Source organism: Palleronia caenipelagi (assembly GCF_007004065.1).
Classification (GTDB): Bacteria; Pseudomonadota; Alphaproteobacteria; order Rhodobacterales; family Rhodobacteraceae; genus Palleronia; species Palleronia caenipelagi.
Window position 1 is genome coordinate 1 of record NZ_VFSV01000004.1, and the last position, 56584, is coordinate 56584.

A 56584-nucleotide genomic window follows, 5' to 3' on the forward strand; every position below is an offset into this window, starting at 1 on the left:
CCGATATGCAAACGTCCGTCAGTCGAATGACCAGAACCGCCCGCATATCTCTTCAGATACTCGCAATTTCAAAGAGCTACCGACACAAAACTCAACAGATGCGCCCTAAACTAACGGCGCGCCCGCCTCATAATGTCCCGATGTCAGACCGCCTCATAAACACCAACTCAAGACCATCGTCAACCCGAAAGTTAACCGCCCCGTGTCAGCGTCGCCTCAGCGACCCCCCCAACCGCGCCTCAGCGCCGCCGGTGAAAGGGCTTCTAAGTGTACCATGAAGACGCCGCAAGCAGTTTTTTCAAGAAATTGACGCAAAGCCGCCAGAAAACGTTTTTACATGATTTTCAGCCCACATATCGTTGATCCAGAACGCCAATACGCCAAATCTTGAAACAATCAGTCCGACGAGCATGAGGATCGGCGATACGCCGAAGATCGCGTGACGCGATTTCCACTTCGTCAAACCCGCCAAACACGAAAATCCCGACTCAAGGCGGGGGGAATCGGAATCTCACGTAGTTTTAGCGGCTGGTTTGACCGGCCACGGGATGCGTAGACCCGGGACGCGCAAAGTGATCAGCGAAATGATTCCCACCAGATACAGCAATGGCTCCAGTTCCCACACCTTTTGCACCATGACGAAGTGAACCGCTCCCAGCACAGCAATGGGATAGGTGAGCTTGTGCAGTTTCCGCCACCGCATCGGGCCCATCTTGCGGATCGACAGGTTGTTTGAGGTCACTGCCAGCGGAATCGCCAGCACAAAGCCCACCATGCCGATGGTGATATAAGGCCGCTTCACGATATCCGCCCAGATCCGGTCGATGCGTTGCAGGTCGAGAATCGCCCAGGCGAGCAGATGACAGACGACCCAAAAGAAGAAGACGAGTGCCATGGCCCGTCGGTATTTCACGAGTGACACGCCGGTGAGCTTGCGAAGCGGTGTCACCGCGAGGACCGCCACCAGCATCTGCATAGCTGCCAGACCCAGTGCCCGTTCCAGCGCGTTGATCGGCTCAACGCCCATCTGCCCGGTGATCGCCAGATAGAGATACCAAAGCGGGACGCCGAGACCGAACACATAGACCGGCCAGGTCGGAATGCGCCGAAGGCCCCCGTTTATGCGCTGCGCGAAGGTCATCAGTAATTGGCCCTCAGATCCATGCCTTTATACAGCCCGCCGACCTCGGCCTCGTAGCCGTTGAACATCAGCGTATCGATTCGAGCCGACAGGAGGCCTCCGCCAATCCGGCGCTCGGACGCCTGACTCCAGCGCGGGTGGCTCACCTCCGGGTTTACGTTGGCGTAAAAGCCATATTCACCGGGTTGCGAGCGATTCCAGCTCGTGGGCGGCTGGGTATCGGTCAGGGTGATCTTGACCACCGATTTGATCGACTTGAACCCATATTTCCAGGGCACCACCAGACGCAGGGGCGCGCCGTTCTGGTTCGGGATCGGTTTACCATAAATACCGGTAGCCATGATCGTCAGCGGATGCATCGCCTCGTCGAGACGCAGCCCCTCTACATAAGGCCATTGCAGCGACCGGGTGCGCTGACCCTGCATCTCCTCAGGTCGGTAGAGCGTCTCGAAGGCGACATATTTCGCGCCGGACTGCACACCCGCCATGTTCAGCAGGTCAGCCAGTTCAAAGCCGTTCCACGGAACGACCATGGACCACGCTTCGACGCAACGCAGACGATAGATCCGCTCCTCTATGGTCATCTTCTTCATGATATCGGCGAAGGCATAGGCGCCGGGGCGTTCAACCATGCCGTCGATGGTCACCGACCACGGGTTAGTGGTCAGGCTGCCTGCGTTTCGCTTGGGGTCGTCCTTGCCGGTGCCGAATTCGTAGAAGTTGTTGTAAGAGGTGATCTCTTCGTAACTGTTCGGCTCAAGCCCGCCCTTGGCCTCCGCCACGACCGGAGCCAGCCCCGCCCCCAGACCAAGGGCCCCCGCACCGAGCATCAGCTGGCGCCGGTTCAGAAAGGCGTTGTAGGGCGTCACATCGTCTTGCGTCAGGGTATTCGTCCAGCGGCCCGCCATGGGATCCTCCATAAATCGTTAGGAGACAAAATAACTTGACGGCGCCAGCACTCAAATGAAACTCCCGTGAGAAGATGTAGCTTTCCCGCAATGGCGGGACCGGACCCGGGATTTTTCCATGCTGATCGTGACCGCCCTCCTCGCCTATCTGCTTGGCTCTATTCCCTTTGGCATCCTTATTGCCCGGATCATGGGGCTTGGGGATTTGCGGCAGATCGGGTCTGGTAACATCGGCGCGACCAACGTTCTGCGGACCGGCAACAAGCTCGCCGCCGCACTGACTCTGATCGGAGACGCGGGCAAGGGCGCCGTCGCTGTGCTGATCGCCCGGGCGCTGGTCGGCGAGGATGCGGCGCTGGTTGCGGGGGTCGCGGCCTTCGTCGGGCATTGCTACCCAATCTATCTGCGCTTTAAGGGTGGCAAAGGCGTAGCGACCTTTATCGGAACGGTGCTGGCTCTGCACTGGCCTTACGGTCTGCTGGCAGTCGCCACTTGGATTGCGATGGCGGGCGTGTTCCGCATCTCATCGCTCGCGGCTCTGACGGCGTCGGCCCTCATTCCACTGATTGCACTGCTGTTCGGAAACATAAAACTGGCGGTGGCGCTCGGCCTGATGACGGCGGTGATCTACCATCGCCATGCCGCCAACATCACGCGTCTGCGTGCGGGCACCGAGCCGAAAATCGGAAAAAAGTGATCCCGGCCCGGTCGGGCGCTCCGGAGGTTTGCCCCCCGGAGCGCGGATCGGATCTTACGGGCAAGCAGCCGTGTAACGCTGACCATTGGCGTTTTCATACACGCACTGGCCGTTGTTGTTCTGGCCGATGTAGTTGCCCGCAGCGGCACCCACAGCGGCACCCACCAGCGCACCAGCAGCGCGGTCATCGTCACCGGACACAGCGAGACCGGTCGCCGCGCCAAGAGCCGCGCCAGTCAGCGCACCCTGATTGTTACCACCGGACTGACAGCCAGCCACAAGGGCGACCAGCGGAAGGGCGATGAGAAACTTTTTCATAATATTTGCTCCGTTTAGCGTTTCGCAGCTGCCTGAACGCGACAGCGACATCAACGCCCCGATCTATGCCCCGTTTTCCGGTGACATCCAATATCAATAGGAAAATTCACCGAAGACCTGCGTAACGTCACCACTCCAGAGGCCATCATAGCGCTCGATCAGCTCATCCGCCGGAACCTTGCCTGTCTCGATGCTTTCCTTCAGCGCGTTGAGGAAATGGGTCTCGTCCGGTACGAGACCCCCTGCTCCGGCACAAGCCCGCGCCCTCAGTCCAGCGTTGGCGATCTCGACCGACTGACGCGCCAGTTCGTGCATGGATACCCCACCAGCTTCGGCCTGCAATCCGTGGATCGAGGCCTCGACCCTTAGCGCGTCGCGGGTTTCCGCATCCCACCCCTTGACCAGATCCCACGCCGCGTCGAGCGCGCTGTCGTCATAGAGCAGCCCGACCCAGAAGGCCGGAAGCGCGCAGAGCCGCCGCCACGGACCGCCATCGGCACCGCGCATCTCGATGAACTTCTTGATCCGTGCCTCCGGGAATATCGTCGTCAGGTGGTCGGCCCAATCTGAGAGGGTCGGCTTTTCACCCGGCAACGCAGGTAGTTCGCCCTTGAGGAAGTCCCGGAAGGACTGCCCGAGCGCATTGATATACTGGCCCTCGCGATAAACGAAATACATGGGCACATCGAGCGCGTACTCGACCCAGGCCTCGAAGCCGAACCCGTCCTCGAACACAAATGGAAGCATCCCGGTCCGGTCCGCGTCCAGATCCCGCCAGATCCGCGCGCGCCAGGATTTGTGACCGTTGAGCTTGCCCTCCAGGAACGGCGAGTTGGCGAACAGCGCGGTGGCGACAGGCTGCAAGGCCAGCGCGACGCGCAGCTTCTTCACCATGTCCGCTTCGGAGGAGAAGTCCAGATTCACCTGCACAGTACAGGTGCGGCGCATCATCTGGGTGCCCAGTGCGCCAACTTTCTGCATGTAGCCGTCCATGAGCTTGTAGCGCCCCTTGGGCATCAGCGGCATCTCGTCATGAGTCCAGTGCGGTGCCGCGCCAAGCCCGATAAAGCCCACACCGATCTCGTCGGCGATCTCCTTCACCTGAGCGAGGTGATTGTTCACCTCATCGCAGGTCTCGTGGATCGTCTGCAGCGGCGCGCCGGAGAGTTCCAGCTGTCCACCCGGCTCCAGCGAGATATTCGCCCCGTCCTTTTCCAGCCCGATCAGACGGCCCGCCTCCTCGACAGGGGCCCAGCCAAAGCGGTCGCGCAGCCCGGACAACATGGCGAGAATCGAGCGATCCCCCTCATAGGGCAGCGGTTTGAGGGTCTCGGTGCAGTAGCCGAATTTCTCGTGCTCGGTGCCGATGCGCCACTGATCGCGGGGCTTGCACCCGTCGGCCAGATACTCGGCCAGTTGCTCATGGCGCTCGATGGGGCCCCCGCCCGACTGAGGTATGGACATCGGATCCCTTTCTCTTGCTGGATCGCCTTCGCACCTGTGCGCAAGACCTCACGAAGTCAAGCGCGGCTGCGGCCTGTGCCAGACCGACTTTAGCTCCGTCGAAGCATGGCGCAACGCCGAGAGCGCCCTTTCCTCCGACAAACCCGGCAGGGCGACCACGGCATCGAACAAGCGCTCTGCCCCTTCGGCATCCGTCGGAATCGTCAGGCGCTGCCTGGTCGTATCGGTGAAATGCCACCGCAGGGTACCCGCCGGAGACCGGGACACCGCGACGGAAACCAGCGCTTCGACCGACAGAACACCGCCGCCGAACCCGTCGAGATAGGTGATCTGGCGCTCATCCACCGTCACGATCCCCGCGCCGCCGCCATCTCCGGGGCGCATCAGGCGCAGGATCCCGCTTCGCAGGACCGCCGCGCCCGCGACGATCAACGTCACGCCGACCCAGCGTAAGACGCCAAAAGATGTCACCGCCCACCACAGCCCCAGCGTCAGCAAGGCCGCGCCGAACGCCGCTTCGCGCCAGCGCATCAGGACCGGTATCAGTTCGGGACGGATCAGCGCCATGATTTACCAATCCCCCAACGCAGCTTGCCACAGGGTCAGGGCGGCGACGGCGGCGGTGTCGGCGCGCAAAATACGGGGGCCGAGGGAGACCGGGCGCGCCGCATCCATCCCATGGAGCCGGGTGCGCTCGGCCTCGGAGAATCCGCCCTCCGGACCAATGAGGATCGCCCAAGCGCCGGGCGTCTCAGCGGCCAGCGACGAAGCGGCGCCAACCATGCGCTCGTCGCAGAACATCAGCCGCCGCGCCGGGTCCCACCCGTCGAGCACCGCCCTGAGCCGCGCAATGTCGGCAACCTCGGGCACAAAGGTGCCACCACATTGCTCCGCCGCCTCGACTGCGTGAGCTTGCAGGCGATCCTGGCGAATCCGCTCGGAATTGGTGAACTCGGTCTGCACCGGGCAAATCCGCGCAGCCCCCAGCTCGGCGGCTTTCTCGACGATAAAGTCGGTCCGCGTCTTCTTGATCGGCGCGAAGAGGAGCCAAAGATCCGGCGGATCGCGCTGCTCCGCCACCTGCTCAAGGCATTTCAGGCTGCCGCCCCGCTTACCCGCTTCGTCGATTCGTGCCGACCACGCGCCGTTCTGGCCGTCGAACACCTCGATCAGATCCCCCTGCCCACGACGCATCACGCCAAAGAGGTAATGAGCCTGATCCCGGGTCAGAGGAACCGATTGCCCCGCGCCCAGCGGGTGATCTAGATAAAGACGAATGACAGAAGCCACGACAGGACAGATCCCTTGACTGAACGTATTGAGACGAAAGGCCAGGTGGCTGATGCCGTCAAGGGCAACTGGGTCGATCATTGGGCCCCCGAGCCCACGCGCCCCTATCTGCGCCTCTCCCGCGCCGACCGTCCTGTCGGGACATGGTTGCTGCTGCTGCCGTGCTGGTGGGGGCTGGCGCTGGCCGCGGCCCACGGGGGTGAGGTGAGCGGTCTGACCTTCTGGATTGCGCTGGGCTGCGCCATAGGAGCCTTTCTGATGCGCGGCGCGGGCTGTACTTGGAACGATATCACCGACCGGGAGATCGACGGCAGCGTCGCACGAACCCGATCCCGCCCGATCCCGTCGGGTCAGGTGACCGTGAAACAGGCGCTGGGCTGGGCTGTCATACAGTCCCTGATCGCCTTCGGCATCCTGCTGACCTTTAACGGAACCGCAATCGCGCTGGGGGTCCTGTCGCTGCTGCCGGTCGCGGTCTATCCATTTGCCAAGCGGTTCACGTGGTGGCCACAGGTTTTTCTCGGCATCGCCTTCAACTGGGGCGCGCTGTTGGCCTGGGCTGCGCAGGACGGCGGATTGCACCCGGCGGCCGTGCTGCTCTACCTCTCCGGCATCGCGTGGACTCTCTATTACGACACGATCTACGCCTATCAGGACATCGAGGACGACGCCCTGATCGGGGTGAAATCCACCGCCCGGTTGTTCGATTCTCGCCCGATACCGTGGCTGATCAGCTTTGCCGCCGCAACGGTAGTGCTGATGGCAGGGGCTGTGATCTGGGCGCTGGGCAGCGATCCGCGCCTCTGGATAGCGCTGGCCGCGCCGGTGGGGCTGGGCGCCCACCTACTGTGGCAGTTGCGGCGCTTTGACCGTACCGACCCCGCCGCGTGCATGGTACTGTTCCGTTCCAACCGCGATGCCGGGCTGATTGCCGCGATGTTTCTCGCCGCAGCGGCGCTCCTGTGATGGACGCGACACGGTCCGGCGTCTATGAGACCGGGTGTCGGGAATAGCAGAGACCGTGCCCATGAAGATAAAGCCTCTTCTGGCGACGCTTGTCGCTTTCGTGCTGGCCTTGGGGATCGCCGTGTTCGGGGCCCGCTTTGCCGTGTTTCAGATCGAGTCGCGGTCCGTCGCGGCCATCTATGAGACGCTCACCGAATCTGGATACGATTGGGCCGAAGTAACGGCGGACGGGTTGCAGATCCGCATGAGCGGAACCGCCCCCGATGAAGCCAGCCGCTTTCGTGCTTTGAGCGAGGCCGGGAAAATCGTCGATGGCACGCGGATTGTCGATGAAATGGCCGTCGCACAAACCGCAGATATCGGGCTGCCGGACTTCTCGGTCGAGCTGCTGCATTCCGGCGAAGGGCTGACCCTGATCGGGCTGGTGCCCAGCAGCATGGACCGGACCAGATTTCTGCAGGATCTGGTGCGAATCGTGGGACAGCGCCCGGTGACGGACCTGTTGCAGACAGCGGATTTTCCGGCACCGGACGGCTGGGACGATGCTCTGGAGTTCGGCCTCGACGCCCTGCGCCGCAGCGAAAAGGCCAAAGTCTCCATCGCCCCGGACCGCGTCGGCGTGACCACCATGGCCGAGAGCAACGAAGCCAAAGCGCGGCTGGAGCGGCTCCTGACCACTGCCGCGCCCTCGGGAATTGAGGTTGCGCTCGACATTTCGGCACCCCGCCCGGTGATTACTCCGTTCCTGTTCCGAATGGTGAAAAGCCCTGATCGTGTCCGCTACATCGCCTGCTCTGTCCCGGATGAGGCCGCGCTGAAACGGGTGAAATCGGAGGCGGAGAAGCTGAGTTCTGTTATCCCGATCTGCACAACAGGGCTTGGCGTTCCCGCCCCGGACTGGATTGATGTGGTCCTGATGGGGATGTCCAGCATGGCAGATGTGGCGGACGGGACCCTCACCTTGTCCGATCTGGACATGACGTTTGACGCTGGCGCTGAGGTAGAGAATTTCTCGACCGTCGTCGCCGAGATGCGGCGGAACCTGCCCGAAGGTTACACGCTCACGGCAACACAGGAAGATCTGGAAATCGAGGCAGAGGAAACCCCCGCCGAATTCATGGCGTCGCTGAGCCCTGATGGCCGCGTGGAGATCAATGGTCGTATGGCCTCCAATCTCGACCGGAACAGCGTGACAACCTTTAGCCGTGCCATCTTCAGCGGCACCGAGGTCGACCCAACAATCGAGATTTCCGACAACGTTCCCGCTGGGTGGCTGCCCACGGTTTTGGCGGCCCTCGATGCCCTGTCGATTCTGGACCATGGGGCGGTGACCGTCCGCGAGACAGGCATCACCCTCAGCGGCACCAGTGGCGACCGGAACGCAGAATCGAAAATCGCAGGACTGTTGACGGGCCGCCTCAGTGACGGCGCCCAGTATCGGATCGACGTCGAATACGACAAGCGGCTGGACCAGACTCTGGGCCTGCCGAGTCCTCAGGAATGCGTCGATCAGATCAACGGCGTGTTACAGACGCGGCAAATCACGTTCGACCCCGGCTCAGCCGATATCGACGCCGATTCGCGCGAGAGCATCGAAAAGATCGCCGAAGTCATGCGCAAATGCCTCGATATCCAGATGGAAGTCGGTGGCTACACCGACAGTCAGGGACGCGAGGAAATGAACCAGTCCCTCAGCCAAAGCCGCGCCGAAGCAGTGCTGGTGGCCCTGCAATCCCGCAGGATCCCCGTGGGCAATCTGGTTGCGACGGGCTACGGCGAAGCAAACCCGATCGCCAGCAACGACACTCCCGAGGGCCGCGAAGCCAATCGTCGGATTGAATTTCGCCTTCTCAGTGACGAGGCCGTGACGGGAGATGAACCGGCTTCGGAGAACGCCGAAACAGAGGAGGCTGAGACGGCCGAATGAACCGTACCGAATTCATTGTTGCCACGGCACTGATCCTGTTTGTGGCCTTCGCGCTGGGCTGGTTTGCCAATTGGCTCGTGCACAGGATGACCCGGGTTCAGCAGTCTGATCTGAACGAACTCGACAATCTGGCACGCGGACTTCACGAAGCCGAAGAACAGCGCGATCAGGCGATCGCCTATGTCCAAGAGCGCGAAGCCGAGATAGCGAACCAACTCAGGGCAACGGAGGCCGAGTTGCAGGCCACCATGGACACCGTGCGCCAACTCAGGTCGGAAAACGAAGAAATGCGGGACTATATCGAGCAGATTCAAGCCCGCTCGGGCGGCTGATCACCAGCGGGAGAGGGCGTCTTCGTCCTCGTCGCGCGCTGCGACCCATGAGGCCCCGTCGCGAGTGACCTCTTTCTTCCAGAAGGGGGCCCGGGACTTCAGGTAATCCATCAGGAACTCAGCTGCCTGAAACGCATCAGCCCGGTGCCTGGCCGCTGTCGCGACCATCATAATCTGATCCCCGGGCGCCAGCGGGCCGTGTCGGTGAATCACTAGCGCATCACCCAAAGTCCAGCGCGCTGTCGCCTCGGTCACCATGGCCTCAATCGCCAAAATCGTCATCGCAGGATAATGCTCGATCTCAAGTCTCTGTAGATCGCCCGCATCATTGTCCCGCACCACCCCGGTAAAGGTGACCACCGCCCCCAGATCGCGCCGCCCTGAAGCAAAGCCTGTCAACTCGGCCCCCGGATCAAGGGGCTCTGACTGGATGCGAACGGCCATCGGCTCAGCCCCCCGTCATGGGAGGAAAGAGCGCAACCTCCCGCACCCCGGGTAACGGATGGTCAAACTCCACCAATTGCTGATCCGCCGCTGCGCGAATCGCGCCGAGATCGGAGAGGGCAAGGTCATATCGATCTTCCCGCGCTCGCAGCTCGCTAATCAGCTCTGCAATCGTCGCGGCATCTGTCTCCACCGTCTCACGAGGCAGACCGATCCGCTCACGCACCCAGGCGAAATAGACGAGATCCACCTTCATACCGGGTCCTTCACATAGGGCAGCGCCTTGGAGAAATAGTCCCAGCCGGTGATCAGCGTCAGCGCGGCGGCGGCCCACAGGAGCGCGGCGCCTGCGGCAAATACCGCTCCGCCCAAGGCCCCGCTGGCAAACAGCACCGCAATCGCGACCATCTGCACCGTCGTCTTCCACTTGGCGAGCTTGGTGACCTTCAACAGCTTTGCATCGGCACCGAGGAACTCCCGCAGCCCCGAGACGAAAACCTCCCGGAACACGATCAGCGCGGCGGGAACCAGGACCCAACCGCTGAGCCCCGACAGCCCGCCCAGCATCATAAGCGAGATGATCACCATCGCTTTGTCTGCAATGGGGTCGAGCATCGCGCCGAACCGGCTTTCCAGATTCCACGCCCGGGCGATATACCCGTCGAACCAGTCCGTCACCGACGCGCCGACAAAGAGCGCAAAGCCCAACCAATCGGCGGCGGGCCGGTCAAAAATGACGAAAACGAGGGCCACGGCAGGGGCGGCGATCAACCTGATGACAGTCAGGATATTTGGCAAGGTCCAGCGCATACCCGACAGATAGGCGCAAAGCCCGGCGGGGGGAAGCGGGAGATACGGGATTTCCTACTCTGAGGTCTCTTCGACTGGCTCAGCAGGTGCCTCGTCGCGCAAACGTTGCAGGAGGGCAAGTGACGGGAAGCCATCCGCAGGCAGCGCCGCGTCGGTCTGATAGGCCCGAACGGCAGCAAGGCTGCGCGGGCCGAGCTTGCCGTCTACCCCACCGGTGTCGAAGCCCGCTTCGGTGAGGCGCCTCTGCAACTCGGCGCTCTCCGTAGTCGTCAAAGTGCGTTCATCCCGGGGCCACGCCGCAACAAGCTCAGCCCCGCCTGCCAGACGGTCCGCCAGCAGACCGATGGCGAGCGCGCCCTGAATGCCACCTTCGCTGGCCGCCAAGGCATCAAATGTACCCGAGACGATAAAGGCTGGACCAAGGGCGCCCGCAGGCAACAGAAGTCGGGTCAGACCCAGCTCAGACCGAAGGTCTGCACCACCGGCCCCCGTCACGCCGTCGTCGCGCCACTCGGCGACCGCCCGACGCGCGCGACCGCCCGCCAGATCGTAGTCGAAGCCATCAGGCAACCGCACTTCCTGCCCCCATGGCACTCCGGGACGCACCCCCTGCGCCCTTAGCATCGCCGCTACATTGCCCATGGCGTCCACGGGACTTCTGCCAGCCAGCTGCACACGGCCATCCCCATCAACGTCCTGAGCCCAGAGCACAAGGTCAGTCGGACGCATGTTCATCGGGCCCAGCCCACCCGATGCGCTGCCTCGCGCATCCTCGGGAGCCAGCGCGCCGGTGGAGTGCAGCATCAACAGCGCCACCAGCTGAGCCTCGTGATAGGCCCGCGCCGGACCCGACGCCGCACGACTTGCCAGCACGTCAACGGATCTAGGCCCGGTCCGCGTCGTCCCGAGATCGCTTTGGAGGCCCCAAATGGCGGCGAGCAGATGCCGGTCCACGCCGTACTGCGCCTCCACATCACCAAACATCCGCGACCGACGTTGCAACTGCCATCGTCCCGCACCGATCCGCCCACTTGTAAGCGCGTCGTCGATAACCTCCCAAATGGGCTTGTCCAGTCTCGGCGGCTTGAGCGGCACATAGGTGACCGAGGCCATCTCGGCGTCAAAGACGGCACGATCTACGCCCTGCGCCAGCGCCCGCCCTCGAAAGGCCGAAAGCCAACGCTCAAGGACCGCATCATCTTCCGACGTCGTTTCCACATCTGTAGTCTGGGGCTGAGGCACTGCGGTGGCAGCCACATCCGCATCGATTTCGACCCGCCCAGGCTCCTGCGCCTGCGCTATAACCCCGGAGCCAATACTCCAGACAATGATCGACAGCAGCACGCTGCGCATGAGGGACTCTCCGTCTGACCCCAGTCTGAGACCTGATCGTCCAAATAACGTCACGCGACTGGTGGCCCTAACTTGTGGCGGGACGGGTCTCATTCTGCAAGTCTTGGGTCAGTCCCTGCTCAGGGGATTCAACCAGATGTGAACATAAGGAAGACCATTATGGACGAGATCGTCATCCTCTCCGGCGCCCGCACCGCAATCGGCACCTTCGGAGGCAGCCTTGCAGCGACGCCCCCTGCCGAGCTTGCAACGCAGGTGTCGAAGGCAGCGCTTGAGCGCGCGGGCGTCGAAGGCGGCCAGATCGGCCATGTCGTCTTCGGCCATGTGATCAACACCGAGCCGGGCGACATGTATCTCAGCCGCAAGGCCGCGATGAATGCCGGCATCCCTGACACCACCCCGGCAATGAACGTGAACCGTCTCTGCGGGTCCGGCGCGCAGGCCATCGTCAGCGTGATCCAGAACCTTGCCATGGGCGATGCCGATTTCGGTCTCGCAGGCGGCGCCGAATCCATGAGCCGCTCGCCCTATATCGTCCCCGCCATCCGCTGGGGTCAGAAGATGGGCGACACTTCCGCGCAAGACATGATGCTGGGCGCGCTGAACTGTCCCTTTGGCACCGGTCATATGGGTGTGACGGCCGAGAACGTGGCGGATGAGCACAATGTCAGCCGCGAAGACATGGACGCCTTCGCCATGACTTCGCAGGAGCGCGCCGCGGCCGCCATCGCCGACGGACGCTTCAAAGAGCAGATCGTCCCTATCGAGGTACGGGTGAAGCGCGACATGGTGCCTTTCGACACGGATGAGCACCCCAAGGCGACCTCGCTGGAGAAGCTCGGCAGCCTCAAGCCGGTGTTCCGCAAGGATGGCGCAGTGACGGCGGGCAACGCATCGGGCATCAATGACGGCGCCGCATCGCTGGTCCTCGCCCGTGCAGACGCCGCCGAAAGGGCCGGTCTGACCCCGAAATTCCGCATTCTCGGCTACGCTCATGCTGGCGTCCGCCCCGAGGTTATGGGCATCGGCCCGATCCCGGCGGTGCAGAAACTTCTGGAGAAAACCGGCCTGAGCCTCTCGGATGTGGATGTGATCGAATCGAACGAAGCCTTCGCCGCGCAGGCCATCGCAGTGAACCGGGGCCTCGGCTTTGACACGGACAAGGTGAACCCGAATGGCGGCGCGATTGCGCTGGGTCACCCGGTGGGCGCCACCGGCGCGATCATCACCGTCAAGGCGATGTACGAGCTGGAGCGTATCGGCGGACGTAACGCCATCATCACCATGTGCATCGGTGGCGGTCAGGGCATCGCGCTGGCAATCCAGCGCATCTGACGCAACCCGCGATCAGGCCGCCGCGGTGGCGGCCTTTTCGCTACGAAAAAACACCGGCTCGGCCTCGGTGCTGTCCTCCGGGACATAGGTGTAGCCCCCGAGGTCGAAATCGCGCAGGGCCGCCGGGTCGGTGATCCGGTTTTCACAAACGAATCGCGCCATGGCACCCCGGGCTTTCTTGGCGTGGAACGAGATGACCTTGGCCACGCCGCTCTTCTCATCTAGAAAACGCGGCGTGATCACCGGCAGGCCCAGCGCGTCGGTATCCACAGCGCCAAAATACTCCGTACTGGCGCAGTTCAGAAGAGCCGCGCTGCCAGCCACCTGCGCATCCTTGCGCAACTGCTCCGCAATCCGGGACCCCCAGAACTCATAGAGGTTTTTGCCCCGCTCGGTGCTAAGCCGCGTACCCATCTCAAGACGGTAGGGGCGGATCCCGTCCATGGGGCGCAGGACACCATAGAGTCCCGACAAGATCCGCAGATGATCCGCCGCGAAATCCCGCGCCGGATCGTCCAGCGTCGCCATCTCCAGCCCGGTATAGGTGTCGCCCGCAAAGGCCAGCGCAGCCGGACGGAGGTCGTCGGGATTCTCCTCCGCCATTGCCCCGAAGCGGTCGTAGTTCAGCCTGGCCAGCTTATCGCTGAGCCCCATCAGCTTCTTCAGATCATTGACCGACAGCTCCCGGCCCCGCGCGGCCAGCAACGCTGCCTGATCGCTGAGACGTGGCAGGGTCATTCCGTCTGTGGGGACGTCCCAGTCAAGACGCTTGGCGGGGGAAACAACAACGAGCATCGGGGCCTCCTTCTCCTGTCGGGATGGGTACGGGCCCCTACATGCGACAGACGCGCCCGCTTTTCCACACTGCATCTGGTCACACGTGCCGCCATCACATCGCCAAACGAGAAGCGGGCCGGGGGATCAAACCCCGACCCGCGCCCACTCTGAAATTGTGCCGGGTCTCTCTCGACGGGGCTGGTTGGGAGAGTACCGCTCCGTCGTAAGTGCCACTGACCCGACACCTGCCATCACTATGGCAGCGAAAAGGTTGACAATTTCCTTAGACCGTGGCCGATCCGATAATTTCTCGCCAACCCTGTCCAATTACCTGGACCGCATACACAGAAACCGATTGCACCCGCCTCAGGCTCGTCTACTGCGGCGCCGGAATGACTGTGGAGCCCCTCATGATTCGGATGGAGCAGAGCCTGGGAGAGTTGTTCGTGGACCTGCACCTGTCCGGTCACTGGGCTGACGGTAAGGAGATCACGGACTCCGTCCTGCTGAGCCCACCAGACCAGATCCTCGCCGAATACCGCGCCGAAAAGGATGCCGGCCCGGTGGATCTGCGCGCGTTCTACGACCGCCATTTCCGCCCGGTCCGCCATCCGGAAGACAGCTTTCGCACAAACCCCGAGGACACGCCGCTCGATCACCTGAGCCGGGTGTGGCCAGTTCTGATCCGACCCGCAGAAACCCGCGATCCCGCCTCGACGCGGATCCCGTTGCGTCATCCCTACGTGGTCGTGGGCGGGCGGTTTCAGGAGGCCTATTACTGGGACAGCTATTTTTCTCAGCTGGGCCTGTTGCGCAGCGGTCAAACCGACATCGTGCGATCCATGCTGGATAATTTCGCCGACTCGATCGAGAGGTTTGGGTTCATTCCAAACGGGTTCCGCAGCTACTTTCTGACGCGCTCGCAGCCGCCCTTCTTTGCGGCGATGGTCAAGGATTTCGGAGACGCCACCGGCGATACGGCGGGCGCGCTGGCCCGATACCTGCCCGCCATGGAAGCCGAATACCGGTTCTGGACCGAAACGGACCACACCCATGACGGGCTTGCGCGCTATTGGGACCAGCAGGACAGCCCCCGCCCCGAGATGTACGGCGCCGATGTCGAACTGGCCGGTGACACCCCCCGTCCGGACTTGCTCCGTGACCTGCGCGCGGCGGCCGAAAGCGGCTGGGACTTCTCGTCTCGCTGGCTCACCGATCCAAAGGATCTGACCACCATCCAGACCACGAATATCTGGCCCGTGGATCTCAATGCGATTCTGCTGAAGACAGAGCGTATCCTTGACCGCGCCCGCCCCGGCGTGGGCTATGCCGACGCCGCCGAGGCGCGCGCCACCGCGATTCGCGCGCGGATGTTCGACACCGAACGTGGCTATTTTTTCGACCGGATCATCGATAGCAACAGCCTGTCCCGGATCAACAGCGCTGCCGGTCTGTTCGCCCTCTGGGCGGGCGCCGCGACGCAGGAGCAGGCCGATGCGGCAGCCGACCACGTGCGCCGGACCCTGCTGGCACCGGGAGGGCTTCTGACCACAGATATCCAGAGCGGCGAGCAGTGGGACAGTCCCAATGGCTGGGCGCCCCTCCAATGGATCGCCATTCAGGGCCTGCGACGGTATGGCCACGACGATCTCGCTTCGGAGATCCGGCGTCGCTGGCTGAAAACCTGTGATACGGTGTTCTACAACCACGGCAAATTCGTCGAAAAGTACAATGTATTGGAGCCCGGCTCCCCTGCGGGTGGCGGTGAATACAGGCTTCAGGACGGGTTTGGATGGTCAAACGGCGTCTATCAGGATCTGGCGCTCGAAGCCCCTGCCTGACCGGAGATCCACTCCAGCACCTCTGCGACTGTTGCCAGCTCGTGGCGCTCGGGCATCGCAGGGCGGTCGATCATCACCACGGGCAGGCCAAGCGTGCGAGCCGCATCGAGCTTTGCCCGTGCGCCCGAGCCACCCGCATTTTTCGACACCACCAGCTCGATCCGGTGCTCTTGCATCAGCGCCCGGTCACCGGCCTCGGTGAACGGGCCGCGAGAAACGACGACCTCGGCCTCAGGCACCGGCAGGGCCCCTTTGGGCGGATCCACAAGACGGAGCAAGTACATGTGCTGAGGATGCACAGAGAATTCCGCCAGATGCATCCGTCCCACAGCCAGCATGACCCTTCGCCTAGGGCCGGCCAGCGCGTCCACAGCCCCTGCCATATCCGACACTCGGATCCAGTAATCGCCGGGCTGCGGCTGCCATTCGGGACGACTGAGCGCAACCATCGGCACACCTGCCCGCAACGCCCCTTCGACCGCATTCCGGCTCATCTGCGCGGCAAAGGGATGCGTCGCGTCGACCAGATGGGTGAATTCGCCCTGACGCACATACTCTGCCAGACCCTCAGGCCCCCCAAACCCGCCCACCCGCTGGGGCAAGGGCTGGCGCACCGGACGCTCAACCCGACCCGCAAAGGAAATCTCGCCGGACATCCCAGCCTCTGCCATCGCCCGGCAGAGCGCGGTCGCTTCGGTGGTCCCACCCAAGACCAGAACATGGGGCACATTTGTCATTTCTTCGGCATGCCCCGAGGCCCCGCCCGGCACAAGAGCCACTTGCGGCGGCGGCTCCGCCATGACACCAACCCGAAGGGTCCGAGGGCGAGCAATGACGACACACTGGCTGACAATCCTGGGCATCGGCGAAGATGGCGTGGACGGGCTATCGGCGCGTGCTCGCGCGGCTCTTGAGACCGCCGAGATCGTCATGGGCCCACCGCGCCACCTGTCCCTGCTGGCCCCGCTCCGCGCAGAGACCTGCGAATGGCCTGTGCCATTTGCTGATGGTATCCCACAGCTGATGGAACTCAGAGGGCGCCGCGTCGTGGTCCTCGCCTCAGGAGATCCGTTCTGGTTCGGCGCTGGTTCGGTTCTGACCCGCCACCTCGACCCCGCCGAATGGAACGCGATCCCGGGTCTGTCCTGCTTTTCCCTCGCCGCAGCACGGCTGGGCTGGCCGTTGGAACGGACCACATGCCTCGGCCTACATGCCGCATCGCTCTCCCGTCTCCGCCCGCATCTGGCCAGGGGCGCCCGGCTTATCGTCACCCTGCGCGATGGCGACGCCGTCCCGGAGCTTTGCGATTTTCTCTGCGAAACAAGCTTTGGCGACACGAGGCTCATCCTCTGCGAGGCCCTCGGCGGCCCGCGCGAACGCCTGACCCGTGTCACAGCGTCAGACCGGCCAGAAGGCCCCTTCGCCCACCCGCTGGTCGCAGCCTTGGAGATCGGCGACGGCCCCGCGCTGAGCCTTGCACCGGGGCGCCCGACCGATAACTTCCAGCATGACGGACAGATCACCAAACGCCCCGTCCGTGCCCTGACCCTCGCCGCCCTCGCGCCGCGTCCGGGCGAGCACTTGTGGGATATCGGGGCGGGCTCAGGCTCGGTTGCGCTGGAGTGGCTCCTGTCGCATCCGACCCTCACCGCCACTGCCATCGAGCGCCATCCCGAGCGCGCCGCCCGTATCCACCGTAACGCTCTGGCATTGGGTCAGGACCGTATCTCTGTCGTTGAGGGCAAAGCGCCCGATGCCCTCGCGGGCTTGCCAGACCCCGACGCGATCTTCGTCGGGGGAGGGCTGAATGCCACCCTGCTGGCAACCCTCCGCCAGACCGCTCCCGGCGCACGCCTCGTCTCCAACGCAGTGACACTGGAAACCGAAGCCCTACTGCTCCGGACCCATGCGGAGCTTGGCGGCGACCTCCTGCGCATCGATTTGTCCAGCCCCGCGCCGCTCGGCAGCTTCACCGGCTGGCAGCCTGCACGCCCAATCCTGCAATGGAGCGGCAGGCTGTGATCGTCGCGGGCTTCGGATTTCGCAGTGGCGCCACGGTCCAAAGCCTCGCGAGCGCACTGGCTGCCACCGGCATCACGCCCGACGCGCTCGCCAGCATCGCCGACAAATGCGCCAGCCCCGCCTTTGTCACACTTGCCGGACGCCTGAATCTTCCGATCATACCAGTGCCCCCCGAAGACCTGCCTCGCAGCACCCCCACCCGTTCCACAGCCTCGCTGGCCGCCCGCGAGACCGGCTCCGTGGCCGAAGCGTCGGCCCTGGCTGCCGCCGGGCCGGGCGCGCACCTTCTCATCGCCAGACAGATCGCCCCCGACCGTCAGTCCACCTGCGCCATAGCCGAAGGAGCTACCCCTTGACCGTCCATTTCATCGGCGCGGGCCCCGGCGCCCCCGATCTCCTGACCCTGCGCGGCCGCGATCTCATCGCACAGTGCCCCGTCTGCCTCTATGCTGGCTCACTGGTCCCGAAGGAAATCCTCGCCCATTGCCCCGAAGACGCCAGGATCGTGAACACCGCGCCCCTCGATCTCGACGAGATCGTCGCAGAAATCTCAGTCGCCCACGCGCAGGGTCAGGATGTCGCCCGCCTGCATTCCGGTGATCTCTCGGTCTGGTCCGCCATGGGCGAACAGCTCCGCCGCCTCGACGCGCTCGGGATCCCCTATACGGTGACACCCGGCGTGCCCGCCTTCGCTGCCGCCGCCGCCACCCTCGGCGCCGAGCTTACCCTGCCCGGCGTCGCACAATCCGTGATCCTGACCCGCACCCCCGGACGCGCCTCCTCCATGCCCGAGGGTGAAACCCTCGCCAATTTCGCGGCCACCGGCGCAACCCTCGCGATCCACCTGTCAATCCAGAACATCACCAGCGTCGTCGAGGCCCTCACCCCCCATTACGGCGCCGACTGCCCCGTGGCGGTGGTCTACCGCGCAACCTGGCCTGACGAACAAGTCATTCACGCTCGCCTCAACACCGTCGAAGCCGCGCTGCCCGAAGGCATCACCCGTACGGCACTCATCCTCGTGGGGCACGCCATCGGGGCCACTGATTTTGCCCAAAGCCGCCTCTACGCGCCCGATTACGACCGCCGCTACCGTCCCCAAAGCGCCGACAGCCCGTGGATTGACTGGATCGATGACAATGCCTGAACACCGCCTGACCGTCTCTTTGAGTTGGAAAATACCCAAATCCACCATTGGCCAGACGAGCCCCACATCGCAAAGGCGATATCACAGATGACAAACGGCCTGATGATCTCCGCGCCCGCCTCAGGGACCGGCAAGACCACGGTCATGCTCGGGCTCCTGCGTGCCTTGCGCAACCGTGGCCTCACGGTGCAACCGTTCAAGTCCGGTCCCGATTACATCGACCCGGCCTTTCACCGCGCCGCCTCCGGCCGGGCGTCTTTCAACCTCGACAGCTGGACGATGGCACCCGACCTGCTCGACACGCTCGCAGCCCACGCACATGACGCGGATGTCTGCATTGCCGAGGGCTCAATGGGCCTTTTTGACGGGGTCGCAACTCAGGGCCGCACGGGCCATGGCGCGTCCGCAGAGATCGCCCGCCGCTATGGCTGGCCAGTGATCCTTGTCATCGACGTGGGCGGGCAGGCGCAATCGGCGGCAGCCACCGCGCTCGGCTTTGCGTCTTACATGCCTGATCTGCCCTTTGCGGGCGTCATCCTGAACCGCGTCGCCTCCCCCCGTCACGAACGGCTGACCCGACTGGGCATGGAGCGCGCGGGCATCGACGTGCTGGGCGTCCTGCCGCGCAAAGGCGACCTCGCCCTGCCCGAACGACATCTAGGTCTGGTTCAGGCTGTCGAGCACCCGGATCTGGAAACCGCGATCGAAGGCTATGCCGAATTCCTCAGCGCCCATGTGGATCTCGACCGGATCATCGCCGCCGCCAAGGCACATGGGATCGCTCCCGCCAACACGCCGCCCCTGAACCCGCCCGCTCAGCGGATCGCACTGGCGCGGGATGAGGCGTTCTCCTTTACGTATCCTCATCTGCTCGACGCGTGGCATGCGGCAGGAGCAGAGATCCTGCCCTTTTCGCCACTGGCTGACGAAGCCCCAGATCCCGACGCCGATCTGGTCTGGTTGCCTGGCGGCTATCCCGAACTCCACGCAGGTCGCCTCGCCGCCGCCGGGATCTACCGCACTGCACTCCGCCGCCATGCGGAAACGCGCCCGGTTCACGGAGAGTGCGGAGGTTACATGGCGCTGGGGGAGACACTGATCGACAAGGACGGCACCGCGCACCAGATGGCGGGCCTCCTCGGCCTCGTCACCAGCTATGAACAGCGAAAATTCCACCTCGGTTACCGGCGCGCCGTGCTCCGCCATCCCCTGCCCGGCCTGACCCCCGGATCGGCTTTGCGAGGTCACGAGTTCCACTATTCAACGATCCTAGAAGCACCGGACACACCGCTCGCAGATGTCTTCGACGCGGATGGCAACCCGGTGCCGGAGACCGGCTCGGTGCGTGGGCCGGTGACGGGGACTTTCTTCCATCTCATCGCGCCAGAGACGTGAGATCTGGCGCGGTCCCCCACAATACAGTATGAGCGCTCCGGTTTCAGCCGACTATCGGCCTGCGGAGAAAGCCCATGTCAAACCCCGCCATCATCTGCGTCGCCATCACCGGATCCGTCCCGACCAAGGCGGATAATCCCGCCGTTCCGGTCACTCTCTCCGAGCAGATCGAATCGACCCACGCCGCCTTTGAGGCCGGGGCCGCCATTGCCCACTGCCACGTCCGCGATGACGAAGGCAAACCGACCTCTGACGCCGAGCGATTCGCCCGACTGAAAGAGGGCATAGAGGCCCATTGCCCCGGCATGATTATCCAGCTCTCCACCGGCGGACGCTCCGGCTCGGGGCTGGAGCGCGGCGGAATGCTGCCCTTGCGACCCGATATGGCGTCCCTGTCGGTTGGCTCCAACAACTTCCCCACCCGGGTCTACGAGAACTCCCCCCAGCTCATCGAATGGCTGGCCTACGAGATGCGGACCTATGATGTCAAACCCGAGATCGAGGCCTTCGACCTGAGCCACATCTACCACGCGAAGCTGATGCACGACCGCGGCGAGATCCCCGAGACCCCCTATGTGCAATTCGTCATGGGTGTGAAAAACGCGATGCCGGCGGTCAAGCGCGTCTTTGATTTTTATGTGGAAACCGTGCATGAGCTCTTCGGTCCCTACGCCCCCTGGTGCGCCGCAGGCGTTGGTCGTCATCAGGCCGAAGTGAACAAATGGGCAGCTGAGGCGGGTGGTCATCTGCGGACAGGTCTGGAGGACAACATCCGGCTAGACCGAGACCGGCTGGCGCCGTCGAACGCCGCTCTGGTCGAACGCGCAGTCGAGATCGTCACCCAAGCCGGACGCCCGTTGGCCACCCCCACTGATGCCCGAAAAATCCTCGGCTTGCGAGACCGCTGAGCATCCCAGATTGAAATAATTCAAAGCTTAACCATTCGTGAGGAATTCTAGCATAGCGATAGTATAGTGAATCTAACCCGACATAGGACCCGATGAACCATGTCCCGATTAATCTGTGCCGCCTTGCTTGCCCTGCTCCCGTTCTCCGCGACCGCAGACGAGTTAAAGATCATTCGCAGCCAGCTGAATCGGGGGAATCTTCTCGACTATGAACGTCTTCTGAACGGCCGCGATCCTTTGGAGGTCGAAGACTTTGGCGCTTTTGCCGACAATCGGATGGTTGCCGAGCACTTCATCCTTCAAATTGCACCGGTGCTGGGCGGGTGCGACTGTCGTGTCGTCTATGAACCCTACGATGTAGAAACGCCGCACGCCCGCACAATCCAACAGATCCGAGAGGGCGCGACGCTGACCCATGGTGTCGCGGGATTCAGCGATGACAGCCGCTATAGAGACGATGTCTGGTTGAGCGATCCCATTCTGTCCGCAGATGATTTCTATGTCGGACTCTATACGCATGACGCCCGCGCCGAAGTTCTGGCGACCGAAGACGACGAAGACCTCAAAAATCTCCGCTATGCCGTCGGTCGGCACTGGGAAATCGATAATTTGGTTCTGGAGCGCAACGGGCTGACGGCAATTCCGGCGGACAACTGGGAGAGTCTGGTACAGATGATCATTCGCGGTCGGGCAGATGTGGTAATGCAACCGTTCCAGACGGGACCCGGCATGTCCTTCGAAGAGATCGCCATCGGCGAAACCTTCCTGCCCATTCCCGGCGTGAAGATGAAGTTTGGTCAGGGCCGTCACTTCGTGGTATCAAAAACACACCCTGACGGAGAAGCGTTTCTGGCAGCGCTCAACCAGGGCATCAAGATCCTGCAACAGGACGGGCTGCTGAATGAAATCATGACCAACGCGGGCGTCGTAAACCCAAACGCGGAGGACCTACGCGTGATATCTTTCACTGAGTAGCCGGATGAGACGAAGGCGGGACCCCTCCAATACAGAAGGAAGCCGCACGCGATCCCTTCTCGCGCGTAAGATTTTCGGCGTCGTGTTGGTGGTCACTCTGATTACAATGACCCTGATTTCGCTCTGGGGATTTGTTGAAGAAACCGAGAGCCGCCGTGAAGACGAACGAAGCCGGATCATCGCCTTCATCGATGCAATCGGTCCCAGTTTCGCCCGGGCTGCCTGGCAGGTGAATAATGAGAGCTTGTCAGTCCTGCTGCAGAGCATTTATTCCCAGCAAGGTGTCGTCAGCGTCACTTTCAAGGATGAACTCGTTTCGCTTGGGGCGGGTCCACGCGATGTCTTCGAAGGCGACTCTTCCCGCTGTGGCGAGATTTTCGAGAGGGATTTTTCTGATTTTATTTTTTCAGATCAGCGCCTTGGGTCTGGGCAGCTCCGAATCTGCTACGACGGAAAAAAAATCGCAGCCGCTAGCCCCTCCGAGCTTTTAGAGCAGATCATGCCCTTTGTCGCTGGAGTTTTCGTCACTGCGCTGTTGATCGCGTTTCTTCTGTCGAAGATGATCGCTCGCCCCCTGCACGATCTCTCGGAACATCTGTATCGCGGAGAAAAGATCGAGAATTTCAGGAGATATCCGGACAACCGCTACCGAACCTGCGACGAAATCGACCAGTTGGTCCACGAGCTAAAGAGCCGGACACGTCAGCTCGAATGGGAGCAAAAAGTAGTCGAAATTTCCATGCCAGAAATGAAAGACATGTTCGTTCAGACAGACAAAGATCTGAACGTCGTGCGCAATAATTCTGCTTTCATGTCTGCCATAGGCTCCACCGGGGCACCGGTGCGCCTCGATGCGGTGTTTGACCGGCGAACGTTGTTGACGCCCGGCCTGCACGAGAATGTACCCGGTCCGAACGAACGGCTCTATGAAGTGCGCACTGTGTCCTTTGGAACCCCCAGTGATCGCGGCTTTCTTTATGTCATCCGCGACCAGACCGAACTGCAACGCAAACAGCAAAGCGCGATCCACGTCGAAAAAATGTCTGCGCTTGGCACGTTGGCCAGCGGCGTAGCGCATGATTTCAACAATGTGCTGACAGGAATTGTCGGCCATGCCGAACTGCTGATTGATCGGGGTGGCCTGCCCGACGACTCGATGGAGATGCTCGCGAATATCGTGAACTATGCTCAACGCGGCGCTTCACTATCGCGGCAGATGCTGAATTTCGCCCAGCGGAAAAACCGTACCCATCGAATTATCGACGCGAGGCAACCGCTTAGCAACCTTCAAGAGATTTCCGAACCCCTGATAGGCAAAGCCGTTGAACTGGAAGTGAATATCGAATCGGACTCACAGATCGATGTGGACATAGGCTTGCTCGATTCGGCCCTGATGAATCTGCTGATCAACGCGCGGGATGCGGTGAAAGACAAAGACCGCCCGCGAATTCGGCTCCTCGTGACGGACGAGAATCGCTCCGGTCAACCGTTTGTGCGCTATTCCGTTGAGGACAATGGTCACGGCATTCCAAAGGAAATGATGGACCGCGTCCGTGAGCCTTTCTTTACCACAAAAACCTACGACGAGGGTTCCGGGTTGGGTGTCGCGATGGTGACGGCATTCGTCGAGCAATGCGGCGGATATCTCGATATCGAGTCCGAAGTGGATAAGGGTACCAGAGCCAGCATCAGTCTGCCCGTCGCAGCCCGGAGCAACACTTCCAAATCATCCAAGCAGCAGACCGGCCCCAGACAGCTAGCCCATTCGATTTTTGGTCAGAGGGTCCTGATCATCGAAGATGAGCCAATCCTGCTGGACATGACGGAACTTATTCTCCGGCGCCACGGATACATAACGGTGTCTGTCGGCAGTGTCAGCGCCCTGCGTGTCGCCGGGCTCCACAAGGAACGGTTCGATCTCGTCCTCTCTGACGTCGTGCTAAAACACGAGACGGTACTCGATGCCCTGAAACTGTTTAAATCAGGGGGAAATACATCCCCCTTCGCTCTCATATCGGGAAATTTCCCTGTCGAAATCGATTCCGAAATTCGCGCCATGGGGAATTTCCCGAGGCTGGACAAACCTTTCCATAACGCAGATCTGCTGGCTTTCGTAGAGAATGCCATTGGCGATCAACAGCGCACAAAAGCGCTTTTACCAGAAGCCGAGAATATATGAACAGTAACGACATGCGGCAGGACATTATTGAGACCTGCCTCGCGATGAAGCGGATGGGGATCAATCAGGGAACGTCGGGGAACGTCTCCCTGCGACAGGGTGATGGGTTTTTGATCACGCCATCCGGGATGCCATACGAGCTGATGCGCCCGGACGATATCGTGTGGATGGGGTTCGAAGGGCAACTCCAAGGGGGCAAACCATCATCTGAATGGCGGTTCCACCTTGATATCTTGCGGAATCGACCCGAGATTTGCGCGATTGTCCATTGTCATTCGGTCCATGCCACGGCGCTGGCGTGCCAGATGCGCGAGATCCCACCCTTCCACTACATGGTGGCCGTGGCAGGAGGGTCCTCCATCCGCTGCGCCCCCTATGCGACTTTCGGCACGCAAGAACTGTCAGATGCCGCGCTTCTCGCGCTAACCGACCGCAAAGCCTGTCTGCTCGGACACCATGGACAGATCGCACTGGGCAAAGATCTGCGTTCAGCTCTCAATCTCGCAGTCGAGGTGGAGACCCTTGCGCAAACCTATCTGGCGGCCTGCGCCCTTGGCGAACCACCCCTACTGCCCGAGGAAGAGATTGATCGGGTCCTTGAGCAAATCCGCCGCTTGGGCTACGGGCTGTCGCCGAACGACCTCGAAGCCAAGGGGAATGACAGGTGACAACCGGACACGCGCAGATTGATCGTAGCACTCTTGCGGAGAAACTGGTGCCGCTGGCGCAGAAAAACACCCGCACGATCGTTGCATTTGCCGGTGGTCCCGGCGCTGGAAAATCCACCCTTGTCGAAGCTTTGCTTGCGGAAATCGAGACCAACGCGCCCGGCGCCGCCGCGATTCTGCCTATGGATGGCTATCATTACGATGATCTCTATCTGGAGCCGAACGGACTTCGACCCCGGAAAGGCGCACCAGAGACCTTTGATGTCGGTGGGCTGCGGACCACTCTGGCGCGACTGCGCGCCGATAACGAGTCGCGTGTTGCGGTGCCGGTCTTCGACCGCTCCATCGAGATTGCCCGCGCGGGCGCCCGGCTGATCCTGCCCCAGCACCGGCTGATCCTCGTCGAAGGCAACTATCTGCTGCTGGAACAGGATCCGTGGACGGACCTGCGTGAGATGTTCGATATGACGGTCTTTGTGGACGTGCCTCTCGACATCCTGCGGGCGCGACTGACGGAGCGCTGGAGCGATCTGCCCGCCGAGGAAGCCCGGCGTAAGGTCGACGAAAACGACCTGCCGAATGCCCGCTACGTCGCCGACAACTCCACGACGGCTGATTTCACCATCATGAATCATGGCTGATCTCCGCTTGATGGCTTGAGGCCGCGTCCACGCCGGGGCAAGCATGGCTCTAGGACAAATGGAGGGCGCGGCATGACGTATCTCGGCATAGATCTTGGCACGTCGGGGCTGCGAGCTCTGCTGATTGGCGCGGACGGTGCACCCATCGGGTCCGCCGAGGCCCACTATACCGTCGCCACCCCGCATCCCGGCTGGTCAGAACAGGATCCGGGTCACTGGATCCTGGCGCTGGATCAGGCAATCGAAACACTGCGCGCAACTCACCCCGAATTTGCCGATCTGCGCGGGATCGGGGTCGCTGGCCATATGCATGGGGCGACTCTGCTGGACAGCGAAGGCGCCGTGATCCGGCCCTGCATCCTGTGGAACGACACGCGCTCTCATGCCGAAGCGGCCCACCTCGACGCTGTACCCCGCGTGCGGGAGCTGTCGGGAAATATTGTTTTTCCGGGCTTCACCGCGCCCAAGCTTGCCTGGGTCGTCACTCATGAGCCCGAGAATTTCGCGCGCATGGCGCAGGTCCTGCTCCCCGCAGCGTTCCTGAACCGGTACCTGACCGGCGAGGGCGTTACCGACATGTCAGACGCCGCCGGAACATCCTGGTTGGATGTGGGCGCACGGGAATGGTCAGCAGAGCTGCTGAAAGTGGGCGGCATGAGCGCCGCGCAGATGCCCCGTCTTGTCGAAGGCTGTGCCCCCGCGGGTGTCCTGCGCGCTGACCTTGCACGGCGGTGGGGCCTCGGGAGCGACGTGGTCGTAGCCGGGGGCGCCGGAGACAATGCGGCAGCAGCCTGCGGGATCGGCGCTCTGGAAGAAGGGCAGGGATTCGTATCGCTCGGCACCTCCGGCGTCATCCTCGCAGCGCGCGACGGCTACCGCCCCGCGCCGGAGACGGCAATCCATACCTTCTGCCATGCCGTACCCGCGCGCTGGTACCAGATGGCGGTGATGCTCTCGGCGACGGACTGCCTGAACTGGCTGTCGCGGGTCACAGGTGCCAAACCTGCCGAGCTGACGTCCCCGCTGGGCGAGACACTCGCGGCCCCCGGAGCGCTGAGGTTCCTGCCCTATCTCTCGGGCGAGCGGACACCCCATAACGACGCAGCAATGCGGGGCGGCTTTGCCGGTATCGCCACATCGACCGACCGTGACGACATGACCCGCGCGGTGCTCGAAGGCGTCGCCTTCGGGCTACGCGACGGGTTCGAAGGGCTGCGGGCGACGGGCTGCGCTTTTGACCAGGTCACCGCGATCGGCGGGGGGACGGGCTCGCGCTACTGGCTGAAACTCATCGCCACGGTGCTGAACACGCCTCTGGCGCTGCCCAAAGGTGGCGAGTTCGGCGCAGCCATGGGCGCCGCCCGTCTGGGACAGATTGCCAGCGGCGGGGGCAGCGTCGAAGACGTCATCCGTCCGCCTGAAATCGCAGAGGTGATCGAGCCGGTTGCGGATCTGGTCGCAGCCTATGACGACAGCTACCATGCCTTCCGCGCCGCCTATGCCCCGATGCGGCAGGCGCAACTCGGGGTCTGAGGCGGCTCAGTGAAAATCCCGTGATTTCGGGATGATCTGCACGTCGCGCGGGTGGCGGTGCGTGGGCTCTGGGACTGGCCGCGTGACCTCATCGGCGCGTGACAGCGGCGGGGTGAAATCCTGCCCCGCCAGCCGGACCAGCGCATCGCTGCGATCCCGCAACTCCCGCGCCACAACATGGATCACGTCCGAGCGCGGGTCACGCTGCACATGGCCCCGCACCTCCATCAGCCGCGCGGTCATCACGATCTTGCGAAACTGCGCCATGACCTTGGGCCAAACCACCAGATTCGCGGTGCCGGTCTCGTCTTCCAGCGTGACAAAGCACACGCCTTTGGCGCTGCCGGGACGCTGGCGGATCAGCACCAGCCCGGCCAGCCGCACCGCCTGTCCCTGCCGCGCGCGGGTGAGCGCCGCCGTCGTCACATAGCCCTGCCGATCCATGGAGCGCCGCAGAAAGCGCATCGGGTGCGCTTTGAGCGACAGGCGCAGGGTCTGGTAATCCGCCACCACCCGTTCTGAGACCGGCATGGCGGGCAGCGCGACCACCGGATCGGCGCCCTCGTCGCGGGTCTCGCGGAACAGGGGCAGATCCGGTGCGTCCTTCAGCCCCCGGATCGCCCAGAGCGCGGCGCGGCGGTCGAGTCCCAGTGACTGCATCGCATCCGCCGCCGCCAGGGTCTGCAAGGTCCCCCGGTCGAGCCGCGCACGATTCTTCAGATCCTCCGCATCGGCAAAGGGCAGGTCCCGCGCGGCCATGATCCTCAGCGCCGCCGCCTGGGCCAACCCCGAGATCTGCCGCAATCCCAGCCGCAGCGCGTGGCTTCGCCCATGGGGCACCAGCGTGTTGTCCCACTCGCTGAAGCTCACATCCGGGTGCAGCACCTTTACCCCATGCTCCCGCGCATCCCGAACGATCTGCGCGGGCGCGTAGAACCCCATGGGCTGGGAGTTCAGCAGCGCGGCGGCGAAATGGGCCGGGTAATGGCATTTCAGCCAGGACGACACATAGACCAGCAGAGCAAAGCTCGCCGCGTGGCTCTCCGGGAAGCCATATTCGCCGAACCCCTTGATCTGGTTAAAGCACCGCTCCGCGAACTCCCGGTCATAGCCGCGACCGACCATGCGCCCGACCATCTTGTCCTGAAGCTGCTCGATAGTCCCGCGCGAGCGAAAGGTCGCCATGGCCTTGCGCAGCTCATTAGCCTCGGCGGCGTCAAACTCGGCAGCCACCATGGCGATCTTCATTGCCTGCTCCTGAAAGATCGGCACACCCTTGGTCCGCTTCAGAATATTGCGTAGCTCGTCCGGGTCATGCTCCGGGCCGGGGGTCGGATACTCCTCCGGCTCCTCGCCATTGCGGCGGCGCAGATAAGGGTGAACCATATCGCCCTGAATGGGGCCGGGACGGACGATGGCGACTTCGATCACCAGATCGTAAAAACAGCGCGGTTTCAGACGCGGCAGCATGTTCATCTGCGCCCGGCTCTCCACCTGAAACACGCCGATACTGTCGCCCCGGCAGAGCATGTCATAGACCGCGCCATCCTCGTCCGGGATGGTCGCAAGCTCAAAATCCCGACCGTCATGGACCCGGATCAGGTCGAAGCATTTGCGGATGCAGGTCAGCATCCCCAGCGCCAGCACATCGATTTTCAGGATGTTCAGAGCGTCGAGATCATCCTTGTCCCATTCGATAAAACTGCGATCCGCCATTGCGCCGTTGCCGATAGGCACAGTCTCGGTAAGGGGGCCGTCGGTCAGGACGAAACCGCCCACATGCTGGCTCAGATGCCGGGGCAGGCCGATCAGTTCCTGCGCCAGCCGCACGGTGCGCGACAGCACCGGATCGCTGAGATCCAGCCCCGCTTGCGCGGCCTGCGCCTCGCCCATATCCTGCCCCCAGCTGCCCCAGACGGTTTTCGCCAGCGCGCCGGTGATGTCGTCGCTGAGTCCCATGGCCTTGCCCACCTCGCGGATGGCGCTGCGGGGGCGGTAATGGATCACGGTGGCGCAGAGCCCGGCGCGGTGGCGGCCATAGGTGTCATAGATGTGCTGGATCACCTCCTCGCGCCGCTCATGCTCAAAATCCACATCGATATCGGGGGGCTCATCGCGTTCTTCGCTGATAAAGCGCTCGAACAAGAGGTCATGCAGCGCCGGGTCCACAGCCGTGATCCCCAGCACATAGCAGACCGCCGAATTGGCCGCAGAGCCGCGCCCCTGACAGAGAATCCCGCGCGACCGGGCAAAGGTGACGATTTCGTGGATGGTGAGGAAATACTGGGGGATCTTCTTCTTGGCGATCATCACCAGCTCTCTGGTGATCTGGTCGCGAACCTTTGCCGGAACACCGTCCGGATAACGATCCGCCGTGCCCGCCCAGGTGAGCCGTTCAAGCTGGCTCTGCGCCGTCTCTCCCTCGGGCACAGTCTCCTGCGGGTAATAGTAGGACAGATCGGTCAGGGCAAACCGGCACGCATCGGCGATCTGGCGCGTCGCGGCAATGGCATGGGGCCAGTCGACAAAGAGGCGACACATCTCGGCGGGGCTTTTCAGGTGCCGTTCAGCGTTGGCGGAGAGCAGGTAACCGGCCTGATGGATCGTGGTGCCCTCGCGGATGCAGGTCAGAACGTCTTGGAGCGGGCGTCGCGCAGGGGCGTGGTAGAGCACGTCATTCGTCGCCAGAATTCCCAAGCCCGCCGTCCGCGCCAGCCGGTCGAGCCGGTTGATCCGCGCCCGGTCATCGCCGCGATAGAGATAGCTCACCGCCACATGGCCCAGCCCCGGCAGACGCCGTCTGAGCCGCGTCAGAGCGGTCTCACTCCGCCCATCGGGGATCAGCACCAGCATCAGCCCGTCGTCCTGAGCGGCGAGGTCGTTGAGGGTGATCTGACAGGCGCCCTTATCCTGCCACGCGCCATCGGGGGTCTGCATCTTGCCCTTGGACAGGAGCTGCGACAGGCGGCCATAGGCGGCGCGGTCGCGCGGATAGGCGAGAAAGCTCTCGCCCGTGACGAGCTCCAGCCGACAGCCGATCAGCGGGCGGATCTGCGCCTTCGTCGCCGCCGCGTGGAACCGCACCACCCCCGCGAGGCTGTTCAGATCGGCAATCCCCAGCGCATCGTAGCCCAGCGCGTGGGCCGTGGCGATGAGCTCCGTCGCCTCCGACGCCCCGCGCAGAAAGGAAAACGCCGAGGCGAGGCCAAGCTCCACATAAGGGGCGCGCGGGTTGGCCGGAAATTCCCCGCTGAGACGCGGGCGCGGGGTGGAGGGAGGCGCGTCGGGCATCAGTCAAAGAACCCTTGCAGGAACCAGCGCGGATCCCCGCCCCGGCCATCGCCATGCAGCCCCTCGCGATAGATCCAGAAACGTCGCCCGCGCGCATCCTCGATGCGAAAATAATCGCGCAGTCGCGTGCCCGGACGGTCCTGCCACCATTCCGGCGCGATCCGCTCAGGTCCCTCGTAGCGGCTGACCCGCAACACCTGCCGCCGCCAGAGAAACTGTTGCGGCGGGCCGTCCGGCACGGCGTAGAGCACCCGCACTTCCTCGGGTGGGTCCAGCAGACGCAGGGGACGCAGCAGCGCGGGGGGCGGGTCGGGAGGGGGGGCCAGCGGCGCAATCCGGGTCAGGCTGCGCTCGGGGATGTGACTGGCGCGCGGAGCGGGCTGCGAGATCCGCCCCGCGCCGAACCGCATGGTCAGCCGGTCGATCATCTGCGCCAGATCCTCCTCCGCCTCAACCTCGCCGGTGAGGCTGGTCTGGCGGCCCGACAGGTGTTCGGTCCGGGTGGCCTCAAAGCTCAGCAGGTCGAATCCGAACCCCGGGTCGAGCGCTTCCACCCGCTCGGTGAACAGCTCCGCCAGCCGCACGGGATCGCGCACCGGCAGAGCGGTGGTGGCCCCGATCCGGCGGGTTTCGCCATCGGTGCGGTAAACGGTCAGGCAGAGCTGCCGCGCGCCCCGCTCCGCCCCGGCGAGCTGCGCCGCCAGATCGGCGGCCAGCGCGGGGAGGTGGTTGCGCGGGTCGAGGATCGGCTCCGGCAGGCTGAGGGTCGCACGCAAGGGAGCCTCGGCCTCCCGGCTGGAAATCGGCTCATCACTGCGCCCCATGGCCTGATCGAGGCGAATCAGCGGGTGCGTCTCCGCAGGCGTGCGGGTGAACCGGCGGGCGAGCGCGTTGCGTGGCAAGGCGAGCAGATCGCCCACCCGCTTTAGCCCCAACCTGTCCAGCAGACGCAGGGTGTCCCCGTTGAGACGGAGCGCAGCCACGGGAAGGGGGGCGAGCTCCTGCGGATCGCCGCAAATCGCGCGCTCCGGCCCGAACCGCGCCAAGGCCCAGGCCGCCCCCCATGTGGGCGCGACCGCCAGCCGCGCGGTGAAGCCGAGCGTGGCCAGACGTCCCTCGATCTCAGCCAGCATCGGCGCTTCGCCGCCCCAGAGGTGGTCCGAACCAGTGCTGTCCATGACGATCCCGTCGGCTCCGTCGCGCGCCGTCCAGGGACACCAGCGCCGCGCCCAGAGCACCAGCCGGTCGAGCGCGAGCGCATCGCCTTGCAGGTCGGCATACTCCACCCGGAGCCCCGGGCAGAACGCCTGCATATCCACCACTCGGGCGCCCGCACTCACGCCCGCGAGCATCGCGGTGCGATTGGCGGCGTGGACGACGCGACCGTGCGGCCCCTCGGTCGCCAGCACGACCGGCACCTCATCCGAGGGCGGATCGCCCCGGCGCCGCGACAGGATCTGCCATCTCTCGATCGCGAAGCGGGGCAGAAAAGCGCAAACCACCCTTCGGGTCACGGCTGACCTCCCATATGCCGGGGCGCTGGCTGCGGGATCGGAACAGCTCGGCCTGCCAGCGCGGGAGACCGGGCGCTTTGGGATCGTCGGGATGGGGCAGCGAGGGCAGCGATTCGACCTGCCACCGCTCGCGCATAGCGCTCGAGCGGCGCGGTGCCCCATGGCGGATCAGCCAGCACGGCGTACCCGAACGCTCGGCCCGAAAGGCGAGCCGCTTGGTCGCGGTGAAATCCAGCACCGGCGGGTCCCCGTGGATCTCCGCGAGCACCGCTGCGAGACTGCGACAGCGCAGCCCCTCCTCCGCCGCAATCAGCGCGTCGCGCGGATGAGACAGGGTCACGTGAATGACCCTGAGCGTCCCCGTGACAAAGCCCGGCCTGCCCCCCTCCAGCGCGGAGAGCCTGTCCTGTACCCACAGGACACGCCCTGCCCGCACCCCGGACAAGGCCCCCAGCACGAATCCCATCCAGCCCCCGTCACCGGGACCTTTTGGGAACAGCTCTATCGAAGACGCTCCCCGGAGCGGGGGCGCCGTGTTGGAATGGGTCAACATGGGCGATCCTGGCAGCGATTCTGTGTTCTTATTTTGTTCCCGACACAGCAGAGCGTCAAGCCCAATTCCCGATCCGGCAGCGGCGGCGACGCTACGCGACGGAACGAACCGCTTTCGGTTGATCGCACCACGCTGCGGCCCATCTCGAACAGCAAGACGCCCCCGAGGCGCATACACATCGGAGACCCCCATGGCACAAGACGCTACGAACCGCCGCTTCGTCCTGAACAAACGCCCCACAGGCGAGCCCAGCCCGGATACGTTCCGGCTGGAAACCACCGACATCCCCGCCCCCGCCGAGGGCCAGATGTTGCTGCGCAACCATTACCTGTCCCTCGACCCCTATATGCGGGGCCGCCTCGATGACCGGAAATCCTATGCCGAGCCCGTCGCGCTGAACGAGGTGATGATCGGCGGCACCGTGTCGCAGGTGGTGGACTCCCGCCACCCCGACTACGCCAAGGGAGACTGGGTCGTGACCACCGGCGGCTGGCAGGATTACGCCCTGTCAGACGGTGCACTGACCTTTCCGCTGAAAACCGACATGGGCAACAAATCCTGGGCGCTGGGTATCCTCGGGATGCCGGGCTTTACCGCCTGGGCCGGGCTGACCCAGATCGGACAGCCAAAAGAAGGTGAGACCCTCGTGGTCGCCGCCGCCACCGGCCCCGTGGGATCTGCGGTTGGGCAGATCGGCAAGCTCCTCGGCCTGCGTGTCGTCGGTGTTGCCGGGGGACCGGAGAAATGCGCCTATGCGATGGAAAACTTCGGTTTCGACGCCTGTATCGACCACAAGGCCGCCGATTTCGAAGAACAGCTCGCCAAGGCTACGCCCGATGGCATCGACATCTATTTCGAGAATGTCGGTGGCAGGGTGTTTGACGCAGTGCTGCCGCTTCTGAACATGGGCGCCCGAATCCCGCTCTGTGGCACCATCGCGACTTATAACAACGCCGACGAGCCCAGCGAGGGGCGTGATCGGACCGGCCTCGTCATGGCAAAGTTCCTGCAATCCCGCGTGACCGTGCGGGGCTACATCATCTTCGACGATTTCGGCCATCTTTACGGTGACTTCATGAGTCAGATGTCGGGCTGGGTCGCGGAGGGCAAGCTCCACTATCTGGAACACATGACCGATGGTCTCGAAGACGCGCCCGAGGCGCTCAATCAGGTGCTGCGGGGCGAGAATTTCGGCAAGCGGGTGATCCGCATTACCGAAGACGCTGCCTGAAGGCAGATCGGGGGCGGCTGGCCCGCCCCCGTTTCGCTCAGCCGAGCCGCTTGTTGCGGGCGGCGAGCAGTTTCAGACGCAGGGCGTTAAGCTGGATAAAGCCCGCCGCGTCTTTCTGATCATAGGCACCTGCATCGTCCTCGAAGGTCACGTGGGCCTCGGAGTAGAGCGAATGATCCGACCAGCGACCCACGGTGCGCGCGGAGCCTTTGTAGAGCTTCACCCGGACCGTGCCCGTGACGTGCTCCTGGCTCTTGTCGATCAGCGCCTGTAGCATCTCGCGCTCGGGGCTGAACCAGAAGCCGTTATAGATCAGCTCGGCATAGCGCGGCATGAGTTCGTCCTTGAGATGCGCCGCGCCCCGGTCCAGCGTGATCTGCTCGATACCGCGATGGGCCTCCAGCAGAATGGTACCGCCGGGGGTCTCGTAGATGCCGCGGGATTTCATACCGACAAAGCGCCCCTCGACCAGATCGAGTCTCCCGATTCCGTGCTTGCCGCCCAGCTCGTTCAGCTTCGTCAGGACGGTGGCGGGGGACATCGCCTCGCCATTGATGCTGACCGCGTCGCCCTTCTCGAACCCGATCTCGACGAATTCCGGCGTGTCGGGCGCATCCTCGGGGTTCACCGTGCGCTGATACACGTAATCGGGCGCGTCTTCAGCGGGATCTTCCAGAACCTTTCCCTCCGACGAGGTGTGCAGGAGGTTCGCATCGACCGAGAACGGTGCCTCACCGCGCTTGTCCTTGGCAATCGGGATCTGGTTCTTTTCGGCGAAGTCGATGAGCTTCGTCCGACTGGTCAGATCCCATTCACGCCACGGGGCAATGACCTTGATCTCGGGGTTCAGGGCATAGGCGGCCAGTTCGAAACGCACCTGATCGTTGCCCTTACCGGTCGCGCCATGGGCCACCGCATCAGCGCCCTCGGCCTCGGCAATCTCGACCAGACGTTTGGAGATCAGCGGACGGGCGATAGACGTGCCCAGCAGGTAGAGCCCCTCATAGACCGCGTTGGCGCGGAACATGGGAAAGACAAAATCACGGACGAATTCCTCGCGCAGATCCTCGATATAGATGGCAGAGGCGCCCATCATCTCGGCTTTCTTGCGCGCAGGCTCCAGCTCTTCGCCCTGCCCCAGATCGGCGGTAAAGGTCACCACCTCACAGCCATATTCGGTCTGCAGCCACTTCAGGATGATCGAGGTATCGAGACCCCCGGAATAGGCGAGAACGACTTTCTTGGGTGCGGCCATCGGGACCCCCGTTTGCATGGTTATCTGGACGCCAAGGCGCTTAGCCCGTTTGGTCGTCCCGGGCAAGGTAAGCCTGAGTGGCGGACGTCAGTGAAATCGTTGCATTCAGCGCATTGGCAGCGGCACAGCCGGCTCTAATGTGCCTACCTACAGCCAAAAGTTCGTCGTCGGACACGCTTCTCCGCGGGATAGACACAAAACAAAAACCCCGGGTTCCTGCTCGGAAACCGGGGTTTTTTGCAGCCGTTATAAACTTGGTTGCGGGAGTAGGATTTGAACCTACGACCTTCAGGTTATGAGCCTGACGAGCTACCGGGCTGCTCCATCCCGCGCCAAGTTCGTGTGGGATAGCCAATTCCCCGACCGCCCGCAAGGGGCCTCCAACCATCTCACTCGCATGACAGCCATGTGCTCAACGCATGGCTCACCCCATATCGCAAGCCGCGATCACTGCCATGTTAAGGATATCGGACGCGCCCATATTGCTCGACGCCACCTGGATCGGTTTCCCGACGCCAGTCAGAATCGGCCCGATGATCGTTGCGCCGCCGATCTCCTGCATCAATTTGACCGAGATTGAGGCCGAGTGGCGCGCGGGCACCACAAGAATATTGGCCGGACCCGACAGGCGGCAGAACGGGTATTGAGTTAGAACATCGGCGTTCAGCGCCACATCCACCGTCATCTCGCCGTCATACTCAAAATCGACGCCGCGCTTATCGAGAATACCCGGGGCCAGATGCATCTTTTCAGCCCGCTCAGACACCGGATAGCCAAAAGTCGAAAATGAGACGAAGGCGACGCGCGGTTCAAGACCCAGACCCCGTGCCACCGCTGCGGCGCGCTCCGCGATGTTGGCCAGATCTTCCTGGTCGGGCCACTCATGGACCAGCGTATCGGCGATAAGCACGATGCGGTTGCCCCGGATCACGGCGGTGATCCCTACCGCACCATCTGTCGCGCGCGCATCGAACACCATGTTGATCTGGTCGAGCACATGAGCTGATTTCCGTGTGGCGCCCGTGACCATCGCATCCCCGTGCCCATGAGCGAGCATACAAGCAGAGAACACATGCCGGTCCCGCGCCGCCATCCGATGCACATCGGCCCGGTCATAGCCTTTGCGTTGCAAGCGCCCGTACAAGTGCGATTTATAGGTCTCCAGATGCTCGGTATTGGCCGCATTGACGATCTCGATGAGGCCAATCGAGTCCTCAAGACCCTCGGCAGCCAGTTTCTGACGAACATCCGCCTCGCGCCCGATCACCGCGGCTTCCCCAAGGCCCTCACGGACATAGGCAATAGCAGCCTTCAGCACCCGGATATCGTCGCCCTCGGCAAAGATCATCCGCGCCTGACGCACCCGGGCACGCGCAAAGAGGCTTTGCAGGATCGAAGACGTCGGATCCATCCGCGCCTGGAGGCTGCGGGTGTATCCCTCCATATCGACGATGGGCCGGCGGGCGACACCGGTATCCATCCCGGCCCGTGCCACGGCGGGCGGCACACGCCAGATCAGGCGGGGATCAAACGGGGTCGGGATGATGTAATCGCGCCCGAATTTCAGGCTGCGCCCGTAGGCCAGCGCCACCTCGTCCGGCACATCCTCCCGTGCCAGCTCGGCCAGAGCACGGGCACAGGCGATCTTCATATCGTCGTTGATCGCGCGCGCATGGATGTCGAGAGCCCCCCGGAACAAGTAGGGGAAGCCCAGCACGTTGTTGACCTGATTGGGATAATCGGACCGGCCCGTGGCGACGATCGCATCCGGGCGGACGGCCTGAGCCTCCTCGGGCGTGATCTCGGGATCGGGGTTCGCCATGGCGAAGATCACCGGGTTCTCGGCCATGCTCTCGACCATGGCCGGGGTCACTGCACCCTTGACCGATACGCCGAGGAACACATCCGCGCCCTTCATGGCTTCTTCGAGCGTGCGCAGATCCGTGGCAGCCGCATGGGCAGATTTCCACTGGTTCATGCCCTCGGAGCGGCCCCGATAGATCACGCCCTTGGTGTCGCACATGATGCAGTTGTTGTGCCGGGCGCCCATAGCCTTGAGCAGCTCCAGACAGGCAATCCCCGCCGCACCGGCACCGTTCAGGACGATGCGCACATCTTCGATACGCTTACCTGACAGATGCAGGGCATTAATCAGCCCTGCCGCGCAGATCACCGCCGTGCCATGCTGGTCGTCGTGGAAGACGGGAATATCCATCTCTTCCTTCAGGCGGCTCTCGATCTCGAAGCACTCGGGCGCCTTGATGTCTTCGAGGTTGATGCCTCCGAAAGTCGGCTCCATCAGCCGGACGGCCTGACAGAACGCGTCCGGGTCTTCGGTCGCCAGTTCAATATCGATAGAGTTCACGTCAGCGAAGCGTTTGAAGAGCACCGACTTGCCCTCCATCACCGGCTTGGACGCCAGCGCTCCGAGGTTGCCGAGGCCCAGCACCGCCGTGCCGTTGGAGATCACCGCGACGAGGTTGCCCTTGTTCGTGTAGTCATAGGCCAGCCCCGGCTCCTCAAAGATCCGCTCGCACGGCACGGCAACACCGGGCGAATAGGCGAGGCTGAGATCTCGCTGCGTGGACATGGGCACGCTGGCGGCGATGTCGAATTTGCCCGGGCGGGGCTCCATGTGGAAGCGCAGGGCTTCTTCGTCGGTGAATTTCTTGGACATGATACCTCCGGTCTTCATCCCTTGTGACACCACACGCGCCGCAACTTCCAGCCCCGCGTACGTCTGTTAGCGCCCGCGCGGGCGCAAAACCTTGGGGAAGCGCCCCCTTGGACGTCGTTCTTATCCGCGCTAGGCACAAACCCGAGTGCTGGGAGATCAGAATGGCCGACCAACCGACGCCGATGATGGCGCAATATCTGGAGATCAAGGCGGGCTACCCGGACGCTTTGCTGTTCTACCGGATGGGCGATTTCTACGAGCTGTTCTTCGACGATGCGGGCGCGGCGGCGCAGGCGCTGGATATCGCCCTGACCAAACGCGGCAAGCATCTGGGACAGGACATCCCCATGTGCGGCGTCCCGGTTCACGCCGCCGAAGGCTACCTGCTAACCCTGATCCGCAAGGGATTCCGCGTTGCCGTCTGCGAGCAGATGGAGGACCCCTCCGAGGCGAAGAAACGCGGCTCGAAATCGGTGGTCAAACGCGACGTGGTGCGGCTGGTCACGCCCGGTACGCTGACCGAGGACAGCCTCCTGAACGCGCGGCAGCACAACTACCTCGTGGCCTGGTCCGAAGTGCGGGACGAGGCGGCGCTGGCCTGGGTCGATATCTCGACAGGTGAGCTGCGCACGACCCCCTGCCCCCGCGTCGCGCTTGGTCGCGAACTGGCCCGTCTGGCACCGCGTGAGGTGCTGGTGGCCGACGCCATGGAACAGGAGCTGCGCCCGGTCATCGAAGAGGCAGGTGCCGCGATCACCGCCCTGTCGCGCGGGTCGTTTGACACCGTAAACGGGGAAAAGAGGCTTTGTTCCACGTGGAACGTTGGCGGGATGGAGGCCTTTGGCAACTTTACCCGGGCGGAGATTTCCGCACTGGCCGCGTTGGTCGACTATCTCGACATCACACAGAAAGGCAAAATCCCCCTGCTCCGCCCGCCCTTGCGCGAAGATCCAGGCGCGCTGGTCCAGATCGACGCCGCGACGCTGCGCAATCTGGAACTGACCCACGCGCTGTCTGGTGGACGACAGGGTTCGCTGCTCTGGGCGGTGGACCGGACGGTGACAGCAGCGGGCGGGCGGCTGCTGGAACGCCGTATCACCGCGCCCTCCCGGGACCTCGGCACCATCCAGCGCTGGCAAAGCGGCGTCACGGGCTTTGTCGAGGCGCCCCGGTTCTGCGAGACCGTCCGCGAATCCCTGCGCGCGGTGCCCGACATGGATCGGGCGCTCTCCCGTCTGTCGCTGGAGCGTGGCGGTCCGCGGGATCTGGCCGCGATCCGCGACGGGCTGGCTCAGGCCGAGGCGCTGGCGGGTGTCATCGCCGAGCAGGACGGGACTCCCGAAACCATCGCCAATCTGGGTGCCGCTCTCACAGGCCATGATGAACTGGCCAACATCCTCGATTCCGCCCTGATCGCTGATCCCCCCGCCCTGACCCGCGACGGCGGCTTTCTGGCCAGCGGTGTGGACGAAGAGCTCGACGAGGCGCGGCGGCTTCGGGACGAAGGCCGCTCGGTCATTGCGGGGATGCAAAAGGACTACGCCGAAGACAGCGGCGTGACCTCCCTTAAGATCAAGCACAACAACGTGCTGGGCTATTTCATCGAGGTGACTTCGACCCACGGCCCGAAACTGATGGCCCCGCCGCTGTCTGAGCGCTTCATCCACCGCCAGACCACCGCCAACGCCATACGCTTTACCACGGTGGATCTGAGCGATCTGGAGCGGCGCATCCTGAACGCGGGCAGCCGCGCGCTGGAGATCGAAAAGCGGATCTTTGGCGAGCTTTGCCGCCGGGTGCTGAGAGTCGCCTCAGAAATTGGTGACACCGCCCGCGCCCTGGCCGAACTCGACGTGGCAAGTGCATGGGCGGCGTTGGCACAGAGCGAGGACTGGAGCCGCCCCGAGCTGGACCAGAGCCAGCGGTTCCTCATCGAAGGTGGTCGCCATCCGGTCGTTGAGCGTGCACTCAGGGCGCAAGGAGGTCAGCCCTTCATCGCCAACGATTGCGATTTGTCCGAAGGTGCTGGCCCCGCTTGCTGGCTGCTGACGGGCCCGAACATGGCGGGTAAATCGACCTTTTTGCGGCAGAATGCCCTCATTTCCCTGCTCGCGCAGGCGGGCGGCTATGTCCCGGCTAAGCGGGCTCAGATCGGGCTGGTATCGCAGTTGTTCAGCCGGGTCGGTGCCTCCGATGATCTGGCGCGCGGGCGCTCAACCTTCATGGTTGAAATGGTCGAAACAGCCGCAATCCTGAACCAGGCGGATAAAAACGCGCTGGTGATCCTCGACGAGATCGGGCGCGGGACGGCAACCTATGACGGATTGTCCATCGCCTGGGCGACGCTCGAACACCTGCATGACGTGAACCGCTGTCGCGCGCTCTTTGCCACCCATTACCACGAAATGACCCGCCTCGCAGACCGGCTCGACGGAGTGCGCACCGCGACCATGGTGGTTAAGGAATGGGAGGGAGAAGTGATCTTCCTGCACGAGGTGCGGCACGGCAATGCAGACCGTTCCTATGGTGTGCAAGTGGCGCGGCTCGCGGGGCTGCCAGACGCGGTGATCGCACGGGCCAAGGTCGTTCTGGAAGCACTGGAAGAAGGCGAGCGCAACACCCGCAAGACAACGGTGATCGACGATTTGCCGCTGTTCTCTGCCGCACCCGCAGCGGCGCCTGCGTCCTCCCCGGCGCCTGTCAACTCGGCTCTCACAGATCGGTTATCAGAGATTCACCCCGACGAGCTGACACCCAGAGAGGCCCTTGATCTGCTCTACGAACTCAAGGGCCTCACCTGACCGCGATCAGGACGCGGGGGTGGAGCTGACGCCGACCTGAGCCGCACGCAGCAGACGGTCGTGGATCATGAAACCCTCGGCCATCACCTGAATGATCTCACCGGCCTTGGTGCCCGGAACCGGCGCCTCGAACATGGCTTCGTGCATCTTAGGGTCGAATTTGTCACCCAACTGGGGCGAGACGACCTCGACCCCGTGCTTGCGGAACACGTTCTGCAGCTCGCGCAGGGTCAGTTCGACACCCTCGATCAGCGCGGCATTGGCTTCGCGGTTTTCCTCCGGGATAGCAGCGACGGCCCGCTGAAGGTTGTCATAGACCGGCAGCATATCCCGGGCCATCTTCGACCCGCCATATTGCTGCGCCTCGCGCCGCTCGCGATCCGCGCGCTTGCGCGAATTCTCGGCATCCGCCAAAGCGCGCATGAAGCGCTCTTTATACTCGTCCCGTTCGGCTCGCAGTTCTTCGAGTTCGGCGGTCACGTCGTCCACGAACCCCTGGTCAACATCTTCATTTGCAAGCGCATCCAGATCCAGCAGCTCCTCCACCGCGGGCTCGGCTTTCTTCCGCTTGACCTTGTCCGCCTCGGACACACCGGTTTCCGCGTCGTGGAGCGCTTCCATCTCAGCTTCGATGTCGTTCTCGTTTTTGTCTGCCATCTCTGTTTCCGTCTTCTCAACCCCGACCGGAGAGCAGCCGCCCTACCAGTTGAGCCGTATAATCCACAATCGGCACGATCCGGCCGTAATTCAGCCGCGTAGGACCGATGACACCGACCGCACCGATGATCTTGCGATCCGAGTTCATATAAGGAGACACGACCAAAGAGGAACCGGAAAGTGAGAAAAGCTTGTTCTCGGAACCAATGAAAATGCGCACCCCCTGCCCGTCCTCGGCCAGTTGCAGGAATTCCGCGATGTCGCGCTTGCGCTCAAGATCTTCGAACAGCACCCGCACCCGGTCCAGATCGCTGTCATCGAAACCCTCGAGCAAATTCGCCCGGCCCCGCACGATCAGTCGTTCCGTGGGTTCACCTTCATCTTCCCAGACGGCGATTCCAGCATCCACCATCACCTGAGCCAGCTGGTCGAGCTGCTGCCGGTGGCGCTGAATTTCATCCTTCATTCTGGTCCGCAGCTCCGAGAGCGTGCGGCCCTCCGCAATAGCGTTCAGGAAATTCGCCGCCTCGCGCATGGAGGACGGCGTCTGACCCGGTGGCGGCGCGAAGACACGGTTTTCCACGTGACCATCGGCAAAAACCAACACCACCAACGCCCGGTCCGCGGCCAAAGACACAAATTCCACGTGACGGATCGGGGCTTCGTGACGCGGCGCGAGGACGAGGCTGGCCCCCGCCGTCACCCCGGACAGCGCCGAGCCAACCCGATCGAGCAGCATCGAGACATCGCTCTCATTGGTGCCCATGGTCTCATCGATGCGGGCGCGGTCGGCCTCGCCCAGCTCGCTGACCTCCAACAGACCATCGACAAACAGCCGCAACCCGCTCTGCGTCGGCAGTCGTCCGGCGGAGGTGTGTGGTGATTCCAGAAGGCCCAGAAACTCCAGATCCTGCATTACGTTGCGGATCGTGGCCGCAGAGACCTTCTCCGTCATCGAGCGGGTCAGCGTCCGCGATCCAACCGGCTCGCCGGTGTCCAGATAGCCCTCGACTACACGCCGGAACACCTCTCGGGTGCGGTCATTCATCTCGCTGATTAGCGTGGAGGGTGAGCGGTCTTCTGTCATCTGCGGTTTGCCGGGTTGCGCCTTAGTGGGTCGGAGACTTATCAGATCTCCAAAGAATGGGGAAATGAACATGCGGCCTTCCGGCAGACAGCTAAACGAAATGCGCGCGATTTCAATTGAAACAGGCGTGACCCGCCATGCAGAGGGTTCTTGCCTGATCCGCTGCGGTGACACTCATGTGCTCTGCACTGCCTCTCTTGAAGAGCGCGTGCCCCCCTGGATGAAGGGCTCCGGCAAGGGCTGGGTGACGGCGGAATACGGGATGCTCCCGCGCTCCACCCACACCCGGAGCCGTCGCGAAGCCAAGAACGGTCAGAGCGGCCGGACCCAGGAGATCCAGCGTCTGATCGGCCGGGCGCTTCGGGCAGGCGTGGACATGCAGGCATTGGGCGAACGGCAGATCACCATCGATTGCGACGTGATTCAGGCCGATGGCGGCACCCGCTGTGCCTCGATCACCGGTGGCTGGGTCGCCCTGCGGCTGGCGGTCAACAAGCTGATGAAGGCCGGAAAAGTAACGACCGACCCGATCATGGACCACGTGGCGGCTGTGAGCTGCGGCGTCTATGCGGGCCAGACAATCCTCGATCTCGACTACCCCGAGGACAGCGAAGCCGCCGTGGACGGCAACTTCATCCTCACGGGTTCCGGGCAACTGGTCGAGGTTCAGATGAGTGGCGAAGGCACCACCTTTAGCCGGGCTCAACTAAACAGCCTGATGGATCTTGCCGAAGAAGGTACAAAGGCGCTGATCGAGGCACAAAGGGCTGCAATCGCATGAGGAAATTCACCGGGGATCGGCTCGTTGTCGCTACCCACAACACTGGAAAGCTGGAGGAGATCGGCGATCTCCTCTCGCCCTATGGGCTGACGATCAGCAGCAACCGGGACCACGATCTGCCCGAGCCAGAGGAAACAGGCACAACATTCGTCGAGAATGCCCGGATCAAGGCCCACGCTGCCGCCAAGGCAACAGGTTTACCGGCACTGGCGGATGATTCCGGCATTGAAATCGATGGGTTGGACGGGAAACCGGGCGTCTATACGGCAGACTGGGCCGAGACACCCACGGGCCGTGATTTTGCAATGGCCATGGCACGCGCCCATGACGAGCTGGTCGCCGGAAACGCGCCAAAGCCCTGGACAGCGCGGTTTTGCTGCACATTGGTTATGGCTTGGCCCGACGGTCACGACGAGGTTTTTCCCGGTGTCATGCCGGGTCAGATCGTCTGGCCGGGACGCGGCGACCAAGGGCATGGCTATGACCCGATTTTCCAACCAGAAGGTCGCGATGAGACGTTTGGCGAAATGGATCGCTGGGAAAAGAACCGCATTTCCCACCGGGCCGATGCGTTCCGAAAGCTGGTGAATGGCCTCTTCGACTGAGATCGGGCTTTATGTTCACTGGCCGTTCTGTCAGGCTAAATGCCCCTATTGCGACTTCAACTCACACGTCGTGGCACGTGTGGATCAGAGCCGCTGGGCGCAGGCTCTGGTAACGGAAATTGAACGCTACGGCGCAGCACTACCCGGTGCGCGGGTCAAGACGATCTTTTTTGGCGGCGGCACCCCCAGCCTGATGCGACCGCAAACGGTCGAGGCCGTGATCGCAGCAGCGCAGAGGGTCTGGACGCTGGCCAACGATGCGGAGATCACGCTCGAAGCCAACCCAACCTCTGTGGAGGCCGATCGCTTCACGGGATATCGGATCGCCGGGGTGAACCGCGTCTCGCTTGGGGTGCAGGCCTTGAACGACACCGATCTGAAGCGTTTGGGACGCCTGCATGACAGCAAAGGCGCACTCAGAGCGCTCGAAGTGGCCCGCACTTGCTTCGATCGGGTCAGCTTTGACCTCATCTACGCGCGACAGTTTCAGACGCTTGAAAACTGGCGATCGGAGTTGAACGAAGCCTTGGGTATGGCTCCCGATCATTTGTCCCTTTATCAACTCACGATTGAACAAGGCACCGCTTTCGGCGACCGAGCCAACCACGGGCGTCTTCCCGGGCTTCCTGGCGAAGATCTTGCCGCCGATATGTGGGATGTGACGCAGGAGATGACCACAAACGCTGGGCTTCCTGCCTATGAAGTCTCCAACCACGCTCAGCCCGGCGCCGAGAGCCGCCACAACCTCATCTACTGGCGTGGTGGAGACTATGTGGGAATCGGCCCCGGCGCGCACGGGCGCGTTCTGCAAGACGGAACGCGTTTCGCAACCGAGGCTGAGCGCATACCTGCGAAGTGGATTGCCCAGATCGAGTCCGGCGACGCGCCCGACATTCAAACCGCAATGAAATCCAGTGAAATTCTCGAAGAGCGGATCATGATGGGACTGCGTCTCTCCGAGGGCATCCCAGCCTCTCTTCTCAAAGATTACTTCAGGAAGTTGAATAGCTTGACTGACTTGGAGCTTGTGGAGGTCACAGAAAATCACGTCCGCGCAACCAGTACCGGACGACCGCTGCTCAACGCCATTCTTCGCGACATTCTTGTCTAGGAACGCTCACCTGATAGCAAGCGGCAAAGATCATCCAGCTCAGACAAGTTCGCGTAGGAAATCACCAACTTGCCGCGCTCTGTCTCGGGAACGTGATCTACCCGGACAGTCAGACCAAGATGCGCAGACAGATCCAACTCCAACGCACGTGTATCTGCGTCTTTTTCGGTCGGTCGATGCGCAGTTCGACGGGGCTTTGCAGGCTGCTTGCCGGCACGAACCAACTGCTCGGTTTCGCGAACGGACAGGTTCTGTGATACGACCTGATGCGCCAATTCGGTCGCGTCATCAGAGGTAATCAAGGCCCTCGCATGGCCTGCGGTCAATTCACCCGATTCAATCTTAGCGAGAACGTCCACTGGCAGCTTCAGAAGCCTCAGAGAGTTCGCAATATGCGAGCGGCTCTTTCCAAGGGCCTCGGCCAGCTTCTCTTGCGTGTGGCCGAACTGCGACATCAGCTGTCGATAGCCATTCGCCTCTTCGATCGGATTGAGATCAGCGCGCTGTATGTTCTCGATGATCGCAACTTCCAGAACCTCTGAGTCCGAAAAATCACGAATGATAGCAGGAACCTGGTGGAGCGCTGCTCGCTGCGCTGCCCGCCAGCGCCGCTCCCCTGCTACAATCTGGAACCGCTCAGACCGTTCAGGGTGCCGGCGGATTATCAAAGGCTGGATGATGCCGTGCTGCCGGATAGACGCCGTCAGATCTTCAAGGTCGCTTTCCGTGAAGGATCTCCGGGGCTGCTCCGGGTTCGGCTCAATCAACTCGATGGCAATGTCGAGCCTGTCCCCGGAACGACCAGCCGGAGCGACCGCATCCGGTTGTGCTGCTACCGGCTCAAGGTCTGCCATCAGTGCCGACAAACCACGTCCCAGTCCGCGCCGTTCCTTTCGTTCAGGCATGAACCCCTCCCGTCACATTGTTACGCTCAAGAAACTCGTGGACCAGTCGCATATAGGCCACGCTTCCCTTCGAAGAGGGATCATACTGGTGAATGGTCTGAGCGTGAGACGGCGCTTCGCTGATCCGCACGTTTCTGGGGATGATCGTATTATATACGAGATCTCCAAGTGTCTCGCGTGCATCGTTCATGACAGCTTGCGCCAGCCGGTTCCGACCATCGTACATGGTCAAAAGGACACCTTCGATGGCGAGATCCGGGTTCGCGGTCTGCCGGATTTCCCGGATGGTCATCATCAGCTGCGAGAGACCCTCGAGCGCAAAGAACTCACTTTGCAACGGTACCAGAACGGCATCAGCGGCGACCATCGCGTTCACCGTCAAAAGAGACAGAGACGGCGGGCAGTCGATGAGGATGAAATCGAGACCCTGCTCGCGGGTCGAGCTGTGCGCCAAAATGTTGTCCAGCAAAGAGGCCCGGCGCGACCTGGAGTGGAGCTCAAGATCTGCGGAACTCAGATCCGCTGTTGACGGAACAACATAGAGATTTTCGATCTCCGTGCTCACCATGGTATCAGCGAGCGTTTTGCCCTCTAAAAGCAAGTCGTATGTGGTCAGAACACGCTGGTCCGGCTCGACCCCCAAGCCCGTGGAAGCATTGCCCTGAGGATCCAGATCAATCACCAAGGTTTTATGGCCTTTGAGCGCCAGACCAGCGCCCAAATTGATAGCTGTCGTCGTTTTGCCCACGCCACCTTTTTGGTTGGCGATGGCAACAATACGTGGGGCTGATTTATCGTGCTGAGACACGCTGAACTCTCTGAAGGTCAAGGATGACAGATCCCTTTTCAATGGCTGAAGGGATCAGGTCAATGTGGAAAGACCAGTCTTTTCGGGCAATTCTTATTTCCTCTTCGTGACGGACCCCCTTGGGAAATAGATAGCGCGTCGTCGCCATTCCGTGCCGTGATGCCAGCCCGAGAAGATCTGTCAATGGCGCCAAGGCTCTGGCAGACACCACCGGGGCGGCCTGGGGCTCTACGTTCTCAATCCGATCCGATAGTACGCGTGCATTCAGCGACAAGGTGCGACAGGCGTGACGCAGAAATGTCGCCTTTCTGAGATCTGATTCGATAAGTGTGACGGATATTTCTGGACGAGCGATGGCCACAACGACACCGGGAAATCCGCCACCGCTACCGATATCGCACCAGGCGGAGACGTCTTCAGCCGGAATCAAAGATACTTGCAGTGAGTCCTCTACATGACGAGCCCAGAGGTCGGCTAGAGTGGATCTTGCGACAAGGTTTATCCGCGGGTTCCACTGTCTGACAAGATCCGCAAATTCTTCGAGCCGCTCCTGTGTTTCACGTGAAACATGTGTCATGCTCGTAGTCTGATCTCACGGCTTCGTAGAGCAAGAAGAATTGCGTTCAAAGCCGCTGGCGTTACACCCTCAACCTTTCGAGCAGACGCAATCGATGTCGGCTGGGCCTTGCGCAATTTCTCTTTCAGTTCAGCAGACAATCCATGGATCGCAGCGAAATCCAAATCCCGAGGAATTTCAGTCGTTTCTTCGGACCGAAGACGATCAACATCGCGTTGCTGACGCTCCAGATACTTGGCATAGATCGCTTCGCGGTGCAGCTGTGCGAGGACATCTGCTGGCAAATCACTGGCGCCCTCGACCAATTCACACACCTGACCGATCTCGACCTTTGGCAATCCGAGAAGTTCAAGCCCCGTCCGCTTACTTCCATCAAGCGCCAACTCAATCCCAACGGACCGGGCTTCTTTGCTTGAGTAGGTGTCGCGACCCAGCACCCGCCGCCCCTCATCCAACGACCGCAACTTTGCTTCGAAGGCCGAATGACGTTCCGCAGTGACAACGCCGAGATCGACACCAATCGGCGTCAAACGCTGATCCGCATTGTCCGCTCTCAGCGACAGCCGGAACTCCGCGCGCGACGTGAACATCCGATAAGGCTCCGTCACTCCGCGATGAATCAGATCGTCGATCAGCACGCCAATATAAGAATTTGATCGCGAGAATATCTCCATCGGCTCGTCTCTCGCAGAGCAGACGGCAAACATTGCTGCGACAAGGCCTTGCGCTGCAGCCTCTTCGTATCCCGTCGTCCCATTGATCTGACCGGCTAGCCACAAGCCTGGAAGCGCCTTGAGTTGCAAGGTTGCATCAAGGGCGCGCGGATCAACATAGTCATACTCAATCGCATAGCCTGGCTGCACAATTTCAGCCCGCTCCAATCCAGCAATAGATCTCACGTAATCAAGCTGGACTTCAGCAGACAGCGACGTTGAAATTCCGTTAGGATACACCGTGTTGTCGTTAAGTCCTTCAGGCTCAAGAAAAACCTGATGGGAATCCTTGTCGGCAAACCTCGATATTTTGTCTTCAATCGACGGGCAATAACGCGGCCCAGAACCTGTGATGTTCCCGGAATACATCGCAGACTCGGCGAGGTTTGCACGGATGATCTCGTGGGTTTTCGAATTCGTATGCGTGATCCCGCAGTGGATTTGCCGCGCAGCCGGTGCCTTACTGAGAAAAGAGAGCATCACGGGTTCGGAGTCGCCCGGTTGGGATTCTAAACTATCCCAGTCGATGCTATCTTTCCGCAGACGTGGCGGCGTTCCTGTCTTGAGGCGCCCCATCGGAAGACCCAAGGACCGCAGGCGCTTCGCCAAAGCCGACGACGCGTCCTCGCCCATACGGCCACCACTTCGCATCTCGCGGCCGATGTGAATGACTCCTCCCAGGAAGGTCCCTGTGGTCAAAACAACCGCATCGGCGCTCAGATCGCCATGCTGCGTCGTCACCACCCCAACAACGCGCCCATCCTGGACGCAAAGATCGACGACTTGATCCTCGATCACCTCAATCCCATGCGCGGCCACAGCCGCCTGCACAGCAGCACGATAGAGGGCTCGGTCCATCTGCGCGCGAGGACCTTGAACAGCAGGGCCTTTTGAACGGTTCAAGAGACGGTAGTGAATCCCGGCAGCATCCGCTGCCCGCCCCATGATACCATCCAGCGCATCGACCTCGCGGACCAGATGTCCCTTGCCGAGACCGCCAATCGCCGGATTGCAGGACATCGCGCCGATTGCTGCCTTATTCAAGGTTACCAACGACACGTCGGCGCCCATTCGGGCGGCAGCACCCGCCGCCTCCACGCCCGCGTGACCTCCTCCGACAACGATAATCTTTGTGTGTTTCACGTGAAACATCCTACTTACCGATACAGAATCGCGAGAAAATACTGTCCAACAGATCTTCCACGTCCACGTCACCGACGATCTCTGACAACGCTTGCGAAGCTTGCCGGATCTCCAAAGCGATCAGCTCCGGGACCTCTTCACGCCTAATCATTTCAAGCGATTCCAGCAAGCCATTCAGCGCGCCCTCCATTGCCGCGACATGGCGGTCTCGTATCAAAAGATGCTGCTGTGGGACCCGTTCCAGTAATGTGTCCGCGATCCAATCCAAAAGGCTTGTAACCCCAGCCCCCGTTGCACCAGACACCCCTCCCTGCTGACCGTTGTCATCCTTCGCAACAATCACCCGATCCACCTCCGGAACAAGGTCGTCGGATCCGGTGCTCAACCAAATACGCAGGTTCGCCCGCTCGGCACGCGCGACCGCCAGATCAATGCCAGCAGCCTCCAACGGATCGCTGGTTTCCCGAAGGCCCGCTGTATCAAGGAATGTAACGGGCAGCCCGTTCAAGTCGACGCGGAGTTCGATTACATCCCGCGTAGTTCCGGCGATATCGGACGTCAGAGCCACATTTCGACGGGCAATCGCGTTCAGTAGGGTCGATTTTCCTGCATTCGGCGGCCCCATAATCGCAACCTCGAAGCCATCCCGGATTCGTTCCGCCGCATCGCTTCCACGCAACTCCGTCTTAAGATCTGCCACAACTGCACCCAACAAGCGCTCAACGTCGGGCACCACGTCCATGGGGACGTCTTCATCGGCAAAGTCGATTGTCGCCTCGAGCAACGCTGCGGCATCAACAAGCGCGCGCCGCCACCCGTCCACACGTTTCGACAACGCCCCAGACAAGACCTCTTGCGCTTGTTGCCGCTGAAACTCTGTCTCCGCGTCAATCAGATCAGCAAGCGCCTCCACCTGAACAAGATCGAGGCAACCATTCTCCAATGCACGCCGAGTAAATTCCCCAGGGTCCGCCAGCCTCAGATCCTGGGCCAGTTCGCGGAGAATCGCCTGAATGACCGCTTGAGATCCGTGAACCTGGAATTCAACGACATCTTCCCCGGTAAAGCTCGCCCCTTTCTCGAAGACCAGCACCAGAGCGGTATCCAGGAGGTCTCCATCCTTGCTGCGGATTTTCCGCAAAGCCGCCTGTCGCGCCATGGGCAAAGACCCACACATGGCGCCCGCAACATCGAAGGACCGAGGGCCGGTTAACCGGATTACAGCAACACCCGCCTTACCTGGCGCCGTTGCCAGGGCATAGATCGTGTCCATGGCGGGCAAGCCTCTTTAGGTATTCATTGAGTCGAAGAATTCCTGGTTCGTCTTGGTCTGCTTCAGTTTCCCGATCAGGAATTCGATGGCATCCGTCGTGCCCATCGGGTTCAAAATCCGACGCAACACATAGGTTTTCTGAAGATCCGGTTTGGAGACCAGCAAATCTTCCTTCCGGGTGCCTGATTTGAGGATGTCCATGGCCGGGTAGACGCGCTTATCCGCAACCTTGCGATCCAAAACAATCTCGCTGTTACCCGTCCCTTTGAACTCCTCGAAAATCACCTCGTCCATCCGGCTGCCGGTATCAATCAGTGCTGTGGCGATGATGGTCAGGGATCCACCTTCTTCGATGTTCCGGGCCGCGCCAAAGAAGCGCTTCGGGCGTTGCAACGCGTTGGCATCCACACCACCGGTGAGAACCTTGCCCGAGGACGGCACAGTTGTGTTGAAGGCACGGCCAAGTCTTGTGATCGAGTCGAGCAAGATCACAACATCTCGCTTGTGTTCGACCAAACGCTTGGCCTTCTCAATCACCATATCGCTCACAGCAACGTGCCGGGAGGCGGGCTCGTCAAAGGTGGAGGAAACAACCTCGCCCTTTACTGAGCGCTGCATATCCGTGACTTCTTCGGGGCGTTCATCGATCAACAGGACGATCAGGTAGCACTCTGGATGGTTCCGCTCGATGCTATGGGCAATGTTTTGCAGCAAAACCGTCTTACCCGTCCGCGGCGGCGCAACGATCAGGGAGCGTTGCCCTTTGCCGATCGGCGCCACGAGGTCGATTATCCGGGCCGAACGGTCCTTCAGCGTCGGATCGTCGATTTCCATGTTTAACCGCTCATCAGGGTAAAGCGGCGTCAGGTTATCGAATGCCACTTTATGACGCGCTTTGGACGGCTCTTCAAAGTTGATGCTCTCAACCTCTATCAGCGCGAAATAGCGCTCGTTCTCATCAGGACCACGGATCACCCCAGAGACCGTATCCCCCGTGCGCAAAGCATAGCGGCGGATCATCTCAGGGCTGACATAGATGTCATCCGGACCCGGAAGGTAGTTTGCCTCGGGCGACCGCAGGAACCCGAATCCGTCCTGAAGCACTTCCAGAACCCCGTCCCCGCCAATGATCCAGTCATCATCAGCACGCTCTTTGAGGATCGAGAACATCATCTCGCCCTTGCGCATCGTCGATGCGTTTTCAATCTCCAGTTCTTCGGCCAGTGCCAAAAGATCTTTGGGGCTCTGAGCTTTGAGGTCAGACAGGTTCAGGCGATCATCGCTCATGGGAGATCCTCAATGCCGGATCAACCGGCCGCAATCGATGGTGATGTCATAAAACGGGAAGACGCCCACCGGACGGTGAGCAGCGCCAGTTAGCCTTACGTGCTCAGGATGTCAATCAAAACGGCTTTGCAACAACCGAGATGACAATGACCACGAGGAGCAACGTCGGAAATTCGTTCCACATCCGATACGCGCGCCCACTTTTGTTATATTCACCGGCAGCAAGCTTCTTCCGTTCTGTCGCACACCACATGTGAAACCAGGTCATAGCAATCACAGCGATGGCTTTCACCCAGGGCCAAACCGAAAGCCAGTTCACGGCCCCTGTCCCGATCAGCAAAAGACCGAACAGCCACGTTGAGATCATCGCCGGGTTCATGATCGCCTTGAGCAACCTCCGCTCCATGACCTGAAAGATGTCCTCCGTGGCAGGATTACCTTTAGCGCGCTCGACATGGTACACAAACAACCGAGGTAAGTAGAACAACCCTGCCATCCACGACACGAAGGACAGGATGTGCAGAACTTTGATCCAGACATAGGACGAAGCGAGTAAATCGGTCATGAGGTCTTCTACTCATAAAAATAGATAAGAAGAAAGATTGGGTTTGTAGTGGAACTGTGGACACTGTGGAAAGGTGTAAAATCGTCGAAATCTTCGTGGGTTTATCCACGTGGAAAACATTAGATCGAAGACAAATCCAGAACACACGATAAAATTATATTTTTCAATGACCTAGCAGGAGATTAACTGGCTCAAACTTCTTGGAAAAGCCTGTGGAGAATTTCTCATCGCACAGTTGCTCTTCTTTTCCGTCCGAAGAGTCCTCCGCAGGGAGAGAAATTATCTTGATCTCCGATTCCTGCTCTGGAAAAGCTGTCAACTCCAAAAAGGCTAAAAACCGTTCACGTCTTCCCCGGACTTCTCCACAAGGTGTCCCCATGATCCTCCTCGCCTCTTCCTCAGAGACACGACGTCAGTTGCTTCGGAATGCAGGGATTGAGGTCACGTCCGAGTCGCCGCGCGTGGATGAAGACGCGATCAAGGATGCGCTAGTCGCGGACGGGGTGAAACCTCGCGACATCGCTGATGCGCTCGCGGAAGCCAAAGCCCGGAAAGTCGCGTTGCGTCACCCCGAGGCGTTCGTACTTGGCTGTGATCAGGTCCTGGCGCTGGACGACAAGATTTTATCCAAGCCGCGGGACCAGTCAGAGGCGTGTGACCAGCTCCTGCATCTGTCCGGACGGTCGCATCGGCTGCTGTCGGCAAGCGTCGTTTACGAAGACGCACGCCCCGTCTGGAGGCACGTGGGGGAAGTGAGGCTTGAGATGCGGCCGCTCAGTACAGCCTATGTCGAGGAGTACGTGGCCCGGAATTGGGACACGATCCGCCATTCTGTTGGCGGATATCGTTTGGAGGAAGAAGGAGCCCGCCTCTTTACGCGTATCGAGGGTGACTACTTCACTGTGTTGGGCCTGCCGCTGCTTCCGCTCTTGTCGTGGCTGATTGACCGGGGCTATCTGGACTCATGACGACGTCTATTCCACTTGCTGCCGTTCTTGGTGATCCGATCGCCCATTCCAGATCACCTGCCCTCCATGGTCACTGGTTGGCGAAATACGGGGTAAAAGGACATTATGTGCCGATCTGCGTGTCTCAGGCCGATCTGGCGGAATTTCTGGAGATGATGCCTCGCATGGGCTTTGTGGGATGCAACGTCACCGTTCCACATAAGGAAGCGGTCATTGATCTGTCTCACAGCGTGTCGGATCGCGCTGCTTTGATTGGGGCCGCAAATACTCTGGTCTTCCGCGAGGACGGCACTATTCACGCAGATAATACAGATGGTTATGGGTTTATCGAGAACCTCCGGCAGAATGCTCCGGACTGGGTTCCGACCGATGGTCCCGTAGCTGTTCTGGGTGCCGGAGGCGCTGCGCGGGCGGTTCTTGTCTCTTTGCTTGATGCGGGTGCGACGGAGATCCGGCTGGCCAATCGAACGCGGTCCCGCGCCGAGGCGCTTCGTCGGGAATTCGGCTCACGGATCATTGTCCATGACTGGGTGCAGGCAGGCGCCATGTTGTCCGGTGCGGCAACTCTGGTGAATACGACGACACAGGGGATGGTTGGTAAGTCCGTTCTGAACATCCCGCTGGACAAGCTGCCGTCGAATGCTCTGGTTACGGACCTCGTCTATAACCCGTTGGAAACAGACCTTCTGTATCGGGCGCGGCAAAAGGGCTGCCGGACCGTGGATGGTTTGGGCATGCTTCTTCACCAGGCGGTTCCGGGATTTGAGCGCTGGTTTGGGGTACGGCCTGATGTGGATGACGCGCTCAGGGATGCGGTTCTGGCCGGATGACCCGACCTTTTGTCATTGGTTTGACGGGTTCTGTCGGTATGGGGAAGTCGACGACAGCCGGGATGTTCCGGGAGTGCGGCGTCCCTGTGTGGGATGCAGATCAGGCGGTTCATGCTCTGTATAGGCCCGAATGCGCGGGATCCCGAGCGATTTCCGCACTCTACCCTGAAGCGGTTGGACCCGACGGAGTGGACCGGGCAGCGTTGTCTGCGTGGATTGACCAAGATGCCGGCGCGCTTTCGCGGATCGAGGAGGTAATCCACCCATTGGTGGCTGCAAACCGGCAGGCGTTTCTGGATGATGCGACTGAACCCATTGTTTTGCTGGATATCCCTCTGTTGTTCGAGACCGGTGCGGATCGGCTTGCGGATCTGACGGTGGTTGTCTCCGCTCCGTCTGAGGTTCAGCGCGCCAGAGTCCTGGAGAGACCGGGAATGACTGAGGAAAAACTCGATTACATTCTGTCCCGCCAGATGCCGGATGCAGAAAAGCGGAAACGGGCGGATCGGGTTATCCCAACCGTCAACCTTGATAAAACGCGGGCAGAGGTGGAGCGGCTGGTGTCGGAGTTGAGAGCGAACCATGCGTGAGATTGTTTTTGACACCGAAACCACCGGGATCGAGCCAGCACAGGGTGACCGGATCGTGGAGATCGGAGCGGTCGAGCTGATCGGTCACGTGGCCACGGGGCGGACCTTTCACGAATATATCAACCCGGAGCGCTCCATGCCCGATGAAGCTTTTGCGGTCCATGGTCTGGGTGATGAGTTCTTGCGCGACAAACCGCTGTTCCGGGAGGTCGGCCCGAAATTTCTGAAATTTATCGGTGATGCCAAGCTGGTCGCTCATAATGCCAGTTTCGACATGAAGTTCATGAACGCGGAGTTTGGCTGGATGGGTCTGCCCCCCCTGCCCGCGGATCGCGCTGTCGATACACTGGCCATCGCCCGGCGCCGGTTTCCGGGCTCCCCTGCGTCGCTTGATGCACTGTGCAGGCGGTTTGGGATCGACAACTCCGGACGCACCCTCCATGGCGCTCTTCTCGATAGCGAGATCCTGGCCGAAGTTTATCTGGAGCTGATCGGGGGACGACAGCCGGATTTTGGTCTGACAGGGCAGCAGTCCCGAAATTCTGGTACGACTACAGGGAATTGGCGCCCGTCGACTCGTCCTAGGCCATTGCCGTCGCGGGTTTCAAAGGCCGAAGCCGAGGCGCATGACGCGTTTGTCGCGCGCCTCGGGGAGTCTGCGCTCTGGAAGAGCTTCGACTGATCAGTTTGCCGGAGTGCCTTGAGCGGCCTGCTCTTTCTGGGCGCGCTGCATCAGCGTCTGGCGATAGAGTTGGACGAAATCCACCGGCTCCAGATTCAGCGGAGGGAAACCGCCCTCATGGGTGATGTCAGCCACCAGACGGCGGACGTAGGGGAAGAGCTGCCGGGGGCCTTCGATCAGCAGGAACGGATGCAGCTGGTTTTCCTCGACATTCGACACTTGAAACATGCCCGCATATTCCAGCTCCAGCAGGAACAGGGTGTTGTCGGTCTCTTTGTCACGGTTGCGGATGGTGAACTTGCACAGCACTTCGTACTGGTCTTCGTGATCCGGACGCTTGCGGGCATCAAGGCCAACCTGAACGCTCACGTCGGGCGTAACGTTCCCGGACTGGTTTTTCTGGGCGAGCACGTTCTCGAAAGACATGTCGCGAATATATTGGGCCAAAGGCCGGATCTGGGGCGGAACCGCTTGCTGGGGGGCTTCGCTCGGGTTGGTGTTCTCATCTGCCATAAATGTGCTCCTTAATCGCTTGCATTGGAGCTATCATCCCCCGTCCGGCGGGTCCAGCCAGAGGGCTGACGGTTCGGGTCTGGCGGTGTGATATCGACGTCTTTGTACTCGCCCTCGATAATTGTCGGGTCGGGTCGGGGCCGCGTGTCTGGCCCGGTGCGCCCATAGGTAAAGCCGGCTGAGACAGTGACCCGCTCCCTGACCTTTCGGAACAAAGCGCTGCGCACCCCCGGAATGAGCAAAGCAAACCCGCAGGCGTCGGTGAAAAATCCGGGTGTCAGCAACAGCGCGCCCGCAAACAGGATCATCGCCCCATGTGCCATAGGTTCGGACGGATCACTGAGGTCGTTCAGCGCGCCGCGGATCTGGCCCATAGCTAGCGCGCCCTGAGATCGCACCAGGGACGTGCCGAGAATGGCCGTGACCACGACAATCAGCAGGGTTGGCCACAGGCCGATGAGCCCTCCGATTTGGATGAACAGGGCGATCTCAATGAGCGGGACGGCGATGAATGCCGCAAATAGCCACATGGCTGCACCTCCTTGTCACGGGTCCGGCAGTGGACTTGAGCCGTGCCCATCCCTAGATAGGGATGAATACTATCCCTTGCACCCATATGATCCGAGGCGCCATGAGTTCTTCTCTTATCCAACTGTTGGTTCTGGCCGGGATTGCGATCTTTTTGATCCTTCGGCTCAAATCTGTCCTTGGCACTCGGGAGGGGTTTGAGAAACCTCCCTTGAGCCCGGATCAGGCCCCTGCCCGGCGGGCGCGTCCTGATCTGGAGGTGATCGAGGGCGGACCAGATCGGGATATCACTGATCACGTGGAAGATGGGTCCGACAGCGCCAAAGCTCTTGCGGCAATGAAAATGGCGGAGCCGGGCTTCAATGTCAGCGAATTTCTGGGCGGCGCGCGGCAGGCCTATGAGATGATCCTGGTCGCGTTTGAGCGGGGTGATATTTCCGAGATCCGGGGATTCCTTGACGCTGACGTGGCCGAAGCCTTTGACGCGGTGATCGCGGATCGTCAGGCGCAGGGATTGACCATCCAGAGCGAGATCGTCGGCGTCCGGGATGTGGAGCTGAAAGAAGCG

At 61.8% G+C, this 56584-nt stretch carries 54 protein-coding genes and 1 tRNA gene (1 of these 55 cut by a window edge); 26 read left to right on the forward strand and 29 right to left on the reverse strand.

Features of this window, described 5'->3' with window-relative positions:
• Window positions 1-511: 511 nt before the first annotated feature.
• Both msrQ and msrP read right to left on the reverse strand, forming a co-directional pair.
• Window positions 512-1141: a protein-methionine-sulfoxide reductase heme-binding subunit MsrQ gene (gene msrQ / locus FEV53_RS02885; protein ID WP_142833324.1), complete on the reverse strand. Its 630-nt coding sequence runs from the start codon at window positions 1139-1141 to the stop codon at window positions 512-514.
• Window positions 1141-2049, reverse strand: a complete 909-nt coding sequence (gene msrP / locus FEV53_RS02890; protein WP_142833325.1) for a protein-methionine-sulfoxide reductase catalytic subunit MsrP — start codon at window positions 2047-2049, stop codon at window positions 1141-1143. Before msrP ends, msrQ begins: the two co-directional genes overlap by 1 nt.
• Window positions 2050-2167: 118 nt before the next feature.
• On the opposite strand from msrP, the gene plsY reads away from it, so the two are divergent.
• Complete coding sequence (gene plsY / locus FEV53_RS02895) at window positions 2168-2746, forward strand: glycerol-3-phosphate 1-O-acyltransferase PlsY (protein WP_142833326.1); 579 nt, start codon at window positions 2168-2170, stop codon at window positions 2744-2746.
• A gap of 54 nt (window positions 2747-2800) precedes the next feature.
• Here plsY and FEV53_RS02900 read toward each other — a convergent pair whose 3' ends face one another.
• From FEV53_RS02900 to FEV53_RS02915, 4 genes are all read right to left on the reverse strand, one after another.
• On the reverse strand, window positions 2801-3064 hold the full coding sequence (locus tag FEV53_RS02900) for a membrane lipoprotein lipid attachment site-containing protein (protein WP_142833327.1): 264 nt from the start codon (window positions 3062-3064) through the stop codon (window positions 2801-2803).
• A gap of 93 nt (window positions 3065-3157) precedes the next feature.
• Window positions 3158-4528: a glutamate--cysteine ligase gene (locus tag FEV53_RS02905; protein WP_142833328.1), complete on the reverse strand. Its 1371-nt coding sequence runs from the start codon at window positions 4526-4528 to the stop codon at window positions 3158-3160.
• A 48-nt stretch (window positions 4529-4576) separates the two neighbouring features.
• Entirely contained in the window at window positions 4577-5095 is a 519-nt protein-coding gene (locus FEV53_RS02910; RefSeq protein ID WP_142833329.1) for a hypothetical protein, read from the reverse strand.
• A gap of 3 nt (window positions 5096-5098) precedes the next feature.
• Window positions 5099-5818, reverse strand: coding sequence for a 16S rRNA (uracil(1498)-N(3))-methyltransferase (locus tag FEV53_RS02915; RefSeq protein ID WP_246100715.1), 720 nt, complete (start codon window positions 5816-5818; stop codon window positions 5099-5101).
• A gap of 15 nt (window positions 5819-5833) precedes the next feature.
• On the opposite strand from FEV53_RS02915, the gene ubiA reads away from it, so the two are divergent.
• The 3 genes from ubiA (at window position 5834) to FEV53_RS02930 (ending at window position 9043) form a co-directional block, all read left to right on the forward strand.
• Complete coding sequence (gene ubiA / locus FEV53_RS02920; RefSeq protein ID WP_142833331.1) at window positions 5834-6784, forward strand: 4-hydroxybenzoate octaprenyltransferase; 951 nt, start codon at window positions 5834-5836, stop codon at window positions 6782-6784.
• Window positions 6785-6845: 61 nt separating this feature from the next.
• Window positions 6846-8711, forward strand: coding sequence for an OmpA family protein (locus FEV53_RS02925; protein ID WP_142833332.1), 1866 nt, complete (start codon window positions 6846-6848; stop codon window positions 8709-8711).
• Entirely contained in the window at window positions 8708-9043 is a 336-nt protein-coding gene (locus FEV53_RS02930; protein ID WP_142833333.1) for a hypothetical protein, read from the forward strand. Before FEV53_RS02925 ends, FEV53_RS02930 begins: the two co-directional genes overlap by 4 nt.
• Here the strand turns inward: FEV53_RS02930 and FEV53_RS02935 are convergent, their stop codons facing one another.
• The 4 genes from FEV53_RS02935 to FEV53_RS02950 are packed head-to-tail and all read right to left on the reverse strand — an operon-like array spanning window position 9044 to window position 11650.
• Window positions 9044-9487: a molybdenum cofactor biosynthesis protein MoaE gene (locus FEV53_RS02935; RefSeq protein WP_142833334.1), complete on the reverse strand. Its 444-nt coding sequence runs from the start codon at window positions 9485-9487 to the stop codon at window positions 9044-9046.
• A 4-nt stretch (window positions 9488-9491) separates the two neighbouring features.
• Entirely contained in the window at window positions 9492-9743 is a 252-nt protein-coding gene (locus FEV53_RS02940) for a MoaD/ThiS family protein (protein WP_142833335.1), read from the reverse strand.
• The gene (pgsA, locus tag FEV53_RS02945) at window positions 9740-10297 is read right to left on the reverse strand and encodes a CDP-diacylglycerol--glycerol-3-phosphate 3-phosphatidyltransferase (protein ID WP_142833336.1); all 558 of its coding nucleotides are present in this window, start codon (window positions 10295-10297) and stop codon (window positions 9740-9742) included. Before pgsA ends, FEV53_RS02940 begins: the two co-directional genes overlap by 4 nt.
• Before the next feature lie 54 nt (window positions 10298-10351).
• Complete coding sequence (locus FEV53_RS02950) at window positions 10352-11650, reverse strand: lytic murein transglycosylase (protein ID WP_185962075.1); 1299 nt, start codon at window positions 11648-11650, stop codon at window positions 10352-10354.
• A gap of 159 nt (window positions 11651-11809) precedes the next feature.
• Between FEV53_RS02950 and FEV53_RS02955 the strand changes: the two genes are divergently transcribed.
• Window positions 11810-12985, forward strand: a complete 1176-nt coding sequence (locus tag FEV53_RS02955) for an acetyl-CoA C-acyltransferase family protein (RefSeq protein WP_142833338.1) — start codon at window positions 11810-11812, stop codon at window positions 12983-12985.
• A gap of 12 nt (window positions 12986-12997) precedes the next feature.
• Here FEV53_RS02955 and yaaA read toward each other — a convergent pair whose 3' ends face one another.
• Entirely contained in the window at window positions 12998-13780 is a 783-nt protein-coding gene (gene yaaA / locus FEV53_RS02960) for a peroxide stress protein YaaA (RefSeq protein ID WP_142833339.1), read from the reverse strand.
• A 392-nt stretch (window positions 13781-14172) separates the two neighbouring features.
• Between yaaA and FEV53_RS02965 the strand changes: the two genes are divergently transcribed.
• Window positions 14173-15603 (forward strand): trehalase family glycosidase, encoded by a 1431-nt coding sequence (locus FEV53_RS02965; protein WP_142833340.1) that lies wholly within the window; start codon window positions 14173-14175, stop codon window positions 15601-15603.
• Here FEV53_RS02965 and FEV53_RS02970 read toward each other — a convergent pair.
• Window positions 15573-16340 (reverse strand): cobalt-precorrin-6A reductase, encoded by a 768-nt coding sequence (locus tag FEV53_RS02970; RefSeq protein WP_142833470.1) that lies wholly within the window; start codon window positions 16338-16340, stop codon window positions 15573-15575. The genes FEV53_RS02965 and FEV53_RS02970 overlap by 31 nt on opposite strands.
• A 94-nt stretch (window positions 16341-16434) precedes the next feature.
• Here FEV53_RS02970 and cbiE point away from each other — a divergent pair, with 94 nt between their 5' ends.
• From cbiE to xylB, 10 genes are all read left to right on the forward strand, one after another.
• Window positions 16435-17625, forward strand: coding sequence for a precorrin-6y C5,15-methyltransferase (decarboxylating) subunit CbiE (cbiE, locus tag FEV53_RS02975; protein WP_142833341.1), 1191 nt, complete (start codon window positions 16435-16437; stop codon window positions 17623-17625).
• Entirely contained in the window at window positions 17622-17981 is a 360-nt protein-coding gene (locus tag FEV53_RS02980) for a cobalamin biosynthesis protein (RefSeq protein ID WP_142833342.1), read from the forward strand. Before cbiE ends, FEV53_RS02980 begins: the two co-directional genes overlap by 4 nt.
• Complete coding sequence (cobM, locus tag FEV53_RS02985) at window positions 17978-18772, forward strand: precorrin-4 C(11)-methyltransferase (protein WP_142833343.1); 795 nt, start codon at window positions 17978-17980, stop codon at window positions 18770-18772. The genes FEV53_RS02980 and cobM overlap by 4 nt, the downstream gene beginning before the upstream one ends.
• A gap of 87 nt (window positions 18773-18859) precedes the next feature.
• Window positions 18860-20167, forward strand: a complete 1308-nt coding sequence (locus FEV53_RS02990) for a cobyrinic acid a,c-diamide synthase CobB (RefSeq protein WP_185962076.1) — start codon at window positions 18860-18862, stop codon at window positions 20165-20167.
• A 74-nt stretch (window positions 20168-20241) separates the two neighbouring features.
• Complete coding sequence (locus tag FEV53_RS02995) at window positions 20242-21075, forward strand: 3-oxoadipate:acetyl-CoA acetyltransferase (RefSeq protein ID WP_142833344.1); 834 nt, start codon at window positions 20242-20244, stop codon at window positions 21073-21075.
• A gap of 99 nt (window positions 21076-21174) precedes the next feature.
• Window positions 21175-22050, forward strand: a complete 876-nt coding sequence (locus FEV53_RS03000; protein ID WP_142833345.1) for an ABC transporter substrate-binding protein — start codon at window positions 21175-21177, stop codon at window positions 22048-22050.
• Window positions 22051-22156: 106 nt separating this feature from the next.
• Entirely contained in the window at window positions 22157-24229 is a 2073-nt protein-coding gene (locus tag FEV53_RS03005) for an ATP-binding protein (RefSeq protein WP_185962077.1), read from the forward strand.
• Window positions 24226-24897 (forward strand): class II aldolase/adducin family protein, encoded by a 672-nt coding sequence (locus FEV53_RS03010; RefSeq protein WP_142833347.1) that lies wholly within the window; start codon window positions 24226-24228, stop codon window positions 24895-24897. Before FEV53_RS03005 ends, FEV53_RS03010 begins: the two co-directional genes overlap by 4 nt.
• Window positions 24894-25538 (forward strand): nucleoside triphosphate hydrolase, encoded by a 645-nt coding sequence (locus FEV53_RS03015; RefSeq protein ID WP_246100716.1) that lies wholly within the window; start codon window positions 24894-24896, stop codon window positions 25536-25538. The genes FEV53_RS03010 and FEV53_RS03015 overlap by 4 nt, the downstream gene beginning before the upstream one ends.
• Before the next feature lie 72 nt (window positions 25539-25610).
• On the forward strand, window positions 25611-27071 hold the full coding sequence (xylB, locus tag FEV53_RS03020) for a xylulokinase (RefSeq protein ID WP_142833348.1): 1461 nt from the start codon (window positions 25611-25613) through the stop codon (window positions 27069-27071).
• A 6-nt stretch (window positions 27072-27077) separates the two neighbouring features.
• Here the strand turns inward: xylB and FEV53_RS03025 are convergent, their stop codons facing one another.
• The 3 genes from FEV53_RS03025 to FEV53_RS21400 are packed head-to-tail and all read right to left on the reverse strand — an operon-like array spanning window position 27078 to window position 32429.
• Window positions 27078-30362, reverse strand: coding sequence for an error-prone DNA polymerase (locus FEV53_RS03025; protein ID WP_142833349.1), 3285 nt, complete (start codon window positions 30360-30362; stop codon window positions 27078-27080).
• Window positions 30362-31876: a Y-family DNA polymerase gene (locus FEV53_RS03030; protein ID WP_142833350.1), complete on the reverse strand. Its 1515-nt coding sequence runs from the start codon at window positions 31874-31876 to the stop codon at window positions 30362-30364. The genes FEV53_RS03025 and FEV53_RS03030 overlap by 1 nt, the downstream gene beginning before the upstream one ends.
• Window positions 31782-32429, reverse strand: coding sequence for an ImuA family protein (locus tag FEV53_RS21400; protein WP_142833351.1), 648 nt, complete (start codon window positions 32427-32429; stop codon window positions 31782-31784). Before FEV53_RS21400 ends, FEV53_RS03030 begins: the two co-directional genes overlap by 95 nt.
• A 190-nt stretch (window positions 32430-32619) precedes the next feature.
• Here FEV53_RS21400 and FEV53_RS03040 point away from each other — a divergent pair, with 190 nt between their 5' ends.
• Entirely contained in the window at window positions 32620-33660 is a 1041-nt protein-coding gene (locus FEV53_RS03040) for an NADP-dependent oxidoreductase (RefSeq protein WP_142833352.1), read from the forward strand.
• A gap of 37 nt (window positions 33661-33697) precedes the next feature.
• Here the strand turns inward: FEV53_RS03040 and FEV53_RS03045 are convergent, their stop codons facing one another.
• The 3 genes from FEV53_RS03045 to FEV53_RS03055 all read right to left on the reverse strand — a co-directional run bounded on the left by FEV53_RS03045 (window position 33698) and on the right by FEV53_RS03055 (window position 37592).
• On the reverse strand, window positions 33698-34915 hold the full coding sequence (locus FEV53_RS03045; protein WP_142833353.1) for an argininosuccinate synthase: 1218 nt from the start codon (window positions 34913-34915) through the stop codon (window positions 33698-33700).
• A 255-nt stretch (window positions 34916-35170) separates the two neighbouring features.
• Window positions 35171-35247: transfer RNA gene (locus FEV53_RS03050), tRNA-Met, on the reverse strand.
• Window positions 35248-35339: 92 nt separating this feature from the next.
• Window positions 35340-37592 (reverse strand): NADP-dependent malic enzyme, encoded by a 2253-nt coding sequence (locus FEV53_RS03055; protein WP_185962078.1) that lies wholly within the window; start codon window positions 37590-37592, stop codon window positions 35340-35342.
• Window positions 37593-37753: 161 nt separating this feature from the next.
• Here FEV53_RS03055 and mutS point away from each other — a divergent pair, with 161 nt between their 5' ends.
• Window positions 37754-40393: a DNA mismatch repair protein MutS gene (mutS, locus tag FEV53_RS03060; RefSeq protein WP_142833354.1), complete on the forward strand. Its 2640-nt coding sequence runs from the start codon at window positions 37754-37756 to the stop codon at window positions 40391-40393.
• Window positions 40394-40399: 6 nt separating this feature from the next.
• Here mutS and FEV53_RS03065 read toward each other — a convergent pair whose 3' ends face one another.
• Both FEV53_RS03065 and hrcA read right to left on the reverse strand, forming a co-directional pair.
• Window positions 40400-41050, reverse strand: coding sequence for a nucleotide exchange factor GrpE (locus FEV53_RS03065; protein WP_142833355.1), 651 nt, complete (start codon window positions 41048-41050; stop codon window positions 40400-40402).
• Window positions 41051-41066: 16 nt separating this feature from the next.
• Window positions 41067-42137 (reverse strand): heat-inducible transcriptional repressor HrcA, encoded by a 1071-nt coding sequence (gene hrcA / locus FEV53_RS03070; RefSeq protein ID WP_142833356.1) that lies wholly within the window; start codon window positions 42135-42137, stop codon window positions 41067-41069.
• A 70-nt stretch (window positions 42138-42207) separates the two neighbouring features.
• Between hrcA and rph the strand changes: the two genes are divergently transcribed.
• From rph to hemW, 3 genes are read left to right on the forward strand one after another with little or no spacing between them, the layout of a single operon-like run.
• Complete coding sequence (gene rph / locus FEV53_RS03075; protein ID WP_142833357.1) at window positions 42208-42918, forward strand: ribonuclease PH; 711 nt, start codon at window positions 42208-42210, stop codon at window positions 42916-42918.
• Window positions 42915-43523 (forward strand): RdgB/HAM1 family non-canonical purine NTP pyrophosphatase, encoded by a 609-nt coding sequence (rdgB, locus tag FEV53_RS03080; RefSeq protein WP_142833358.1) that lies wholly within the window; start codon window positions 42915-42917, stop codon window positions 43521-43523. The genes rph and rdgB overlap by 4 nt, the downstream gene beginning before the upstream one ends.
• Window positions 43507-44634 carry a radical SAM family heme chaperone HemW gene (hemW, locus tag FEV53_RS03085; RefSeq protein ID WP_142833359.1) on the forward strand — a complete coding sequence of 376 codons (1128 nt, stop codon included), beginning with the start codon at window positions 43507-43509 and terminating at the stop codon, window positions 44632-44634. Before rdgB ends, hemW begins: the two co-directional genes overlap by 17 nt.
• Here the strand turns inward: hemW and FEV53_RS03090 are convergent.
• The 7 genes from FEV53_RS03090 to hemJ form a co-directional block, all read right to left on the reverse strand.
• Entirely contained in the window at window positions 44631-45539 is a 909-nt protein-coding gene (locus tag FEV53_RS03090) for a ParB/RepB/Spo0J family partition protein (protein WP_142833360.1), read from the reverse strand. The genes hemW and FEV53_RS03090 overlap by 4 nt on opposite strands.
• Window positions 45532-46347: a ParA family protein gene (locus FEV53_RS03095; RefSeq protein ID WP_142833474.1), complete on the reverse strand. Its 816-nt coding sequence runs from the start codon at window positions 46345-46347 to the stop codon at window positions 45532-45534. The genes FEV53_RS03090 and FEV53_RS03095 overlap by 8 nt, the downstream gene beginning before the upstream one ends.
• Window positions 46331-46924, reverse strand: a complete 594-nt coding sequence (gene rsmG, locus FEV53_RS03100; RefSeq protein WP_142833361.1) for a 16S rRNA (guanine(527)-N(7))-methyltransferase RsmG — start codon at window positions 46922-46924, stop codon at window positions 46331-46333. Before rsmG ends, FEV53_RS03095 begins: the two co-directional genes overlap by 17 nt.
• Window positions 46921-48789 carry a tRNA uridine-5-carboxymethylaminomethyl(34) synthesis enzyme MnmG gene (gene mnmG, locus FEV53_RS03105; protein ID WP_142833362.1) on the reverse strand — a complete coding sequence of 623 codons (1869 nt, stop codon included), beginning with the start codon at window positions 48787-48789 and terminating at the stop codon, window positions 46921-46923. The genes rsmG and mnmG overlap by 4 nt, the downstream gene beginning before the upstream one ends.
• Before the next feature lies 1 nt (window position 48790).
• Entirely contained in the window at window positions 48791-50053 is a 1263-nt protein-coding gene (gene mnmE / locus FEV53_RS03110) for a tRNA uridine-5-carboxymethylaminomethyl(34) synthesis GTPase MnmE (protein ID WP_142833363.1), read from the reverse strand.
• Window positions 50054-50068: 15 nt separating this feature from the next.
• Window positions 50069-51340 (reverse strand): transcription termination factor Rho, encoded by a 1272-nt coding sequence (gene rho, locus FEV53_RS03115; protein ID WP_142833364.1) that lies wholly within the window; start codon window positions 51338-51340, stop codon window positions 50069-50071.
• A gap of 115 nt (window positions 51341-51455) precedes the next feature.
• Window positions 51456-51905, reverse strand: coding sequence for a protoporphyrinogen oxidase HemJ (gene hemJ, locus FEV53_RS03120; protein WP_142833365.1), 450 nt, complete (start codon window positions 51903-51905; stop codon window positions 51456-51458).
• A gap of 377 nt (window positions 51906-52282) precedes the next feature.
• On the opposite strand from hemJ, the gene FEV53_RS03125 reads away from it, so the two are divergent.
• From FEV53_RS03125 to dnaQ, 4 genes are read left to right on the forward strand one after another with little or no spacing between them, the layout of a single operon-like run.
• Window positions 52283-52873: a Maf family protein gene (locus tag FEV53_RS03125; RefSeq protein ID WP_142833366.1), complete on the forward strand. Its 591-nt coding sequence runs from the start codon at window positions 52283-52285 to the stop codon at window positions 52871-52873.
• Entirely contained in the window at window positions 52870-53703 is an 834-nt protein-coding gene (locus FEV53_RS03130; RefSeq protein WP_142833367.1) for a shikimate dehydrogenase, read from the forward strand. The genes FEV53_RS03125 and FEV53_RS03130 overlap by 4 nt, the downstream gene beginning before the upstream one ends.
• Entirely contained in the window at window positions 53700-54293 is a 594-nt protein-coding gene (coaE, locus tag FEV53_RS03135) for a dephospho-CoA kinase (protein WP_142833368.1), read from the forward strand. The genes FEV53_RS03130 and coaE overlap by 4 nt, the downstream gene beginning before the upstream one ends.
• Window positions 54286-54975 (forward strand): DNA polymerase III subunit epsilon, encoded by a 690-nt coding sequence (gene dnaQ / locus FEV53_RS03140; protein ID WP_142833369.1) that lies wholly within the window; start codon window positions 54286-54288, stop codon window positions 54973-54975. Before coaE ends, dnaQ begins: the two co-directional genes overlap by 8 nt.
• On the opposite strand, the gene secB is transcribed toward dnaQ, so the two are convergent.
• Both secB and FEV53_RS03150 read right to left on the reverse strand, forming a co-directional pair.
• Window positions 54976-55488 carry a protein-export chaperone SecB gene (gene secB / locus FEV53_RS03145; protein WP_142833370.1) on the reverse strand — a complete coding sequence of 171 codons (513 nt, stop codon included), beginning with the start codon at window positions 55486-55488 and terminating at the stop codon, window positions 54976-54978. It lies immediately after the preceding gene.
• Between the two features lie 11 nt (window positions 55489-55499).
• Entirely contained in the window at window positions 55500-56018 is a 519-nt protein-coding gene (locus FEV53_RS03150) for an FxsA family protein (protein ID WP_142833371.1), read from the reverse strand.
• Window positions 56019-56119: 101 nt separating this feature from the next.
• Between FEV53_RS03150 and FEV53_RS03155 the strand changes: the two genes are divergently transcribed.
• A protein-coding gene (locus tag FEV53_RS03155) for a Tim44/TimA family putative adaptor protein (protein ID WP_142833372.1) crosses the window boundary here: on the forward strand, window positions 56120-56584 show its 5' portion. It continues 198 nt past the right edge of the window; the window shows 465 of its 663 coding nt (coding positions 1-465); its start codon is at window positions 56120-56122; its stop codon lies beyond the right edge, outside the window.

What these genes read in the sequence shown, in the direction of transcription:
- msrQ (WP_142833324.1), bottom strand. Translation starts at nt 1,141, where the DNA reads ATGACCTTCGCGCAGCGCATAAACGGGGGCCTTCGGCGCATTCCGACC.
- msrP (WP_142833325.1), bottom strand. Translation starts at nt 2,049, where the DNA reads ATGGCGGGCCGCTGGACGAATACCCTGACGCAAGACGATGTGACGCCC.
- plsY (WP_142833326.1), top strand. Translation starts at nt 2,168, where the DNA reads ATGCTGATCGTGACCGCCCTCCTCGCCTATCTGCTTGGCTCTATTCCC.
- FEV53_RS02900 (WP_142833327.1), bottom strand. Translation starts at nt 3,064, where the DNA reads ATGAAAAAGTTTCTCATCGCCCTTCCGCTGGTCGCCCTTGTGGCTGGC.
- FEV53_RS02905 (WP_142833328.1), bottom strand. Translation starts at nt 4,528, where the DNA reads ATGTCCATACCTCAGTCGGGCGGGGGCCCCATCGAGCGCCATGAGCAA.
- FEV53_RS02910 (WP_142833329.1), bottom strand. Translation starts at nt 5,095, where the DNA reads ATGGCGCTGATCCGTCCCGAACTGATACCGGTCCTGATGCGCTGGCGC.
- FEV53_RS02925 (WP_142833332.1), top strand. Translation starts at nt 6,846, where the DNA reads ATGAAGATAAAGCCTCTTCTGGCGACGCTTGTCGCTTTCGTGCTGGCC.
- FEV53_RS02930 (WP_142833333.1), top strand. Translation starts at nt 8,708, where the DNA reads ATGAACCGTACCGAATTCATTGTTGCCACGGCACTGATCCTGTTTGTG.
- FEV53_RS02935 (WP_142833334.1), bottom strand. Translation starts at nt 9,487, where the DNA reads ATGGCCGTTCGCATCCAGTCAGAGCCCCTTGATCCGGGGGCCGAGTTG.
- FEV53_RS02940 (WP_142833335.1), bottom strand. Translation starts at nt 9,743, where the DNA reads ATGAAGGTGGATCTCGTCTATTTCGCCTGGGTGCGTGAGCGGATCGGT.
- pgsA (WP_142833336.1), bottom strand. Translation starts at nt 10,297, where the DNA reads ATGCGCTGGACCTTGCCAAATATCCTGACTGTCATCAGGTTGATCGCC.
- FEV53_RS02950 (WP_185962075.1), bottom strand. Translation starts at nt 11,650, where the DNA reads ATGCGCAGCGTGCTGCTGTCGATCATTGTCTGGAGTATTGGCTCCGGG.
- FEV53_RS02955 (WP_142833338.1), top strand. Translation starts at nt 11,810, where the DNA reads ATGGACGAGATCGTCATCCTCTCCGGCGCCCGCACCGCAATCGGCACC.
- yaaA (WP_142833339.1), bottom strand. Translation starts at nt 13,780, where the DNA reads ATGCTCGTTGTTGTTTCCCCCGCCAAGCGTCTTGACTGGGACGTCCCC.
- FEV53_RS02965 (WP_142833340.1), top strand. Translation starts at nt 14,173, where the DNA reads ATGATTCGGATGGAGCAGAGCCTGGGAGAGTTGTTCGTGGACCTGCAC.
- FEV53_RS02970 (WP_142833470.1), bottom strand. Translation starts at nt 16,340, where the DNA reads ATGACAAATGTGCCCCATGTTCTGGTCTTGGGTGGGACCACCGAAGCG.
- cbiE (WP_142833341.1), top strand. Translation starts at nt 16,435, where the DNA reads ATGACGACACACTGGCTGACAATCCTGGGCATCGGCGAAGATGGCGTG.
- FEV53_RS02990 (WP_185962076.1), top strand. Translation starts at nt 18,860, where the DNA reads ATGACAAACGGCCTGATGATCTCCGCGCCCGCCTCAGGGACCGGCAAG.
- FEV53_RS02995 (WP_142833344.1), top strand. Translation starts at nt 20,242, where the DNA reads ATGTCAAACCCCGCCATCATCTGCGTCGCCATCACCGGATCCGTCCCG.
- FEV53_RS03000 (WP_142833345.1), top strand. Translation starts at nt 21,175, where the DNA reads ATGTCCCGATTAATCTGTGCCGCCTTGCTTGCCCTGCTCCCGTTCTCC.
- FEV53_RS03005 (WP_185962077.1), top strand. Translation starts at nt 22,157, where the DNA reads ATGACCCTGATTTCGCTCTGGGGATTTGTTGAAGAAACCGAGAGCCGC.
- FEV53_RS03010 (WP_142833347.1), top strand. Translation starts at nt 24,226, where the DNA reads ATGAACAGTAACGACATGCGGCAGGACATTATTGAGACCTGCCTCGCG.
- xylB (WP_142833348.1), top strand. Translation starts at nt 25,611, where the DNA reads ATGACGTATCTCGGCATAGATCTTGGCACGTCGGGGCTGCGAGCTCTG.
- FEV53_RS03025 (WP_142833349.1), bottom strand. Translation starts at nt 30,362, where the DNA reads ATGCCCGACGCGCCTCCCTCCACCCCGCGCCCGCGTCTCAGCGGGGAA.
- FEV53_RS21400 (WP_142833351.1), bottom strand. Translation starts at nt 32,429, where the DNA reads ATGTTGACCCATTCCAACACGGCGCCCCCGCTCCGGGGAGCGTCTTCG.
- FEV53_RS03040 (WP_142833352.1), top strand. Translation starts at nt 32,620, where the DNA reads ATGGCACAAGACGCTACGAACCGCCGCTTCGTCCTGAACAAACGCCCC.
- FEV53_RS03045 (WP_142833353.1), bottom strand. Translation starts at nt 34,915, where the DNA reads ATGGCCGCACCCAAGAAAGTCGTTCTCGCCTATTCCGGGGGTCTCGAT.
- FEV53_RS03055 (WP_185962078.1), bottom strand. Translation starts at nt 37,592, where the DNA reads ATGTCCAAGAAATTCACCGACGAAGAAGCCCTGCGCTTCCACATGGAG.
- mutS (WP_142833354.1), top strand. Translation starts at nt 37,754, where the DNA reads ATGGCCGACCAACCGACGCCGATGATGGCGCAATATCTGGAGATCAAG.
- FEV53_RS03065 (WP_142833355.1), bottom strand. Translation starts at nt 41,050, where the DNA reads ATGGCAGACAAAAACGAGAACGACATCGAAGCTGAGATGGAAGCGCTC.
- hrcA (WP_142833356.1), bottom strand. Translation starts at nt 42,137, where the DNA reads ATGACAGAAGACCGCTCACCCTCCACGCTAATCAGCGAGATGAATGAC.
- rph (WP_142833357.1), top strand. Translation starts at nt 42,208, where the DNA reads ATGCGGCCTTCCGGCAGACAGCTAAACGAAATGCGCGCGATTTCAATT.
- rdgB (WP_142833358.1), top strand. Translation starts at nt 42,915, where the DNA reads ATGAGGAAATTCACCGGGGATCGGCTCGTTGTCGCTACCCACAACACT.
- hemW (WP_142833359.1), top strand. Translation starts at nt 43,507, where the DNA reads ATGGCCTCTTCGACTGAGATCGGGCTTTATGTTCACTGGCCGTTCTGT.
- FEV53_RS03090 (WP_142833360.1), bottom strand. Translation starts at nt 45,539, where the DNA reads ATGCCTGAACGAAAGGAACGGCGCGGACTGGGACGTGGTTTGTCGGCA.
- rsmG (WP_142833361.1), bottom strand. Translation starts at nt 46,924, where the DNA reads ATGACACATGTTTCACGTGAAACACAGGAGCGGCTCGAAGAATTTGCG.
- mnmG (WP_142833362.1), bottom strand. Translation starts at nt 48,789, where the DNA reads ATGTTTCACGTGAAACACACAAAGATTATCGTTGTCGGAGGAGGTCAC.
- mnmE (WP_142833363.1), bottom strand. Translation starts at nt 50,053, where the DNA reads ATGGACACGATCTATGCCCTGGCAACGGCGCCAGGTAAGGCGGGTGTT.
- rho (WP_142833364.1), bottom strand. Translation starts at nt 51,340, where the DNA reads ATGAGCGATGATCGCCTGAACCTGTCTGACCTCAAAGCTCAGAGCCCC.
- hemJ (WP_142833365.1), bottom strand. Translation starts at nt 51,905, where the DNA reads ATGACCGATTTACTCGCTTCGTCCTATGTCTGGATCAAAGTTCTGCAC.
- FEV53_RS03125 (WP_142833366.1), top strand. Translation starts at nt 52,283, where the DNA reads ATGATCCTCCTCGCCTCTTCCTCAGAGACACGACGTCAGTTGCTTCGG.
- FEV53_RS03130 (WP_142833367.1), top strand. Translation starts at nt 52,870, where the DNA reads ATGACGACGTCTATTCCACTTGCTGCCGTTCTTGGTGATCCGATCGCC.
- coaE (WP_142833368.1), top strand. Translation starts at nt 53,700, where the DNA reads ATGACCCGACCTTTTGTCATTGGTTTGACGGGTTCTGTCGGTATGGGG.
- dnaQ (WP_142833369.1), top strand. Translation starts at nt 54,286, where the DNA reads ATGCGTGAGATTGTTTTTGACACCGAAACCACCGGGATCGAGCCAGCA.
- secB (WP_142833370.1), bottom strand. Translation starts at nt 55,488, where the DNA reads ATGGCAGATGAGAACACCAACCCGAGCGAAGCCCCCCAGCAAGCGGTT.
- FEV53_RS03150 (WP_142833371.1), bottom strand. Translation starts at nt 56,018, where the DNA reads ATGTGGCTATTTGCGGCATTCATCGCCGTCCCGCTCATTGAGATCGCC.